The organism is Campylobacter sp. RM9334, assembly GCF_020138145.1.
GTDB lineage: Bacteria > Campylobacterota > Campylobacteria > Campylobacterales > Campylobacteraceae > Campylobacter_E.
Genome location: NZ_JACGAX010000017.1, coordinates 1 through 40,981 on the forward strand (window position 1 = coordinate 1; position 40,981 = coordinate 40,981).

At 28.0% G+C, this 40,981-nt stretch carries 40 protein-coding genes; 24 read left to right on the forward strand and 16 right to left on the reverse strand.

The genetic code is table 11. The annotated features are described in order from the left end of the window. Both AVBRAN9334_RS07395 and AVBRAN9334_RS07400 read right to left on the reverse strand, forming a co-directional pair. On the reverse strand, window positions 1-1,005 hold a 1,005-nt coding region (locus AVBRAN9334_RS07395), incomplete at its 3' end, for a cache domain-containing protein (RefSeq protein WP_336607426.1). A gap of 167 nt (window positions 1,006-1,172) precedes the next feature. After that, window positions 1,173-1,760, reverse strand: coding sequence for an NAD(P)H-dependent oxidoreductase (locus AVBRAN9334_RS07400; RefSeq protein ID WP_214150300.1), 588 nt, complete (start codon window positions 1,758-1,760; stop codon window positions 1,173-1,175). 97 nt (window positions 1,761-1,857) lie between these two features. Between AVBRAN9334_RS07400 and AVBRAN9334_RS07405 the strand changes: the two genes are divergently transcribed. Continuing rightward, the gene (locus tag AVBRAN9334_RS07405) at window positions 1,858-2,178 is read left to right on the forward strand and encodes a winged helix-turn-helix transcriptional regulator (RefSeq protein WP_336607427.1); all 321 of its coding nucleotides are present in this window, start codon (window positions 1,858-1,860) and stop codon (window positions 2,176-2,178) included. A gap of 1 nt (window position 2,179) precedes the next feature. On the opposite strand, the gene AVBRAN9334_RS07410 is transcribed toward AVBRAN9334_RS07405, so the two are convergent. Next, entirely contained in the window at window positions 2,180-2,776 is a 597-nt protein-coding gene (locus AVBRAN9334_RS07410) for a shikimate kinase (protein ID WP_214118152.1), read from the reverse strand. Continuing rightward, window positions 2,773-4,107, reverse strand: a complete 1,335-nt coding sequence (locus AVBRAN9334_RS07415; RefSeq protein ID WP_336607428.1) for a class II 3-deoxy-7-phosphoheptulonate synthase — start codon at window positions 4,105-4,107, stop codon at window positions 2,773-2,775. Before AVBRAN9334_RS07415 ends, AVBRAN9334_RS07410 begins: the two co-directional genes overlap by 4 nt. 72 nt (window positions 4,108-4,179) lie before the next feature. Between AVBRAN9334_RS07415 and rarD the strand changes: the two genes are divergently transcribed. The 7 genes from rarD to recG are packed head-to-tail and all read left to right on the forward strand — an operon-like array spanning window position 4,180 to window position 10,861. Continuing rightward, complete coding sequence (rarD, locus tag AVBRAN9334_RS07420; RefSeq protein ID WP_336607429.1) at window positions 4,180-5,043, forward strand: EamA family transporter RarD; 864 nt, start codon at window positions 4,180-4,182, stop codon at window positions 5,041-5,043. Beyond that, a complete protein-coding gene (locus AVBRAN9334_RS07425; RefSeq protein ID WP_336607430.1) occupies window positions 5,040-5,483 on the forward strand; it encodes a hypothetical protein in 444 nt (147 codons plus the stop codon). The genes rarD and AVBRAN9334_RS07425 overlap by 4 nt, the downstream gene beginning before the upstream one ends. A 1-nt stretch (window position 5,484) precedes the next feature. Beyond that, window positions 5,485-5,967, forward strand: coding sequence for a hypothetical protein (locus AVBRAN9334_RS07430; protein ID WP_214118144.1), 483 nt, complete (start codon window positions 5,485-5,487; stop codon window positions 5,965-5,967). 1 nt (window position 5,968) lies between these two features. Continuing rightward, the gene (locus AVBRAN9334_RS07435; protein ID WP_267523729.1) at window positions 5,969-6,784 is read left to right on the forward strand and encodes a fumarylacetoacetate hydrolase family protein; all 816 of its coding nucleotides are present in this window, start codon (window positions 5,969-5,971) and stop codon (window positions 6,782-6,784) included. Window positions 6,785-6,791: 7 nt separating this feature from the next. Continuing rightward, complete coding sequence (locus tag AVBRAN9334_RS07440) at window positions 6,792-7,946, forward strand: dehypoxanthine futalosine cyclase (RefSeq protein WP_336607431.1); 1,155 nt, start codon at window positions 6,792-6,794, stop codon at window positions 7,944-7,946. Next, window positions 7,939-9,069, forward strand: a complete 1,131-nt coding sequence (locus tag AVBRAN9334_RS07445; protein ID WP_336607432.1) for a M16 family metallopeptidase — start codon at window positions 7,939-7,941, stop codon at window positions 9,067-9,069. The genes AVBRAN9334_RS07440 and AVBRAN9334_RS07445 overlap by 8 nt, the downstream gene beginning before the upstream one ends. Further along, a complete protein-coding gene (recG, locus tag AVBRAN9334_RS07450) occupies window positions 9,062-10,861 on the forward strand; it encodes an ATP-dependent DNA helicase RecG (protein WP_336607433.1) in 1,800 nt (599 codons plus the stop codon). Before AVBRAN9334_RS07445 ends, recG begins: the two co-directional genes overlap by 8 nt. Here recG and thrB read toward each other — a convergent pair. The 7 genes from thrB to AVBRAN9334_RS07485 are packed head-to-tail and all read right to left on the reverse strand — an operon-like array spanning window position 10,858 to window position 15,998. Then, the gene (gene thrB / locus AVBRAN9334_RS07455) at window positions 10,858-11,748 is read right to left on the reverse strand and encodes a homoserine kinase (protein ID WP_442862232.1); all 891 of its coding nucleotides are present in this window, start codon (window positions 11,746-11,748) and stop codon (window positions 10,858-10,860) included. The two genes, recG and thrB, sit on opposite strands and share 4 nt — an antisense overlap. 8 nt (window positions 11,749-11,756) lie before the next feature. Then, entirely contained in the window at window positions 11,757-12,173 is a 417-nt protein-coding gene (locus AVBRAN9334_RS07460) for a tRNA threonylcarbamoyladenosine biosynthesis protein TsaB (protein WP_214119905.1), read from the reverse strand. 8 nt (window positions 12,174-12,181) lie between these two features. Next, window positions 12,182-13,075: a UDP-3-O-acyl-N-acetylglucosamine deacetylase gene (gene lpxC / locus AVBRAN9334_RS07465; protein WP_214119904.1), complete on the reverse strand. Its 894-nt coding sequence runs from the start codon at window positions 13,073-13,075 to the stop codon at window positions 12,182-12,184. A gap of 9 nt (window positions 13,076-13,084) precedes the next feature. Continuing rightward, complete coding sequence (locus tag AVBRAN9334_RS07470) at window positions 13,085-14,461, reverse strand: M23 family metallopeptidase (RefSeq protein WP_214118130.1); 1,377 nt, start codon at window positions 14,459-14,461, stop codon at window positions 13,085-13,087. Between the two features lie 9 nt (window positions 14,462-14,470). Then, window positions 14,471-15,268, reverse strand: a complete 798-nt coding sequence (locus tag AVBRAN9334_RS07475) for a hypothetical protein (protein WP_336607434.1) — start codon at window positions 15,266-15,268, stop codon at window positions 14,471-14,473. Beyond that, on the reverse strand, window positions 15,268-15,570 hold the full coding sequence (gene fliN / locus AVBRAN9334_RS07480; RefSeq protein ID WP_214118125.1) for a flagellar motor switch protein FliN: 303 nt from the start codon (window positions 15,568-15,570) through the stop codon (window positions 15,268-15,270). The genes AVBRAN9334_RS07475 and fliN overlap by 1 nt, the downstream gene beginning before the upstream one ends. Next, entirely contained in the window at window positions 15,570-15,998 is a 429-nt protein-coding gene (locus AVBRAN9334_RS07485) for a chemotaxis protein CheX (RefSeq protein WP_214118123.1), read from the reverse strand. The genes fliN and AVBRAN9334_RS07485 overlap by 1 nt, the downstream gene beginning before the upstream one ends. 85 nt (window positions 15,999-16,083) lie before the next feature. Between AVBRAN9334_RS07485 and AVBRAN9334_RS07490 the strand changes: the two genes are divergently transcribed. Genes AVBRAN9334_RS07490 through AVBRAN9334_RS07500 form a run of 3 tightly spaced genes read left to right on the forward strand, consistent with a single transcriptional unit; the run spans window position 16,084 to window position 20,805 of the window. Beyond that, on the forward strand, window positions 16,084-16,866 hold the full coding sequence (locus AVBRAN9334_RS07490; protein WP_214118121.1) for a sulfite exporter TauE/SafE family protein: 783 nt from the start codon (window positions 16,084-16,086) through the stop codon (window positions 16,864-16,866). After that, window positions 16,859-19,657, forward strand: coding sequence for an excinuclease ABC subunit UvrA (uvrA, locus tag AVBRAN9334_RS07495; RefSeq protein WP_336607435.1), 2,799 nt, complete (start codon window positions 16,859-16,861; stop codon window positions 19,655-19,657). The genes AVBRAN9334_RS07490 and uvrA overlap by 8 nt, the downstream gene beginning before the upstream one ends. Then, on the forward strand, window positions 19,654-20,805 hold the full coding sequence (locus AVBRAN9334_RS07500; RefSeq protein WP_214150031.1) for a M20 metallopeptidase family protein: 1,152 nt from the start codon (window positions 19,654-19,656) through the stop codon (window positions 20,803-20,805). The genes uvrA and AVBRAN9334_RS07500 overlap by 4 nt, the downstream gene beginning before the upstream one ends. A 308-nt stretch (window positions 20,806-21,113) precedes the next feature. Here the strand turns inward: AVBRAN9334_RS07500 and AVBRAN9334_RS07505 are convergent, their stop codons facing one another. From AVBRAN9334_RS07505 to rimO, 3 genes are all read right to left on the reverse strand, one after another. Further along, window positions 21,114-23,171 carry a TonB-dependent receptor gene (locus tag AVBRAN9334_RS07505; RefSeq protein ID WP_336607436.1) on the reverse strand — a complete coding sequence of 686 codons (2,058 nt, stop codon included), beginning with the start codon at window positions 23,169-23,171 and terminating at the stop codon, window positions 21,114-21,116. A gap of 278 nt (window positions 23,172-23,449) precedes the next feature. Beyond that, window positions 23,450-24,448, reverse strand: coding sequence for a tRNA lysidine(34) synthetase TilS (gene tilS / locus AVBRAN9334_RS07510; RefSeq protein WP_336607437.1), 999 nt, complete (start codon window positions 24,446-24,448; stop codon window positions 23,450-23,452). Further along, window positions 24,438-25,751 (reverse strand): 30S ribosomal protein S12 methylthiotransferase RimO, encoded by a 1,314-nt coding sequence (rimO, locus tag AVBRAN9334_RS07515; RefSeq protein WP_336607438.1) that lies wholly within the window; start codon window positions 25,749-25,751, stop codon window positions 24,438-24,440. The genes tilS and rimO overlap by 11 nt, the downstream gene beginning before the upstream one ends. An 80-nt stretch (window positions 25,752-25,831) precedes the next feature. On the opposite strand from rimO, the gene prfB reads away from it, so the two are divergent. The 8 genes from prfB to citF all read left to right on the forward strand — a co-directional run bounded on the left by prfB (window position 25,832) and on the right by citF (window position 32,958). Continuing rightward, a complete protein-coding gene (gene prfB, locus AVBRAN9334_RS07520; RefSeq protein ID WP_214118087.1) occupies window positions 25,832-26,932 on the forward strand; it encodes a peptide chain release factor 2 in 1,101 nt (366 codons plus the stop codon). A gap of 23 nt (window positions 26,933-26,955) precedes the next feature. Further along, the gene (locus AVBRAN9334_RS07525; RefSeq protein WP_214118085.1) at window positions 26,956-27,393 is read left to right on the forward strand and encodes a TM2 domain-containing protein; all 438 of its coding nucleotides are present in this window, start codon (window positions 26,956-26,958) and stop codon (window positions 27,391-27,393) included. A 67-nt stretch (window positions 27,394-27,460) separates the two neighbouring features. Next, entirely contained in the window at window positions 27,461-28,261 is an 801-nt protein-coding gene (locus AVBRAN9334_RS07530) for a DnaJ domain-containing protein (RefSeq protein WP_336607439.1), read from the forward strand. A gap of 9 nt (window positions 28,262-28,270) precedes the next feature. Next, entirely contained in the window at window positions 28,271-29,182 is a 912-nt protein-coding gene (locus AVBRAN9334_RS07535) for an SDR family NAD(P)-dependent oxidoreductase (protein WP_336607440.1), read from the forward strand. Further along, a complete protein-coding gene (gene citC, locus AVBRAN9334_RS07540; RefSeq protein WP_336607441.1) occupies window positions 29,182-30,180 on the forward strand; it encodes a [citrate (pro-3S)-lyase] ligase in 999 nt (332 codons plus the stop codon). Before AVBRAN9334_RS07535 ends, citC begins: the two co-directional genes overlap by 1 nt. Before the next feature lie 56 nt (window positions 30,181-30,236). After that, complete coding sequence (gene citD / locus AVBRAN9334_RS07545; protein ID WP_239802947.1) at window positions 30,237-30,527, forward strand: citrate lyase acyl carrier protein; 291 nt, start codon at window positions 30,237-30,239, stop codon at window positions 30,525-30,527. Next, window positions 30,521-31,411 carry an aldolase/citrate lyase family protein gene (locus tag AVBRAN9334_RS07550; RefSeq protein WP_214119889.1) on the forward strand — a complete coding sequence of 297 codons (891 nt, stop codon included), beginning with the start codon at window positions 30,521-30,523 and terminating at the stop codon, window positions 31,409-31,411. Before citD ends, AVBRAN9334_RS07550 begins: the two co-directional genes overlap by 7 nt. 2 nt (window positions 31,412-31,413) lie before the next feature. After that, on the forward strand, window positions 31,414-32,958 hold the full coding sequence (citF, locus tag AVBRAN9334_RS07555) for a citrate lyase subunit alpha (protein WP_214118076.1): 1,545 nt from the start codon (window positions 31,414-31,416) through the stop codon (window positions 32,956-32,958). 226 nt (window positions 32,959-33,184) lie between these two features. On the opposite strand, the gene AVBRAN9334_RS07560 is transcribed toward citF, so the two are convergent. Further along, complete coding sequence (locus AVBRAN9334_RS07560) at window positions 33,185-33,544, reverse strand: cupin domain-containing protein (protein ID WP_336607442.1); 360 nt, start codon at window positions 33,542-33,544, stop codon at window positions 33,185-33,187. 57 nt (window positions 33,545-33,601) lie between these two features. Next, a complete protein-coding gene (locus tag AVBRAN9334_RS07565; protein ID WP_214118064.1) occupies window positions 33,602-34,024 on the reverse strand; it encodes a MarR family transcriptional regulator in 423 nt (140 codons plus the stop codon). Between the two features lie 105 nt (window positions 34,025-34,129). Between AVBRAN9334_RS07565 and AVBRAN9334_RS07570 the strand changes: the two genes are divergently transcribed. The 5 genes from AVBRAN9334_RS07570 to aldA all read left to right on the forward strand — a co-directional run bounded on the left by AVBRAN9334_RS07570 (window position 34,130) and on the right by aldA (window position 40,704). Next, window positions 34,130-35,053: a hypothetical protein gene (locus tag AVBRAN9334_RS07570; RefSeq protein ID WP_336607443.1), complete on the forward strand. Its 924-nt coding sequence runs from the start codon at window positions 34,130-34,132 to the stop codon at window positions 35,051-35,053. A 68-nt stretch (window positions 35,054-35,121) separates the two neighbouring features. Next, complete coding sequence (gene bla, locus AVBRAN9334_RS07575) at window positions 35,122-35,979, forward strand: metallo-beta-lactamase (RefSeq protein WP_336607444.1); 858 nt, start codon at window positions 35,122-35,124, stop codon at window positions 35,977-35,979. Window positions 35,980-36,009: 30 nt separating this feature from the next. Further along, entirely contained in the window at window positions 36,010-36,432 is a 423-nt protein-coding gene (locus tag AVBRAN9334_RS07580; RefSeq protein WP_336607445.1) for a MarR family winged helix-turn-helix transcriptional regulator, read from the forward strand. 714 nt (window positions 36,433-37,146) lie between these two features. After that, window positions 37,147-39,096 (forward strand): BCCT family transporter, encoded by a 1,950-nt coding sequence (locus AVBRAN9334_RS07585; RefSeq protein WP_214118060.1) that lies wholly within the window; start codon window positions 37,147-37,149, stop codon window positions 39,094-39,096. 165 nt (window positions 39,097-39,261) lie between these two features. Next, window positions 39,262-40,704, forward strand: coding sequence for an aldehyde dehydrogenase (gene aldA, locus AVBRAN9334_RS07590; protein WP_336607446.1), 1,443 nt, complete (start codon window positions 39,262-39,264; stop codon window positions 40,702-40,704). Window positions 40,705-40,981: the final 277 nt, after the last annotated feature.

The window sequence follows — 40,981 nt, forward strand, 5'->3', positions numbered from 1 at the left end:
ACCTTTATCAAGGTTATCTTTAGTATTAGTTCCTTTATTAGCTACTTCTGTAACTATTACACTACCTTCTTCTGCACGCTTACCTGTTTGAAGACTTGTGTGGCTTAATTCATTTGCTATTGAAGCGTTTTCATTTGAGATATCTTTTGCTTGTGCTATTAGAATTCTTACTTTTTCTAAGAATATATTAATAGCTTTACAAGCTTGAGCTATTTCATCATTACCTTTATCATCTAGCTTTTTAGTTAAATCTCCATCTCCACTGCTAAGTTCGTTTGATTTAGCTGTTAGGTTGTTTAGTGGGCGAGTGATTTGGAATTTTACGAAGATAATTGATAAGCTTACAATCGCAATTATTATAAGTGCAGTAGTGATTATAAAAGTAATCATATTATTATAGCTTTGTTCATCTGTATCTTTTGATACTTTTTCTATTGAAGTTTTGCTAATTGTCTCCCAAGATAACCAAGTCATAAAATAAAGCCCACTTGCTTTATCCTTACCTGTATATGCTAGTTTTTCAGTAACTTTATTAGAATTTGAATCTTCATAAAAATATCTTATATAACCATCATTATTATCAGCACTCTTAATCATTTCTTGTATGAAATACATTCCTTTTGCGTCTTTTTCGTTAAATTTATTGTTGTTTATCCAAGAAGCAGATGGGTGATAGTATATGTTTCCATCTTTATCAAACACGGTGTAATAACTATTTGCTCTACCAAATCTTACTTTAGATAAATAATCTTGTAGTTTATTTTTAAACTCACTTAAGTTATTATCATTTTTATACTCTTCATAAATAGCACCAGAATACTTCATAACACTTTCTACCAGAGCTTTAACTTGCTGTTTTTTAGCTGTTAAAATTTCATCTTCTACCGTATGTTTTGTGTAGTTTACAGAGTAGTTATCATAGTATTTATGAAGTGATACTAAAACTATAGAATTAATTAAAATTCCAATGAATGAAAACAATGCAATTTTGGTTGATAGTTTCATAGTTTTTCCTTGTTTGTTGATTTAGATTAAGATTTTGATTATAGGTTATATGAACTTAAAACAATATAAATTATTTGCTTGTAATTTAAATTAAAAAATTATTAAAAATATTTAAAATAAATTTAAATTTTTTTAATTTTGGATTTAGAAAAACTAAATCCAAAATATTATTTTTTTACTATTTCATTTAAGATATGTTCTTTATAGTCTTTAAAATATTTTTCTGCTTGCGGGTCTTTTACTACATCATAACAAGCAAAAGTTTTAAGTGCACTCATACCTAAAAACTCGTGAGTTTTATGAAGATTTAAGCTAACTCCATCAATACCGACACCACCAAAAAATTGCTCTTTATCAGTAAATGCTTCTTCAGGTGCATTCCAAGTCCAAGATAGCATATATTTTTTATTTTGACTAAGCCCACCAGAGCCGTATTTTTTACTAGCATCACTTCTACTTCTTCCATCACTAGCACATAATTTACCAAAAGCAGCTCCAAAAACTTTTGAAAAATATTCCCATACTATCCAAGGTGCATTCATCCAAAATCCTGGAATTTGATAAATTATAATATCAGCTCTTACATATTTTTCTACTTCATCTAATACATCATATCCATCATCAATTATGGTTTGTTCTACATTAAAACCATTTTCTACTAAAGTATCATACGCAACTTGTTGCAAACTTGCATTAAGTCTTGCACCTGCATTAGCAAAAGCTTTAGCACCATTAACTAATAAAACATTTTTCATAATTTCTCCTTGTTTAAAAATAAAATTAGATTATAATTTTTACTTTATTTTAAGTCAATACGAACAAAATTGTTAGATACTAACCAAAAGGAGAGTAATGAAAAGAAAAAATGATTATAATAAATGTGGAATTTATTATACGCTAAACCTAATTTCAGGAAAATATAAAATGAGTATTTTGTATCTTTTATCAATCAATGAGATTGTAAGATATAATGAGCTTAAAAGAATGCTTGTTGGAATTTCTTTTAAGAGTTTAACAAAGGCATTAAAAGAATTAGAGCAAGATGATTTAATAATACGCACCGAATATCCGCAAATCCCACCTAAGGTTGAATATAGCCTAAGCAATAAAGGAAAATCATTAATACCAATTCTTAATATGATGTGTAAATGGGGAAGCGATAATAAGAGCTAAGTTAATTAGCTCTTATTGGGTTTAATTTAAACTTATCAGTTTTTATAGGTTTAATTTTGCGATTTATTTTTCTATTTAGACTAGGTTTTATAAAGGCTTTTCTAACATCATTTGTGATATTAGTGCCTAAGAAAAATTCTAAAATCTTAGCAAGTTCTCTTGCTTTTAGATTTAAAATATTTACTTTTATATCACAAGCGTTATTATAAAGTGGCATTCTTTTATCATAAAGCAATTTCGCCTTTTCATCAAATAATGGGCGTTTAGTATCGTTTTTAAGCCTTGTTGCGATTTTGTAAAAACTAAGGTCTAAAAACACTACAAAACCTAATTTTCTTAAATCTTGTAAATTAGCAAAACCACCGCCGCAAGAGATGATTAAATCACTTTTTGTGGCTAATTCATCTCTTAATTCTTTTTCTAAATTCCTAAAATATTCTTCTCCATAACGCTCAAAAATCTCTTTAATCTCAAGCCCAGTTCTTTGTTTGATTATGCTATCAGTATCTACTACTTCTTTTTTAATAATCTTACTAAGCCTTCTTGCAGTTGTGCTTTTACCACAGCCCATAAAACCGATTAAAACAATGTTTTTCATTTTTGCTTCATTAATTCAGCTATTAAAAATGCAAGTTCTAATGCTTGGTCTGCATTTAATCTAGGATCGCATTGGGTCTCATAGCGTCTTGCTAAATCGCTTTCGCTAACTCCTACACTTCCGCCTAAACATTCGGTTACATTTTGTCCTGTCATTTCAAAATGAACCCCACCAGGAATTATATTATTAGCTCTTGCAATATGCCAGAAATTTTTAACTTCATCTAAAATATCATCAAATTTTCTAGTCTTATAACCATTTACGCTTTGAGTATTGCCGTGCATTGGGTCTATGCTATAGATTATATTTCTTTGTTCTTTGCTTAATTCTTTAAAGATATTTTCAAGATTTTTAATCTTACTAGCACCCATTCTAATGATTATATTTAATCTTCCTGCTTCATCTTGCGGATTTAGCTTATCAGCTAAGGCTAATATATCACTAGCACTAGCATTAGGTCCTATTTTAACACCTATTGGATTTTTAACTCCACTTAAAAAATGCACATGAGCATCATCAAGCCCACGAGTTCTCTCGCCAATCCATAGCATATGAGCCGAACAATCATAATAAGCTCCACTTAAGCTATCTATTCTAGTAAGTGCTTCTTCGTAAGGTAAAAGCAAGGCTTCGTGGCTTGTGTAGATTTTTGTTTCGTGCAATCTAGCATCATTTAAGCTAGTTATTCCACAAGCCTTAAAAAAATCAAGTGCTTCTGTTAATCTTTGGGTTAAAAGTGCATATTTATCATCAATATCAGCGCGTCTTACGAAACCTAAATTCCATTTATGCACTTGGGCTAAATCCGCTAATCCACCTACACTAAATGCACGAAGTAAATTAAGTGTAGCAGAGCTTTGCATATAAGCTTTTAGCATTTTTTTAGCTTTTGGAACTCTTGCACTTTCGCAAAACTCACAATCATTTATAATATCTCCACGATAACTTGGTAAGCTTATACCATCTTTATTCTCAAAATCAGAGCTTCTAGGCTTTGCAAATTGTCCTGCCATACGAGCTATTTTTACTACTTTTTTTGACCCACCAAATTGCAAAACTAATGCCATTTGCAAAAATAATTTAAACATATCACGGATATTATTTGCACTAAAATCATTAAAGCTTTCAGCACAATCACCACCTTGTAATAAAAACGCATCTCCTTTACAAACTGCTGCTAATTCGTTTTTTAATTCATTTGCTTCCATAGCAAATATTAAAGGTGGATACGATTTTAATTCATTTATTACATTTTCTAATTCTTCCTTGTTTTCATAGTTTGGTTGCTGAAGAGCTTTATAATTTTTATATGAATCTAGCGACCAATTCATCGTTTCTCCTTTTTTTAATTTAGTAAATTATGATTATATGAGATAAGTTTTACATTTTAAGGAAAAATTTTTATGAATTATGGATTTTTTGTAGCTTTTGTTGTTTTTGTATTTTGGGGTTTAGTGCCTATTTTTTACAAACAACTTGATACATTAGATGCCTTTGTAGTAATGTCGCATAGGATAGTTTGGTCGGTCATATTTTTAGCAATATTTTTAATAATTATAGGGCAATTTAAAAAAGCTTTACAAGAATTAAAATCTTTAAAAATGGCTTTTAATCTTTTTATTTGTGGTGCTTTAATTAGTGGAGATTGGGGGCTTTATATTTATATGATTCAAAAGAATTTGATTTTAGAAACTTCTTTAGGATATTTTTTAAGCCCTTTATTTGGGATAATTTTTGCAAAAGTATTTTTAAAAGAAAATATGAGTAAATTAGGAATTGTTAGTGTTAGTTTAGTGATTTTTGCGTGTTTATTTGAAGTAATTACTTTAGGAGCTTTACCTATATTATCAATTACTTTAGCGCTCTTGGTTAATTTTTATACCATTATTCGTAAAAAAGTTTATGTAAGTAGCGTTTATGGGTTTTTCTTAGAAACATTATTAATCACTCCTTTTGCTTTAATATTTTTATTTTCTATCCCAACAAATTTAGCTCATTTTGATATTGATTATTTAGGAGTATTACTTGCACTTAGTGGGCTTGTAACCTTGCTACCTATGTTAGGATACAATTATGCTACACAAAAATTAAGCTTAACATTACTTTCATATATGCAATATATTTGCCCGATAATTTCTTTTTTAGTTGCTATTTTTTTATACAATGAGCCAATAAATCAACATAAATTAATATCATTTATTATAATTTTTATAGCAGTAGCTTTAAGCATTTATGATAATGTGTTTAAAAAAGGAAATAAACTATGAATGAAGTTGGAATTTATGTAATAGGTATAATTTTTATAGTATTGTTTTTCGTAACTATTTTAAAAAAGGTCTTTAAAGAGCTTGATAAACACGGAGATTTTGTAAGAAAAGAAGAAAAAAATACAGCTAATTTTACTCAAGAAGAAGTTTTAAGCCTAATTCATAATGAAAACGAAAAATGTGCATTATTGTGCGATAATTTAGAAGAAATATTTAATAAATATGCAGATTTAATGCCTGAAAGTGATAAAGAAAAAGCCTTAGCTTTAGTATCTGTTTTAAATACCATAAAGACTTTACCTAGCGATGAATTAAAAGATAAATTATTAAAACTTTTACCAGAATTTGAAGAGTGCGTTCAAAAATCTTTAGGAGATGAAAAAGCTAAAGAATTTTTTGATTTAGCAGCGTTAAAATATAATGAAATTTTTAAGGATTGAAATGAAAGAATTACTAATTAATAAGCTTTTTAAATTCTCAAACGAGCCTGTAAAATTTTTAGATTTAATAGAAGCAAATAGCCTTTATAATGAAGGAATGTTAATTGACCCAGCGAAATTACATTTTAAGTTTAATTATTTTAATACTTATTTTATATATTTTATATTGTGTTTAATCGTGCTTACACCATTAACTATTGCTACTCATTTTTTATTTGAAAAAATTGACTTTCATTTTAGTTTAATTAGTGCTGTATTTGTAACTTCTGCTATTTTTATATGTTTTGATATTTTTAAGATTTATACAAGAAAAATAGCAAGTCTTAGACAAATAAAAGCAGCGTGGCAAATACATTTATCGCATTTTGAATATGAAAAATACAACGCAATTGTTGTTGAAATTTATAATAAAGCAAATGAACTTAGCATACCTAAGACTAAATTAGAGCAATATATTTTAGAAAATCTAGTAAAAAGGGGTTAGTATGAAATTGATTAGATTTATGAAAGATAATGTAGTTTATCATGGGAATTTAGGCGATAATAATAAGGTGGGTTATTTTAAAAATTATTCTTCTTATTTTGATAGATTAGAATTGATTGAAGATGCTTTTATGCTTAGTGAAGTTAAGTTATTATCTCCAATCAAATCTCCTTATCAAGATGTAATATGCTTAGGAATAAATTATTTAGAACACGCAAAAGAAAGCTATAAATTTAAAGGAATTGAGTTTGATGGCAAAAGAGAAGAAGCTGTTTATTTTGCAAAAAGAGTAAATGAGTTTTCTAATCCATTTGATATTTTAGATATTAGTGGCGAAAAATTAGATTATGAATGTGAACTTGCATTTGTACTTAGAAAAGATGCTTATAAATTAGATGATACAAGTGATTTTGATGATTATATTTTAGGATATACTATTTTAAATGATGTTAGCGATAGGGCAATTCAAAACAAACATAAGCAATGGTATATGGGAAAAAGTTTAGCTAATTCTTGTCCATTTGGTAGTTTTATTAATACAGGTCTTAGTATAAAAGACGCAAGTAATTTAAAAGTAGAATGCTTTGTAAATGATGAATTAAGACAAAGTTCTAATACAAATATGCTTATTTTTGATATTCCTTATATCTTAAAAGAATTATCAAATTACACCTGTTTAAAGGCTGGAACTATCATTAGCACAGGCACTCCAAGTGGTGTTGGAATGGGCTTTAATCCGCCTAAATTTTTAAAAAGTGGCGATAAGATTGAATGTAGAATAGAGCGTCTTGGCTCATTAATAAATTATATAAAGTAAGGACAATATGAACGCAGCATTATTAAGTAAAAAAATAAATACAAATTATAAAACTTCAGTATTTAATATCCATAAAGATTGGGAAAATCCTTATGCACCAAAAGGAATAGTTCCAAGAATTACTAAAGAACAAGCGCTTAATTTATTAAGAAATTCTGATTTAGCTACTTTAGGTCAGATTGCTTATGCAGTAAAAAATAAGCTTCATCCAAGCAAACTTACTACTTTTGTAGTAGATAGAAATATTAATTACACAAATATTTGTTTAGTTGATTGTAAATTCTGTGCTTTTTATCGCCACGCAAAGGATAGCGATAGTTATATTTTAACATACGAGCAAATCGGACAAAAGATTGAAGAATTATTAGCAATTGGTGGCACTCAAATATTATTTCAAGGTGGAGTGCATCCAAAACTTGATATTACTTGGTATGAAGATTTATTAAGATATATAAGCACAAATTATCCTAGTATTACAATTCACGGCTTTAGTGCAGTTGAGATTGAATATATTGCAAAAATTAGCAAAATTAGCACTAAAGAAGTTTTAAAAAGAATGAGCGATTGTGGGCTATTTTCTATCCCTGGAGCAGGTGCAGAGATTTTAAGCGATAGAGTAAGAGATATGGTAGCACCTAGTAAATGCGATACTGCTACTTGGCTAAGAATTCATAAAGAAGCTCATGAATTAGGCTTACTTAGTAGTGCAACTATGATGTTTGGGCATGTTGAAAGCGATGAAGAAATAATTGAGCATTTAGACTATTTAAGAAATCTTCAAGATATAACAGGTGGCTTTAGAGCATTTATTTTATGGAGTTTTCAAGGTAAAAACACTAGATTAAAGGCTGAAAATCCACATTTAATGAATGCAAGTTCTAATAGATATTTAAGATTATTAGCAATTTCTAGAATATATTTAGATAATTTTGCAAACATTCAAAGCTCTTGGGTTACTCAAGGAAGTGCAGTAGGGCAACTCGCATTAAAATTTGGCGCAAATGACTTAGGCTCGACTATGATGGAAGAAAATGTTGTTGCAGCTGCAGGTGCAAAATATAGAATGAATGAACAGCAAATGATAGAATTAATCCGTGATTTAGGTGAAAATCCAGCTAAAAGAGATACAGCATATAATATTTTGGAATACTACAATGAATAATTTTGTGCATTTAAAAACTAATGATGATTTAGTATATATTAGTATTAGCTATCCTAATTATGGAAGGATTTTTCATAATGCTAATGCTATGGCAGCTGAGTTTTTTTACAATGAGAGTTTAGATGATGAGTTTTATATAAAATTAGAGCAAAGTGCAATTAATATTAGTGCTAGTGCTAATTATTTTGATTTTACATTTGATATAGTTTGTCTTAAAAAAGAGCTTGATAATTGCTTAAATGCTTTTAATAATATGCTTTTAAATACCAAAATTACTAATTTTGAATTAATCAAAAACAAAATAAAAAATTATTTTTTAATCCATATTCAAGATTACGATAATTTAGCAAAGATGAAATTATATGAGAATTATTTTAAAAATGATTTTAAAAATGATAAATTTGGCGATTTTGAAGCTTTAGATGAAAAAGAATTTAAAAACTATATTTTAAACCTTAAAAATCAAGCAAATAAGATAGTAATTAGTGCAAATTTAGATGATATTAGTAAAGTTAAAAAACTTTTAAACAATAAGCAAAGTTCTTATGAAAAATTAAAAATAAATGAGAGTTTTTATAAAGAAGAAAGCAAAGAAATATCACAAGCTTTTGTTAGGTTTATAAGCAGCGTAGAGATTAAAAGCATTTATGAAAGAGCTATTATAAGTCTTGCTATTTATGTTTTAGGCGGTGGATTTGGCTCAAGAATTACCGAAGAAATCAGAGTAAAAAGGGGCTTAGCTTATTCGGCTTTTGCGTTTTTAGTAGCGTTTAAGAAAAATTATCTTATTTCAGGCTATTTACAAACAAAAAATGAAAGCAAAAAAGAAGCTATAAAAATAGTTCAAGAAGAGTTCAAAAGATTAGTAGAATTTGGAATAAGCGAAGATGAGTTTAAAAAGGCTAAAGATTTTTTAGTAGGTAGTGAGATTTTAAAATACTCAACCACTCAAAATCGTCATAGCATTGCAAGTAGCGAGTGTTTTAGTGATTTAAAACAAGGCGAATTAAGAGAAATTACAAAGATAATTAAAGATTTAGAGCTTAAAACTTGTAATGATTTTTTAAAAAATCAAAAAAGTATTACCGAGCTTAGTTTTTATGTAATAGGTAATAATGAATAAGGATTTAGAAAAATTATCTTGTAAAGATATAGTTGAATTAGCTCTTTTAATGCCTAAAAAATTTGATGATTTAAGATTAAATAATGAGCCTATATTAAATGAGCTAAATTGCACAAAAGTTATAATAAAATCTAAAAAACAACTACCAGGCAAAAGGCTTAGTATAATTGCATATTCATATAATTGGGAGTGTGAATGCACTATTACTATATTTAATCTAAGACCTTTTCATAATGCACTTTTTGCTATAAATAAAGAGCTGATTATTTATGGGAAATTAGGCGATTTTGCAGGGCTTTTGCAATTTATTAATCCAAAAATCATTAAAGATAGTGGAGAAATCACTGCTAATTATTTGATAAAAGGTGTAAGTGATAAAGAGATTTGTAAGATAAAAAATAAATATTTAACTTATGAAGCTTTAAAAGAATTTAATTTATTAGATGAGCATATAAAATTGCTATTAATTATGAAAGAAAATAGCCAAGAAGCAATGAAATTGCTTAATTCAAAAGAATTAAACGAATGCTTAAAATTCGTTGAGATTTACCATCACATAAAAAGACTTAACGAAACTTATAAAAACGATACTTTATATAAAAAAATTAAAACTTTTGATATAAACAAATGGCTAAAATCTCTACCTTTTAAGCCGACAAACGACCAGATAAATGCGATAAATGATATTAAAAATGACCTTGAAAGTATTCATCATAAAATTAGAATAGTAATGGGAGATGTTGGTTGTGGAAAAAGCTTAGTGATTTTTGCAGCAGCGCTTATGTGCTATCCTAAAAAAGTGGTTTTAATGGCACCAACAAGCGTTTTAGCCCAACAACTTTATAATGAAGCTAAAAGACTTTTGCCAGGGTTTTTAAAGATATTGCATTTTGTATCTAGCAAGACTAAATTAATGCAAGATGAATTAAAAGAAGCAAATTTTGTAATAGGCACTCACGCACTTTTATGGGCTAGTTTAGATGATGCTACTTTAGTTATGGTTGATGAGCAACAACGATTTGGGGCTAAGCAAAGAATGAAGCTTAAAGATTTAGCTACAAATGATAAAGAAAATCCGCATTATATAGAGTTTTCAGCTACGCCAATACCAAGAACAACCGCATTAATTCATAGTGATATTTACAGCTATTCTTTCATAAAAGAACTACCATTTAAAAAAGAAATAGAAACAAAACTAATCACAATAGCAAATAGCAATGAATTATTTAATCACATAAAAAGCGAAAATAAACAAAATCATCAAGCAATAATAGTTTATCCTTTAATAGAAGAGAGCAAAAGCTCATCTTATAAACCACTTGAGAGTGTTATTAGCTTTTATGAGAAGAATTTTGATAAAGTTTATTATACGCACGGCAAGGATAAAGAAAAGGATAATATATTATTGCAATTTGCTGAAAATGGAAATGTATTATTAAGCACTACTATCGTAGAAGTTGGAATTTCACTGCCAAGATTAAGCATAATTGTAATCGTTGCACCAGAGCGATACGGCTTATCTACACTTCATCAACTTCGTGGAAGAGTAGGAAGAAATGGGGTTAAGAGCTATTGTTATTTGCTTAGTAAGTTTGAATTTAGTGATAGATTGATTAAATTTGCTAATACCTTAGATGGATTTAAAATAGCCGAAATTGACTTAGAAAACCGAAAAAGCGGGGATTTAATAGATGGAGATGTTCAGCACGGAATTAGCTTTAAGTATTTTGATGAGGTTTTAGATAAGGATATTTTATATAAAGCTAAGGAATATTTAAATAAGCAAAATTAGCTTATTATTATTCCTTGATTATTGAAATTAAGCTCTAATACTTTCATATTAGGAAAATTATTTTCTAGTATGGTTTTTAGTTTGTTTGCATCATCTTTATAACATAGATTAAAAAAAGTTGAACCAGAACCGCTTAAATTACTCATTAATGCACCATTTTTACGAGCTAATTCACGCACTTTAAATAATTCAGGAACAGCTTTCATTCTACGATTTTCGTGAAGCTTGTCAAAACTTGCAATCTTTAACATTTCATAATTTTTACTCATAAAAGCTGCAGTTGTAAGTGAGCTTCTGCTTATATTAAAGCTAGTATCAGCAAGGCTTAAATGCTTAGGTAAAGCCGAACGACTAACATTTGTTGAGATTTGTTTATTTGGGATACAAACTACTGCTTTAACATCACTAGAAATATCAGTTTTTATATATTTTACATTATCCTTATCAACTACCGAACAAACAAATCCACCAAGTGCCGCAGGGCTAATATTATCAGGATGATTTTCGTATATTAAGGCGTTGTTTAATATGGTATCTTTATTAACTTCAAGTCCTGCTAGATAATAAGCACTAGCAATTGCTCCTACAATTATAGAGCTAGAACTACCCAATCCACGACTTAAAGGAATATTGTTTATGAAATTAAAGCTAAATAAGTCTTTTTTACCAGTTAGCTTTATGTAAGTTTCATTAAAAATGGTAATAAATAAATTATGTTTTTTAAGATAAGGATTATCTTCACCTTCACCCTTAATAGATATTTTAAAAAAATTATTTCTTTTAATTATTGTTTCATTATAAAAGTCTAAAGCAAGTCCTAGACAATCAAATCCAGCACCTAAATTCGCACTAGTAGCGGGTGATTTTAAACATATTTCGTTTCTCATTTATATTCCTAAATAGCAGGTAAAAAATAATTTGGCAAATTACTTTCTAAGAATTTGAAATTATACTCATTTGGTATAAAAAACTCATCTTTAAAATTATCATTTTTAATTAATTTGATTTTATCATCAGCAAGGGTAAAATATAAGTTGTTATTAGCTTTTATTAAATTATTCTTTGTAAATGTAAAACCACTAATTGCTTTTAATGGTATGTTTTTAACAAGGGCAATTGTGCTTAAAAATACATAAACAATTTTTAAAGACATATATGAGCCTGGTCCATTAGCATAGGCTAATTCGCTAAAATTATATTTATTTAATAGTTCTTGCATAATTTTTGGCAAATCTTCACTGGTTTTATTTATGATTTTGATTTCTTCTTTTAACAAATTATTATCATCATATATTCCAATGAGATTTGCCATAGGCACTACTAAAAGTTTAATGTGAATGCCTTTAATAAATCTTTGTTTGTATCATCACTAAGAGTTACTAATTCATAAGAATTTGGATTGTTTAGCAATTCAAGAGTTAGTTTATGATTTAAATCATGGCTACTTGCGTAAGCTTTATAGTTAGCAAAAGTTGCTTTACCTAACATATATAAATCACCAATCGCATCAAGGATTTTATGTCTTACAAATTCATTGCTAAATCTTAATCCTTCAGGATTTAATATGCCATTATCATCTAAAACAACAGCGTTTTCTAAACTACCACCTAATGCTAATCCTTTTGATTTTAAATACTCAACATCTTTTAAAAACCCAAAAGTCCTAGCACTTGCAATTTCATTTATGAAATTTTGTTTATTAGCCTTGTAAATATAGTTTTGAGTATTAATTGATGGGTGCTTAAAGTTTATAGTAAAATCATAAGTAGGAGCATTTGTAGGACTAAGACTTGCAAATTTATCTCCTTCTTGAACTTTTATTTCTTTTTTAACAACAAATATTTGTTTTTTAGCGTCAAGTTGTTTAATACCTGCTTCATCAAGCATAGCACAAAAACCAGCCGCTGAACCATCTAAAACAGGTGCTTCATTTGCATCAATACTTATTAATAAATTATCAATTCCATAAGAGCTAACAGCACTCATTAAATGCTCAATTGTAGATATATAACCATCTTTATCTCCAATTACCGTAGCCATTTGAGTATTGATTACGCTTTTATAATTTGCTTCGTAAAATTTATTAATATCTGTTCTATGAAATACCACTCCACTATTAGCACCTAGTGGGCTAAATTTTATCTTAATAGCACTACCTTTATGTAGTCCAATTCCAACATTTGTTACTTCTTTAGCTATTGTAGTTTGTAACATTTTTTTCCCTTATTTTTTGTTTATAACTTCTTTTGCTTTTTTGATAATTCCAAATATATTATCATTAAGCCACTTAGTATCCATCCACTCTTCTGGTCTTACCTCAACACCTTGAACCAAAACACCAAAATGTAAATGATCCCCTAATGCTAAACCACTTGTTCCTGTATTAGCTATAGTGCTTTTAGCATTAACTATATCGCCAATTTCTACATTTTTTTTAGTGCAGTGTCCATATAAAGTATAAAGACCTAAACCATGATCAATTATTAAATTTAATCCATAAATTCCATTATCTTGTGCGAAAACTATTTTACCATCATTTCCTAACACAATAGGTGCCATTTTTGTACTTGCTAAATCAAGTCCCATATGATAGCTTTCACTAATTTGATTTCCATTATATTTGTAATATCTATGGTCGCCAAAATCTGCAACTTTCATACCATTTTTTAGTGGTAAAAACGCATTTAGCTTAAAATCAGTTACTAATTCATTGCTTACTACTTGTGTAACTTTATGAATTAATTTTTCATTTTCTTGTCTTAATTTCGCATTCACAAAGTCAAATATTAAAGCTCTATCGCTTAAAGAATTATCAGAATTTGCTTCATACAAATCTCTAATTTTACCATCAATGAAAGCGTCTCCTACTTCAATATGTGAAACTCTATATTTTTTATTTGAGTAATAATATGGAATTCTTTCTTTAATTATATTATTTGCTTTATCTTTTGCAACAATTCTAGCTTCAAATTCATCTCCATCTCTTAAGTCCCAAGCAATTAAAGCTATGTAATAATCATCTTTCATAAAAGGAGCAACTTTGAAAATTCTATTATTAACTTCTATATATAAATCAGTTAGATTATCATCTTGTGCGTAAAATACAACGCTAGCAGCACCGCCTTGAGTTATATTGTATGAATTAGCTATTACGCTTACTTGAGGTTTTTTATTATCTACTATAACATTAATTATTTTTTCGCTTACATTTCCACCAAACCAATTCCACAAACTTTTATCATTAGCTTTAATATATATTGTGTATTTATCTAATTTTTCATTAAATTTTGGTTTTGGAAGGTCTAATTCAACATTAAATTCTTTACCATTTAAAGTCTTATTTATTAATATATTTTTTGTTTCTTCGTTATCTTTACTAAATTCAACTTTTAAATTTTTTAGTCCTAAATTATCTTCAACTTTTAAATTTATTTTATCTCTAGCATTCCAATAAATTGTATCTTCTTGGTTGTTGTCTAAAGAAATATTAGGAGCAATTCTTTCAAAAGTATTTGAAAAAGCAATAAAACTTGCCAATACAACAACTATAATTATTGAAAAAAATATTGTTATTTTTGTTTTTTTATTTCTATTTCTCATTTTAACTCCTTATATTTTACTTATTTTTTCTTTATATGAATTAAGAGCATTTTGCTTTATCATATTTTGTAATTTTTGTTTGTTTTCTTCAAAATAACTTTCAAAATTCTCTTCAGTTTGATTAGGTGCATCAAGCCAAATATTTGTATTTCCTATTATTAATTTGTATCTTGAATTTTCATAATCAATAACTATGAATTTGTTATCTTTATCAAGTTGTTTTTCACAAATTACTACGGCTTGATTTTCATTAATATTTAAAAAACTAGCAACTTTTTGCTTAGAATTTAAATTAGATATTTTTCCTTTTTTTGCAAGTTGTCTTTTTACAAATATTAATATCAAAACTAATATTGCTAAAACACCTATCATTGAATACAATTTACTATCTATATTATTATCTTCTGCATATTTTATTTCATTATTTTGCACTTGGTTTGTGGTTTTTGGCATAACTCTAACTCTAAGCCCAAAACCATCATCTTTTGTAAGTGCAGGAATGACATTTATTTTTTCTTTTGTTTTAAATTCTAAAACCGTGCTTTCGCCTAATGGATACATTAATAATTGTTCTGCGTAAGGCATATTTAATATTTGAGAATTTCTTTCAGAAATTTTAACATTATTTAATACTACGCCTACATAATCGCTTCCACTTAATATTCTAATATCTCCATCTTTTGCGTTATATGGAGAATCAAAGCTTAGCATAACATCAATCCTATCATCTCTTTTATAAATATTATAATTTATGATATTGTTCGCAAAAAGATTTAAACTAATTAGTAGTAAGATTATTTTTTTCATCACAACTCTTTTTTAAAATATTGAATAACGGTTTTTGAGCTTAGTATTTCATTGATACGAATTGCTAAATTTCTTTCATAAACCATTACTTCGCCTTTACCAAAAATTCTATTATTTACATAAAGTTCTACACTCTCACCTGCTGGTTTTTCTAAATCAATAACAGAGCCAATTCCAAGTTCTAAAAATTCTCTAACGCTAAGTTGTGTAGTTCCTAACTCACTTATAAAATCTACGCTAACATCTAGCAATTCTTCATAAGTTGCATTTAGAATTCTAGTAGGTTGCTCTTGTGTTTGCATTATTTTTTCTTCTCTACTATACCAACGCAAAAGGTATTATTTTCTAATTTATAAAAAAACTCGTGAGTAAAGCCTAATTTAAAATCACTTACCCTTCCTAAATATTCAGGCACACTAATTGAATAATCATCATAAGCATCAGCTAATAATCTTTTTGCATAGCCTATGATTTGATTTGCTACTTCTTTGCATAAATCACAATAATCATCTTCACTCATCTTATCATCATCGCCTAATAATCTTGAAGCAAGAGCTTGTAAGCTTTCTTTTTTAAATATTAAATAACAAAATAATTCTTTTACATTATCTCCTAAACAAATACTAGCACCATAATATTCAGCTTCATCTAAAGAATTTGTGGTTTCTAATTTACTTCTTAAAATATGTTTAAAAAAATGTTTAACTGAATAATCAATTGTATCAAGCATTAATCTTTCCTTAAATAAGTTTTAATTATTATAAGAAAGAAAAGTGTAAGCTAAGTTAATTAAGATTACGCCTTAGGAGTTTTTTATGATAGAAGAATATACATTACTTACTTATATTATTTTTATTTTAGATGGGCTTTTAGTTGGTTTTACTGCAGGACTTTTTGCAATAGGTGGCGGAACTGCTGTTGTGCCTATTATGACAACTTTTGTTGGGTATTCGCCTAAGATTGCTGTTGGAATTAGCGTTATGCAAATGGTTTTTTCATCTTTTTATAATTCGTATTTAAATTATAAAAAAGGCACATTGCAAGTAAAAAATGCTTTATATCCTGCTTTAGGTGGTTTAGTTGGTGGTTTTAGCGTTGGTTTTATTATGAAATTTGCAAGTAATTTAATGATTGCTTATATTATTTGTTTTTTAATTATTTGGGCTATTGTTAAACTTTATTTTACTCCTGCAAATCCAATTGAGCCTGAAAAGAATTCAAAATTATTACAATTTTTCGTAGGTTTAATAATAGGTGCAATTGCTACAAGTGGTGGGATAGGTGGCGGAGCATTGCTTACTCCTGCTTTGGTTGCAATTTGTAATTTTAATATTAAAAAAGCTGCTTCATTTAGCGGTCTTTTTGTAGCTTTTGCTGGAAGTGCTGCTTTTGTTTCTATGGCAATTACAAATCATGTTGATTACACTGCTGGTGCAATAATTGCTATTTCAAGTTTGCCTGGAGTTTGGGTTGGTAATTGGCTGTTTCATAAAATTAGCAATAATACGCAAAAAAAACTTTTCATAGGATTTTTATTATTTGTATTGACCTTATCAATAATAGAAGTTCTAAAACAACACGGAGTATTTAATGAATAATGAAATTCAAGTTATAAACGCAAGTGAAAATAACTTAAAAAATATAAGTCTAACACTACCTAAAAATAAATTAATAGTTTTTACAGGGCTTAGTGGTAGTGGAAAATCTACTTTAGCTTTTGATACGCTTTATGCAGAAGGACAACGCCGTTATATAGAAAGCCTTAGTGCTTATGCTAGGCAATTTTTAGATAAATTTAGAAAACCAAATGTAGAAAAAATAGAAGGCTTAACCCCTGCTATTGCAATTGATCAAAAATCAACTAGCAAAAACCCACGCTCAACCGTTGGAACAATTACTGAAATATATGATTATTTAAGACTTTTGTATTCAAAAATCGGAGTTCAGCATTGTCATAAATGTGGAGAAAAAATCAATAAAATGGATACAGAAGATATAATAAACGAAATAGCAAAATTTAGCGAAAAGGCAATGATTTTAGCTCCTTTAGTAAAAGAAAAAAAAGGCACATTCGCACCACTCCTTGAAAGCCTAAAAGCTCAAGGTTTTATAAATATTTTAATAAACGGCACACTAACACGACTAGATGAGCCAATAGAATTAGCTAAAACTAAAAAGCATACTATTAAATTAGTAGTTGATAGACTAAGAATTAGTGATGATAATAAAAGTCGTTTAGCTCAAGCTGTTGAAAAAGCTTTAAGTTTAAGTTATGGTGAGTGTGAGTTAGAATTATTAGAAAGTAATAAAAATATTCATTATTCGCTTCATAATGCTTGTTTTAAATGCAAAATTTCATTTAATAAACTTGAGCCTTTAAGCTTTTCGTTTAATAGTCCTAAAGGAGCTTGTTCTTTATGTGATGGTTTAGGCATTAGAATGAGTATTGACCAAGAAAAAATTATAAATTATGAAAGAAGTATAGAAGATGGTGCAGTTCGCACTATGATGGGCTTTAATAAAAGTTATTATTCAAAGTTACTTTTAGCATTTTGTGAAGCAGAAAAAATCCCTACAAATAAGCCTTATGAAGAATTAAGTGAATATCAAAAAAAGCTTATTTTATACGGAAGTGCTACGGAATTTAGCTTTTTATGGAATAAGCATAATATCAAAAAAACTTTTGATGGAGCTATTAAAATAAGTTATGAAATCTTAAAAGATGATAAAGATTTTAACGAATACATAACAGAAAAAACCTGTCCATCTTGTAAAGGCTTTAGACTAAACGAGCAAAGCTTAGCTGTGTTAGTAAATGGCAAAAGCATAGCAGAAGTTATTAGCACACCTATTGAAGAGATTTGCGAATTTTTTAAAATAGAGAATTTTAATAATTTAAATAAGCAAGATTATGAAATATCTTATCCTATTATTAAAGAAATTAATGAAAGATTATTTTTCTTAAATGATGTTGGCTTGGGGTATTTAACACTAGGTAGAGATGCAAGGACAATTAGTGGTGGAGAAGCTCAAAGAATTAGGATTGCTTCTCAAATTGGAAGTGGATTAAGCGGGGTTTTATATGTATTAGATGAGCCTAGCATAGGTCTTCACGAAAGAGATACGCAAAAACTAATAAATACTCTAAAAAGCTTGCAAGCTAAAGGAAATACCCTAATAGTAGTAGAGCATGATAGAAAGACAATTGAGAGTGCTGATGTAATCGTTGAGATTGGACCTAGGGCTGGAACTGGTGGTGGGGAGATTATCTTTAATGGCACTTATAAAGAATTGCTTAAAAGCAAATGTGAAACTGCATTGTATATAAATCGCAAAAAAGACATAGACCTTTATAAGGCTAGAAAGAGTGATGAATATTTAGAATTAAGCGGAATTAATCAAAACAATATAAAGGATTTAAGTGTGAAATTCCCACTTAGGAATTTAGTTTGTGTAACAGGAGTAAGCGGTAGTGGTAAAAGCTCATTAATGCTGCACTCACTTTTACCAATTGCAAGAGCAAATCTAAATAGAGCAAAAGCAGTAATTAATGATATTACATATAAAGGTCTTGATAAATTAGACAAAGTAATTTTTTTAGATCAAAGTCCAATAGGAAAAACTCCAAGAAGCAATCCAGCAACATATACAGGGCTTATGGATGAGATTAGGAATTTATTTGCAAATGTTCCTGAAGCACAGATTAGAGGATATAAAATCGGTCGCTTTAGCTTCAATGTTGCAGGTGGAAGGTGTGAAAAATGTAGCGGAGAAGGTGAGCTTAAAATCTCTATGCACTTTTTACCTGATGTAAATATTACTTGTGATGCTTGTGGGGGTAGAAGATACAATCATCAAACACTAGAGATTAAATATAAAGACAAAAATATAGCTGATGTTTTAGAAATGAGTGTAGCAGAAGCTTATGAGTTTTTTGCAAAACACCCTAAGATTAAGCAAAAATTAAAGACCTTAATGGATGTAGGGCTTGATTATATAACCTTAGGTCAAAACGCTACAACCTTAAGTGGTGGGGAAGCTCAAAGGATAAAAATTTCTAAAGAATTAAGTAGAAGTGATACAGGAAATACACTTTATTTACTTGATGAACCAACTACGGGGCTTCATTTTGCAGATACGCAAAAATTAGTAAAAGTGTTGCAGCATTTAGTAGATGCTGGAAATAGTGTTTTTGTAATTGAGCATAATTTAGACTTAATCAAAAACGCTGATTATATAATAGATATGGGTCCTGAAGGCGGTTTTAGGGGTGGTAAGATAATTGCGACAGGTAATCCATTAGAACTTGCTAAAAAATATGCTGATAAAAGCTATACAGCGAAGTTTTTGGCACAAGAATTTAAAGAAATGAAAAAGGAGTTAAAATGATAGAAGAGATTAAAAAACTCTCAAGCGAGTTTATAGAGATTAGAAAATGTATTCACGAAAATCCTGAACTAGGATTAAAAGAATTTAAAACAGCAAAGTTAGTTGCGAACAAATTAAGAGAATTTGGCATAGAAGTTTATGAAAATATAGGCGTAACAGGAGTTGTTGGGGTTTTAAAGAAAGGTAATTCAAATAAAAGCATAGCTTTAAGAGCTGATATGGATGCACTTGTAATAAACGAAGCTAGTGGAGTAAGCTATGCTTCTAAGAACGAAGGTTTAATGCACGCTTGTGGGCATGATGGACATACGGCTAGTTTATTATTAGCGGCTAAATATTTAAGTAAGAGTGAATTTGATGGCACTATTAATTTTGTCTTTCAACCTGCTGAAGAAGGTAGAGGCGGTGCTAAAGCTATGATTGATGATAATTTATTTACTAGATTTAAGAGTGATTTTATATTTGGCTATCACAATATCCCAAGTAAAACTAATAAATTATTTTGTCTTAAGCGTGGGGCTATGATGGCAGGAGCTGACGCACTTAGGGTAAATATTAGTGGAGTTGGTGGGCATGGTAGTGCACCTGAGAAGGCTAGTGATGTAATGGGTGCGATGGCTCATTTTATAACCCAAGCTGGATTTATAACTGCTAGAAATATAGCAGCTAAAAATCAAGCTGTTATAACATTTGGAGCAGCTCTAAGTGGAAATGAAACTAGCTTTAATATCTTACAAGATAAGGCATTATTACTTGCTAATATTAGAACCTTTAATAATGATGATAGAAATACGATAATAGAGCAATTAAATAATATTGCTAAATCTTGCGAGTTACTTTTTAAGGTAAAAGTTGAGCTTGAGTTTATTCAAATAGGAGCAGCTACAATTAATGATGATGAAGCACAAAAATTAGCTTTTGGTGTAGCGTGTGAATTATTTGGAGAGCAAAATTGTGATGAATTTCACGAGCCATTAATGGGTAGTGAAGATTTTTCTTTTATGTTAGAGCATTGCAAAGGTGCTTATGCCTTTATTTTAAATAAGAATGATTATTATCTACATGACCCTAGATATATTTATGATGATGATACTTTAGTTAATGCTGCTGCATTTTATTCAGGAGTATGTTTAAAATACTTAAAATAATTTCATTTAGGAATTTTAATTTATAAAATTCCTAACAATTTTGTATTGATATAAAAATCTTTATGTTTTTAATAATGAAAAATTTATTTAAAAGTTATGTAACCTTAGTAAATACTAATTATATTTTAATAATACTAGATATGGAATTTTAAAGTACTTTTGTTTTACAAGATAGATTTTGTGTATTGTAGAAAATAAAGCAAAGATAGAATAAATTGAAAGTAAAATATGCTTTTAATACAATATACAAATTATAAGTTATTAGGTTTATAAAAATATTTAAGGAATTAATCTAATTCCTTAAATCATTAAAACTTATAATTAAAGCTGATTTTGTAGTCCCTTCCTGCTTCCCAGTCAGCACTTTTAGCCCCGCCATAGCTTCTTTTGTAATGTGAATAATAAAGCTTATTAAAAATATTATTAATGCTAAAGCCTATATCAAAATTTTTAAATACTTCATATTGCATATATAAATCGTGCTTTGCGTATGATGGTTTTATGTAATTACTATCTTTAATACTTTTTGAAGTGAAATAAATCAAATCATAGCCTATTAATAAATTATTATATAAATATTCAATATTCAATGTATATTTATCTCCTGGGTCACTATATGCTAAGGCATATCCTTGTCTTACTAGAGTATCGTTATTTTCATTAGTTCTTACTCTTGAATATGATAATCTTGATTTAAAATCTTTATATGCTAGTTCAGCTAATAAATCTACTCCATATACATTGTATTTTCCGCCGTTTAGCCTAGTATAAAAACTACCGCTTTCTCCTATTCTTTTGGTTTCTTCTCTTATTAAACTATCATAATATCTATCATAATACTTAGCATTAGCTCTTACATAAAGCTCATTAAAATCTTTTTTATAATCTATGCCTAACTCATAACCATAGCCTTTTTGTGCTTTTAAATCTTCATTAGTTCTTAATTTATTTGCTCTATTTTCACGCAAAATTATCATCTCAAGTGGTTCAGCACCTTTAAAAAGCTTTGTATATCCTGCATAGATTTGTAATTCAGGCAATACATTATATTCAAGCTTTATAGCAGGTGTAAAACTCTTAAAATTGTGCTTAATTCTGCTTTGATTTTGATTAGCAATTGTATTGAGTTTGTAATTATCAAACCTAAGTCCCGTTGTTAAAGCTAAATCATAAAAACTTATTTTATCTTCTAAAAATATAGAATAATTTTGAGCTATATCATCAGCAGCTTTAAAAACTTCATTAATGCTACTATTTAAACTAAGGTTATATTTATAATAATTATCTTTAACAAAACTTCTTGTATTAAAATACTCAAAACCATAAAACAATTCGTGAGTAAAAGTATCAAACTCTATTTTGCTTTTATTATTTAGATATACGCCAAAAGTCTTAACACCACCCTTTAAATACTCTAAAACCTTTTCTTTTGATGCGTTTGTTTGTATCCAATCATCTAAAGTTAGGGTTCTGTTGGTGTAATAGGTTTTAAAATTTAGATTTATAAGCTCATTTAAATCGTAATTATAATCAATTACAGCGGTATTTCTTTGCATTTTTTGTTTAATTAAATCAAAACCCCTTGTCCCTGCTAAAACTAAATTGCCTTTATCATAATAATCATAAGCAACACTTCCAGCCCACTCAGGCACTAAAGGATAATCGCCTTTATAATAAACGCTCTCATAACTAATGTTTAAATTATGCTCATCTTTTAAAAATCCGCCCTTAGTAAAATAGCTAAGATTATTACCTTTTCCGCCACTTTCGTGCTTTAAAGCGTCTTTGCTAAAGCTATGATTTTTATGATTTACATAGGCTAATAAATGAAAACCATTATCTAATTTACCATAAGTCATAATGCTTTTTTGCCATTCTTTATTGTTACTTGCAAAAGATGTTTTTATCTTAGCTCCTAAGTTTTGCTTATCTTCTAAAAGATCAATTGCACTAATGGTATTAAACTTTACCGCCCCAGCTAAAGCACCTGAATTATTAGCCACACTTAATATACTCGTATCAATATTAATTGCTTTTAAAATATCAAGGTCGATTACTAAATCAGCTGCGTGATGCCAGTTATTACCGCTTTCTCTTGCTCCGTCTATGCTAATATTAACAGCTCTATCGCTCATACCACGCATAAAAATTTTTTGATTTAAATTATTAGTTCCACCCATAAATACTGATGGTATTTCTCGTAAAATATCTCTTGTACTTGTTGTGTTTTTGTTCTGAATTTTAATATTATCTAAAGTATTGTCATTTGAATGAATATTGATTAAATCAAGTGTAACTCCATCGTTTGCATAAATACCCCCCCCCATAAGTAAAATAAATGCCAAGCTAGTTTTTAATCTCTGCATAATCTCTCCTAATTAAAAATAAATATCAATATTAAAACATAGTAATATTAATAAAGATTATTAAAATCTATATAAAATAAATTATTAGAATTTTAAATTTTTACCAAACAACAAATTCGCTTGAAGTAAATTAAATATTTTTTATTTATATTTTAAAAATGATTAAAATTGTAGTTATTGGTTTTAGTAAAAATTACTATAAAATAAGCAAATTAAGTATTAAATCATTATCTTAAATATTTAATCTTTACATAAAAAGAAATTCCTAAAATCAAATATCAATAATTATTATGAGTTGATTTTAGGTTTTTTGTAAGATTTATTAATTCATTTAGTTTTATATTATTTAACGCTAGGAAAAATCTAAGATTTTTTGGCACTTTTGCTAGTCTATAAGCGTCTTTTTGCTCCTTACTAAGCTTTGTAATAGCCTTTAAAAAAACCATAAAAAATCCTTTATAAAAGCAAACGCAAACACAATCAGTCCTAAAATAAAGCTCGGCTTCGTTGTTTTTATTTAGCTGGTTTTTTAGCTCTAATTTTTGCTTTGATGAGCTTACAAAACCTAGTTTTTTAATAGCTTTATCTAAAGAATTTTCATCTTTACAAAAATAAATTCCTTTATAAACCAAGCTATCTTTACATATTTTACTCTTATCAAATTCTAAATATTTTAAAGTATTTCTTATGCCATTTGCATAGTGTTTTACAAAATCATTTGCATAATTTAATCTAATTTCGTTTCTTTTATATTTGGTATTAAAATTACTTTCATCTTGAAAATATTCATAACTATTCTCATTTAAATACAGCATAATTTCATCTTTGCTAGTATTAATTAATGGGCGAATTATTTTATAATTTTTCCTTGTATCAATCCCGTTAAAACCCAATAGATTGCATAATCCCGCACCTTTTGTAATTTGCATTAAAAACCACTCAAACCTGTCATTTAAATTATGAGCTACTATTAAATTATCATAATCTTGCATTAATTCATCAAAAAAGTCATATCTATATTTTCTAGCATTACTTTCAAAATTATTATTATCAAGATTTACTTTTTTAGTAAAGATTTTTTTATTATAAGTTTTTGCTAATTTTATAGCGCTTTGCTCTTCGTTATTTGAATTAATTCTAGTCTGGTAATTTACAAGGCATAAATCAAACTCACAAAGTTCTAAAAGTGCATAAAAAAGTGCCGTGCTATCAGTCCCGTGTGAAAATGCTAAAAGGTTTTTTTTACCTTTTAGCTCTTCTAAATATTCAATTCTCATAGCGTCTAATTGCAGTTGCTATTAGTGTTTTTTCATGCACTTGAGTGATTTTACAAACTATTAAATCACCCACTTTTAGCTCTCCTATCTCACTTTCATTTATTAAGATTTCTCCATCTATATCTCTATCAAATAAAAGTGGTTTAGCACCTATAAAAAACTCGCCTTCGCTAGATTCTCCTAAACAACTTGCGATTATTTCTTGATTTAGCATTTTTTCAAAACTTGCATTGATTTTAGCATCTACGATTTTTTCAATCTTTTTTAGCCTTCTTTTAATAGTATTTGCATTGATTTGTTGCATTGAGTAAGCGGCGGTATCTTCTTCTTTTGAATATGCAAATACGCTAATTCTATCAAAATCAAATTCTTTAATAAACTCGCATAAATCTTCAAAATCTTCTTCACTTTCTCCTGGGTGTCCTACGATAAAACCAGTTCTTAAAAAGCTATTAGGAGCTGCTCTCATTTGCTCTAAAAAGCTAATAGCCTTAGCCTTATCATAGCCACGCTTCATAATTTTTAATAATTTATCGCTTGAGTGTTGAAGTGGCATATCAAAATAATTCACAAATACTTTTGAATTAATTATTTTAGTAATTAAACTAGGCTTAATTGAGCTTGGATATAGGTATAAAATTCTAGCAGCCTTTATTCCTTCAATTTTTTCAATTTCTGAAATTAAATTCTCTAAACCATCGCTAATTTTTAAGTCTTTTAAATAAGAGCTTGTATCTTGAGCAATGAATGAAAAATCATAAAATCCCCTAGCAACTAAGCCTTTAACTTCAGCTACTACATCATCTATTGGGCGAGATTTTAACTTGCCTTTAAATGTAGGAATAGCACAAAAGCTACAGGTTTGATTGCAGCCTTCAGCGATTTTTATATAAGCGTGAGTATTTGAGCCTGTTATTACTCTTTGAGTATTTGCGTCTTGTAAATATACAAAATCTCTAAATCTACTCTCACGACTTGCTATTAATTCATCAATTTTTGCATACTCGCTAACTCCTGCAAATAAATCAACTTCGGGTAATTCTTTAACCAATTCATCTTTGTATCTTTGCATTAAGCAGCCAGTTACTACTAAAATTGAGCCTTTTTTTCTAATTTCGTGTAGTTCTAAAATAGCATTAATACTTTCAATTTTTGCACTTTTTATAAAGCCACAAGTATTTACTATCAATACATCAGCTTCACTTGCTTCATTAGTAATTTCATATTCTTTTAAGCGACCTAGCATAATTTCACTATCAACTAAGTTTTTATTACAGCCTAAACTTTGTAAAAATAATTTCATTTAAATTCCTTTTAAAAAAGCTATTATCTTAATAAATTTTAGCTAAGATTTGCCTTTAAAATACAACTACGGAGCAAAATTTGGATAATTATGAATTTAGTGAATTATTAAAAGAATTACAAATAAAACTTGACAATATAGAAAAAATAATCAAACCAAACGAGGCAAAAGAAAGAATAAAAGAAATAGAAAAAGAGCAAGAAGACCCAGCATTATGGGCTGATGCAAAAAGAGCGGCCGAGCTTGGTAAAGAAAAAACTAAATTGAATCAATTAGTATCAAAATATGAAATTGCAAATAGTGAATTAGTAGGCACTAGCGAGTTGTTTGAACTTGCGGTAAAAGAAAATGATTATGAGACTTTAGAAGCTTTATTTATAGATAGTCCTAATTTAGAAGAAACTATTAAAAGTCTTGAAATATCAATGCTTTTAAGTGGGGAAAATGATACTAAAAACGCAATTATTAATATTCACCCAGGAGCAGGTGGAACGGAGAGTAATGATTGGGCGAGTATTGTTTATAGAATGTATTTGAGATTTTGTGAAAGAGAAGGCTTTAAAGTTGAAACACTAGATTATCAAGAAGGTGATGAAGCAGGGATAAAAGATGTTAGCTTTGTTGCTCGTGGGCTTAATGCTTACGGGTATTTTAAGGCTGAACACGGAGTTCATAGACTTGTAAGAATTAGTCCATTTGATAGTAATGCTAGACGCCATACGAGTTTTTGTAGTGTAATCGTTGCACCTGAAATTGATGATGATATAGAAATTGAAATTGAAGAAAAAGATATAAGAATTGATTATTATAGAGCAAGTGGTGCAGGTGGTCAGCATGTAAATAAGACAGAAAGTGCGGTAAGAATTACTCATATTCCAACAGGAATTGTAGTGCAATGCCAAAACGATAGAAGTCAGCATAAAAACAAAGCCACAGCTTATAAAATGCTTCGTTCAAGATTATATGAACTTGAAATGGAGAAATTAAACGATGGAAAAGATACAGGAGGAGTTGGCGAAAATAGTTTCGGACATCAAATTCGCTCGTATGTTTTAGCTCCTTATCAGCAAGTAAAAGACGCTAGAAGTAATGAGGCATTTAGCCAAGTTGATGCGATACTTGATGGGGATATTAAAAAAATGATAGAAGGTGTATTAATTGCACTTAAGGATAATGATTAATAGTAAATTTTTAAAGGCAAAAAATGACTGAAGAACAAATATCTTATCTTCAAGATAGACTAAGAACGCAGGATTTAGAAACTATAAAAGATAAGAATTTGTCTAAGAATATTTGTTTAAAAGATCCAAATTTAGGTTTTATGCTAGCGGCTACGATAGGAATTTGTGGTATTGATAGGATTTATAAGGGTGATTTTATTTTAGCATTTATAAAGTTTTTATTATTTTTTTCTTTTACAATTATTTTATTAATGGCGATGACTGAGATTAAAGTTGTAGAAAAAATTTATAGTTTATTTTTCCATCGTAGTGACGGACTTATTGCTTTTCTTTGTTTTTTATTTTTGGGATTTTTATTAACCATTATATATGTTATAGAATTATTTGCTATAGCAAATGGTATTCGCAAGGAAAATTACAAAAAAGTTTTAGCTTACATTGAAGGCTATGATAAAAAATAAAAATTTGATTATTACAAAGGAAAAACGATAATTTCCAAAAGATTTTAAGTGTTATAAAGGAAGAAAATTGAATATATTTTTATTATTAATAATAATTTTAGCAATTATAGGATTTATTACAGGTAAGGGTATTATTAGAACCATAATATCGTTTTTTGCGATAATATTAGGGACTATTTTAACGGCTATTTTAGGGCTTATTGGAGCAATTTTATTACCTTTATTTTTTAAAGGAAATATTTTAAATAATCAATTTACTAAAATGAAAGGTGGATATGCTGAATACCTAGTCGCACTTATTGCAAAAATAGCTAAACTTGATGGAGTAATTTCGCCTAAAGAAGCTGAATTTATAAAATTAATACTAGATAATAATTCTTATAATTTAGTTGAGCGTGAGAGATTAAAAAAGGTTTTTAAAGAAGCTAAAGAAAATCCAGAAAATTATAGAATAGTTGCACAAGAGCTTAAAAATAATTTTATTTTAAGCAAAAATGAAAAGCTTAATATTATGCAAAGTTTGCTTTATTGTGCGAGTATTGATGGCTTTAGTGAAAAAAAGATTTTTGCGTTAAAAGAAATTGCAGAGATTTTTGGCGTTACACAAGAATTTGCACAATTTATAAATTTTGGTAACAATAACAAACAAAATAATAATAAAATTAAAAAAGACCCTTATGAGGTTTTAGAATTAAGTCCTAATGCTAGTTTAGTTGAAGTAAAAGCAGCATATAGAAGACTTGCTAAAAAATATCATCCTGATGTGTTAAACACAAAAAATCTTAGCGAAAATGAGCTAAGAGCAGGGATAGAGAAATTTCATGAGATTAATGAGGCTTATGAGATTTTAAAACAAAAATTAAGTTAAGGAAAAAATTTGGTAGTTTTAATAACAGGTGTTGCAGGATATATTGGCTCAGCCACTGCATCTGGATTTTTAGAAGCTGGGCATAAGGTAATTGGAATTGATAATTTAAGCGGTAAAAATAAAAAAGCTATAAAAAATATAAAAAAATATTATGAAGTTGATTTTTATGAAGTTGATATTTCAAATAATAAAGCTTTAGAAGATGTAATGTCAAGATTTAAAATTGATATGGTATTTCATTTTGCAGCAACTAGCAATGAGAATTTTAGTAAAAAAGATAATCTAACTTTTTATGAAAACAATATCATAAATCTTTTTAAATTATTAAAAGCTATGAAAAAATTTAAAGTTAAGACTTTAATATATCCATCAAGTATATTTGCTAATGTAGGATTGGAAAATACCTGTGATGCTTACGTTAAGACAAAAATCTTAGCTGAAAATATGATACAAGATTATGCTAGAAGCAATCCTGATTTTTCTTATGCAATTTTAAGATATTGCAATATTGCAGGGTATTATTCTAAGATATTTTTAGGAGAATTTGAACATTATTCAATTATTAAAAATATCACAAGAATTGCTTGCGGTAAGTCTGAATTAGGTCGTGATTTTAACTATGATGAGAATTATCATTTCGCACATATTGATGATATTGTTAATATTAATTTAAAAGTAGCTAGCGAGCTTTATACAACCAAAGAAAATATATGCACTACAATAGCTAGCAAAGAAAGTATAAGTGTAGAAAATCTAATCAAATTAGTAGAAAAGTTAAGCAAAAAAGAAATAGATATAACAATAGCTTTAAAAAATGACCATTGCGATAAAATTAAGTCTTGTAATTTATTAAAATATGAATTAGAGTATTCAATAGAAGATATTTGCAAAAATCAATTAGAACACGAAGCTAGGTTTTAATGTTTAGATATTTATTATTAGCTTATGAAAGAGAAAAATTAGAATTATTTTTAAAAAGATTTGATTTAAAATGCGATGAAGATATAGAATATGCTTTAGTTTATGAAGAAAATGAAGAGATTAAAGCAAGTGCTTGTATAAGCGGTAATATTGTAAAATGTATAGCAATTGATAAATCTTTACAAGGTAATAATTTTAGTGCTACTTTACTAACTCAAATTGCAGATAAATTAAGAGAATTAAATATAAATGAATATTTTATATTTACAAAGCCTTGTAATGTAAAAGTATTTGAGAGTTTAGGGCTTTATTTATTATGTCTTACAAAAGATGTTGCGTTATTTGAAAACACAAAATTAAATTATGAAAATTATAAATTTGAACTAGCTAAACATTATAAAAAAGCAAAAAAAATTGGCTCAATTGTAATGAATTTAAATCCTATGAGTAAAGGGCATTTATATTTAATTCAAAAAGCCTTAAAGCACTGCGAAATATTGCATATATTTATTTTAAGCGAAGATTTAAGTATGTTTAATACAAAAGCAAGGCTTGAGATTGTAAGAAATGAATTAAAAGATTATAAAAATATAATAATTCACGAAAGCAAAAATTATATTATTTCAAAAGCTACTTTTCCTACATATTTTTTAAAGGATAATGCTAATGTTAATGAGATTTATTCAAGGCTTGATATTACATTATTTGCTACAAAAATAGCACCTATTTTAGGGATAAATATGAGATTTTTTGGGACAGAACCAAAAGATAAAATAACAAAAGATTACAACCAAAAAGCAAAAGAAATTTTAAAAGAATTTAAAATCAAATTCTATGAAATCAGTAGAGCTAGAATAAATAAAAAAGTAATAAGTGCAAGTAGGATTAGAAAAATTATTTTAAATGATAAGGATTATTTAAATAATAAGGAGTTAAAATCCCTTTGTGCTAATTCAACTTATGAGTATTTAAAAAACAATTTAATAACTAAAAATTAAGTTATCTTTGTAATAATAAAAGAAAACTTAAAAAATTTAATTAATTAGGAGATTTGATGATTACAACTATTGCAAGTGCTGGTTCATTAGAATCAGGCGATGTTTTAATTAGTGTAAGTCCTGCTAATGTAGGAAGGAAAATTGAATTAAATTCTAGTGTTTATAAACAATTTGGAGAACAAATATTAGCTAGCGTTAATGAAGTATTAGATGAATATGATATTAAAAATGTAACAATAAAAATAGAAGATAAAGGAGCGCTTGATTTAGTAATTCGTGCGAGATTAAAAACTGCTATTTTTAGAGCTAGTTTAAAAGATTATGATTGGGAGAGTGAATTATGCTAAATAAAGATAGACTTAGAAGAAGTATGATGTTCTTGCCCGGAAATGCACCTGCAAAATTAATAGACGCACATATTTATGGAAGTGATTCTATTATGATTGACTTAGAAGATGCAGTAAGTATTTCAGCAAAAGATGCGGCTAGAATGCTAACTTATGAAACTCTTAAAAAGATTAATTATGGTTCAACTGAAGTTGTTGTAAGAATAAATGCTTTAAATTCTCCTTACGGAAGAGATGATGTAATAGCTATGGTTAGTGCTGGAGTTGATGTTATAAGACTTCCAAAGACTGATAATGCAAACGAAGTTAAAGAAGTAGATGAGTTAATAAGCGAAGTTGAGCATAAACTAAATCGTCCTAGAAAAACTTTAATTCTAGCAGCAATTGAGAGTGCTACTGGGGTTATTAATGCTTGTGAGATTGCAAAGGCAAGTGATAGATTAATGGGGATTGCTCTTGGAGCTGAAGATTATGTAACGAATTTAAAAACAACTAGAAGCAAACACGCAATGGAGCTTTATTATGCAAGAGAGCAGATAATTCACGCAGCAAGAAGCAATAATTTATATTGTTTTGACACTGTTTTTTCAAATATAAAAGATAAAGTTGCATTTGCTGAAGAAGTGCAATTTATAAAAGACTTAGGTTTTGATGGCAAATCAGTAGTTCATCCAAGTCAAATCAAAATAGTTCATGATATTTATACTCCAAAAGAAAAAGAAATAATAGACGCTTTAAAAGTAGTAAATGCAGCTAAAGAAGCGGAAAAAAATAGCATAGGTGTAATTGCAGTTGATGGCAAAATGGTAGATGGTCCAATTATTATTAGAGCTTTAAGAGTGCTTGAATTAGCTAAAGCTAGTGGTCTTTATAAAGGAGAATGATTATGTATAAAGTAAATGCAGTTAATAGAAAAATACCTAATAAAATTGCTAATTATAAAGATGTAGTTGTATATAGTGGAGAATTAAAACAACCAAAAGAGCGTAAAATCGGTGCAGCTATTAGAGTTGGCAAAAAAGAAGATAAATTAGTCTCAAGTATAAAAGACGCTATTATAAAATCAGGCTTAAAAGATGGTATGACAATAAGTTTTCATCACCATTTTAGAAGTGGAGATTATATTTTAAATCTAGTTTTAGAAGAAATAAGCAAGCTAGGTATTAAAAATCTTTGTGTAGCAGCAAGCTCTCTTTCAACTTGCCATAAACCTTTAATTGAGCATATTAAAAATGGTGTTGTAACAAGTCTTCAAACAAGTGGTCTAAGAGAGCCATTGGGTTCTTTTATTAGTAATGGTGGATTAAAAACTCCTGTAATTATTAGAAGTCATGGTGGTCGTGCTAGAGCTATTGAGGATGGTTCGCTTAAAATTGATGTAGCATTTATTGGTGCTCCAAGTTGTGATAAATTTGGTAATCTTAATGGTTATACAGGCAAATCTGCGTGTGGTAGTTTAGGTTATGCTAAGGTTGATGCTATGTATGCTAATAAAGTTATTGCAATTACTGATAATTTAGTAGATGGAATAAATCTTCCTGCTAGTATTGACCAAACTATGGTGGATTTTGTTTGTGAGATTGAGAGTATTGGCGATCCAAAAGGTATAGTATCAGGTGCAATTCGTTTTAATGATAATCCAAGAGATATTTTAATAGCTGAAAATGCTTTAAAATGTATCTTAGCATCAGGTTTATTTAAAAATGGCTTTAGTTTCCAAACAGGAGCTGCGGGCGCTTCTTTAGCAGTAACTAAGCTTTTAAAAGAAGAGATGATTAAGCATAATATCACTGCTAGTTTAGGTGTTGGTGGTATCACTGCTGCTTTAGTTGATTTACATGAAAATGGTTTGATGGATGCGCTTTTTGATACTCAAAGTTTTGATTTAGATGCTGTTAGCTCACTTGCAAAAAACCCAAAACATTATGAAATATCAGCATCTTTTTATGCAAATCCAAATCTAGTTACTCCAGCGGTAAATCAATTAGATTTTGTAATGTTAGGAGCACTTGAGATTGATACGAATTTCAATGTAAATGTAATTACTACTTCAACAGGTGTTATTAATCAAGCAATAGGCGGACACCAAGATACTGCTGAAGGTGCAAAAATTGCAATGATTTTAGCACCATTAATTCGTGCTAGAATTCCAATCGTAGTTGATAATGTAAGCACAATTTGCACCCCAGGAGCAAATGTTGATGTGGTTTGCACTGATTATGGAATTGCAGTAAATCCTAAAAGAACTGATTTAATAGAGAATTTCACAAAAGCAGGTATTAAATTATATACGATTGAAGAACTAAAAGAAATGGCAGAAAAAATCACAGGCAAACCAGCTAGTATTAAATTTGGCGATGAGGTAGTAGGCGTTGTAGAATATCGTGATGGCAGCGTTTTAGATGTGATTTATAAATCTTTACAAAATTAGGAATTTATTTCCTAATTTTATTACCAAATTACACATATTAAGCTCAATTTTTAAGTATTTCTTGTTTATTTAATTAAAACAACTTAAAGTATAAGATATTTAAGGAGAGTTTTATGTGGATTGGAAGAAATGATGGCGAAGAAAGTATTCATAACAGAGTTTTTAAATGTTTGAATACTTATTTGATTAATATATTTGCTTAACTTAGGATTGCTCCTAAGTTAAATTACTCTACTACGCCATCGCTAAAAGTGTATTGGGTTAGAGAATTTTCTTTTGCTTGAATACAGATATAATTTAGTTGAGTTTTTGCAAAAATCTGTCTTTTTACACTAGGTGCAACTCTAATTATATCTCCTGTTTTAATTAAAATTAGTTCATTATCTAACTTTATTTCCCCGTTACCATCTAAGATAATATAAACTTCTTCGTTTTCTTTATGATGATGAACAAAAGGCACATTAGTATTTGCTTCCATTGTGTTAATACTTATTTCACAAGATGTAAATCCTAAAGCTTCTTTTAAATCAATTCTTTGAATATTTTTAAATTCTCCTAGACTTTTTACGCTAAATCCATTACTCATTTTAACTCCTTTTTAGTTTGATAACGAACTATTTTTGCATAAAAAGTTAAATATATTTTAATTTTTTATATTATTTAGCATTTTTTCTAATAATTCTTCTAAAAACAACTCTTCTGCTTTTGAAAAGTTTTTAAGTAATTTTTCAAAAACTATATTTGATACTTCTTCAAATATTGGTTTTAAATCTAAAGTTTTTTGAGTTGCTTTTATTAAATACATTCTACTATCGTTACTACTTTGGCTTTTTGTGATATATCCATTTTGTTCTAATTTGTCTATTAAAGAGCTAATTGTAGCTTTGCTTCTATGTATTTTTTGTGCTATTTGAACCATACAATATTCTTTTTCATCAAATAATATATTTAAAATATCAGCGTGAGAAAAGGATAAATCAAATTCTACTCTTTTGCTAAGTTCTTTTAAAATCAATTCATTTGATAGTTCTTTTATTCTTCCCATTAAAAATAAGCTTGAGTTCATATTTTGTCCTTATAATTTTTTTTATTATATAAAAATATTAAAAAATTTATTGAATTTTTTAAAAAGTAAAAGATATTTTTGCTAAATTTAAAAAAAGGAGTAAAAATGTCTGATAAATTTTTAAAGAAATTTAGAATTTGTTTTGCTAGGAATACTAAAAGATTAATGTTAAATTACAAAAGAGAATTTAAAAGGCTTTATTTTAATTATTTTAAATTATTAAAACTTGCCAATATATTTGTAAAAACTATGAGATTTTCTTTAGTTTTAATAACTTTTGTTTCTGTAATAGCTTATACAAAATATTATTTATTTGAAGTTGGGTATTTGCCTAGATTTGATTTTAATTTATTACTTACATTTGGATATGTGTGTTTTGTTTATTCTATTTTTATAGGGATTATTCCTTATGTTATGATTGAATTTGTTGTGCTTTTAGCTTGTAAAAGAAAAAAGTCAAATAAATTTGGCTTTAAAATTCTTAATTTTTTGTATGAAAGAGTATTTTTATTATTTGTAATTATAGTAATTATCATAATTGAATTAGTATTTTTAAGTTTAGTTCAAATATATCAAAACGAAAATGTAACTTTTCCAACGATAAATCATTGTTTAAATGTTATGATGGCTATATTTATTACTTTATGTTTTTTTGCATATTTTTTTAAAAGATTTAGTTTGATTATAAAAATTATTTGGATAATTTGCTCTATTTGGTATTTTTTTAGTCTTGATATTAAAGTTGTTAAATTAGCCAACATTGGTGGGTTTAGAACTGATATTGTGGTTAGTAAAAATAGTTTATATATGAGTTATTTTATAAATTATAAAAAGCTAGATATTAATGATTGTGATATTAAAAAAGGAGAGAAAAATATCTGTAAATTAAGCGATGGAAATTATGTATTAAAAGATGTATTGATTTTATCTAGCTTAAGTGATGTTGTTTATATAGAGCTTAATTTAAATAATAAAGCCCAAACGCTAGACTTTAAACAAAGCGAAATAGAAATAATTAATAGACTTTAAGTTTGTTATTAATTTTTATGGTGTAAATTTAATACGCATACATATTAATTTTTAAAGAAAGGTCTAGTATGAAAAGATTTGCAACGATTTTATTTTGTGCATTTAGTATTTTAGGTGCTAATTTATTAGCTAATGATGACACGCCTCCTAAGGAGCTTTTACGATTATTACACGACCATACTCCGCTAAAGCCTACTAAGGTTTTTGATGATGTTTATTGTCTTGGGACAAAAAGCGTTGTAGCATACGCAATAACAACTAGCGAAGGCATAATTTTAATTGATGCTATGTGGGATAATGATGATGCAAAAGTGATTGAAAATGAGTTAAAAGCTTATAATTTAGACCCAAAAGATGTAAAAATTGTCTTAATTACTCACGGGCATGGTGATCATTATGGTGGGGCTAAGTATTTTCAAGATAAATATAACGCAAAAGTTATGATGAGTGCTATAGATAAGGATTTTATGTATTCATACAACGAAGGCCCAAATGACCCGAAATACCCTAAGCCAACGATTAATCATTTACTAAAAGATAAAGAAATAATAAAGCTCGGTAATAAAGAAATTAAAACTTTCTTAACCCCAGGGCATACCATAGGAACTACTTCAATTATCTTTGAAAGCTCGTTTAATGGTAAGAAATTTAATGTATTTTTATGGGGTGGAAATGGAATTTCAAAAGATAAAAATCTACAAATTGCTTATAATAAATCTTTAGATGAGTTTAAAAAAGAGCTTGATAAAAACAATGTAGTAGCAAAGCTAGAATCACATTTATTTAGAAATAATGGATATGAAAAATTAGAAAATATTTATAATAATAATTTCAAAACCCATCCATATATCATAGGAAAAGAAGGCATAGATGCTTGGTATAAAGAATACAAAGGACATATAAAAGCAAAATTAGATAACAATTAATAGTTAAAATAGCAGTTGCAAGGAGATAATATGAATATAGGTATTAAAATCTGTGCGACTGCTAGGATTATTTATCAGCATTTACATAAATTATTTTTAGACTTAGACATTACACCTGAACAATGGATAGTATTAAATGCTTTATGTAAAAGCCCAAAAATCTCACAAAAAGAGCTTTCAGAACTTACCCAAAAAGACCAAAACACAATAAAAGCAATAGTTGATAAGCTTGTTGTAAAAGATTTAGTAATTAGAAAAACTAATCAAAATGATAAAAGAGCCTTTATTTTAAGTCCTACAAAAAAAGCCAAAGAATTAGCACTAATTTGCACCAAAATAGACAATATTATGTTAGATAAAATTCTAAGTGTTTTTAAAGATAAAAATGAGCTTGATTATTTTATAAATAAGCTAGATAATATACAAAAGAGTATTGAAAATGAAAGAAATTAAAGAGATTTTACTAAATATATTTTTATTGAATTTTCATATAGATTTATCTAAAAAACTTTATTTTAAATTCTTAGCTTTACTAGGTATATTTTTTGCTTTTTTATATATATTATTTGAATATATTTTTCAAATTTCAAATATATCTTTTGTATTTATTTTTCTTTATATTCTAGGCATTAGCTTGGTTTATAGGGTTAAGAAAGTATATAAAAATATTTTATTGATTTTATTTTTATCTTATCCTTTTATAAATTATTATTTATTAAAAAGTGAAGTTTTATTTTTAGGGTTTAATTTTGTATTTTTATTGTTGTTTTTATTTATAATGATTTTTGCAAATCTTAATACTAATATAAACACTAATACAAGTCAAAAATCTTTACTTATTAAGTTATTTATATTAGCTATTTTAATTCTAAATATGCTGATATATCAATCTTTTTTAAAATCTTATAATATTTTAATTTTAGATTTTTTAAGTGTATTTGCATATTATAATTTTTATTTTTTATTATTATCTTTTATGATTATTACATATATATTTATAAAAAATTTATTAAAAATTATATAATTTTTTTTGAAGAAATTGATATAAAAAATTTTTTAGGTTAATGGCTAATTTTTCTTTTATATAGACAAATTATGTAATTATCATCTAAATCTTGCAAATCTCATTAACTAAGCCTTGTTAGACTGAAAACGCAAGGAGAAAATATGAAGATAAAAACGAGTTTTTTACCCGCTGTGTTTGTTCCAAGCATAGTATTTATTGTAATTTTAGTTTTACTAAGTATATTTTTACCAGAATTTACAAGTAGTATTTTGAATAATATTAAAACTTCAGTTTTTACTAATTTTTCTTGGTTTTTTATACTTAGTGTTAGTTTTTTTGTAGGATTTATGGTCTTATTAGCTTTATCTAAATTTGGAGATATAAAATTAGGTAAAGATGATGATGAGCCTAGTTTTAGCTTTTTTTCTTGGCTTTCTATGTTGTTTGCTACTGGAATGGGCGTTGGGCTTATGTATTTTGGTGTGGCTGAGCCTATAATTCATAAAAAATCATTAAATATAGATGATAAAGAAGCTTTAATTCATACTCTATTTCACTGGGGAATTCATCCTTGGGCTATTTATGGGGTTTGTGCTTTAGCTATGGCTTATTTTGGTTTTCGCTATAAAATGCCTTTAACTTTAAGAAGTGCTTTTTATCCTTTTTTAAAAGATAAAATTTATGGATTTTGGGGCAATGTTATTGATATTTTGGCATTAATTGTAACCGTTTTTGGAATTAGCACAACACTTGGATATTCTGCAAGTTCTTTAAATGCAGGACTTGTTAATATTGCTTGGCTTAGTGATATTTCATTTAGCGAACAAGCAATTATTATATTAATAGTTGTTAGTTTATCTACTATTTCAGCTATTAGTGGAGTTAATAAAGGGCTTAAAATATTAAGCGAGATTAATTTGCTTTTAGCGTTTTTACTAATGATTTTTGTATTAGTTAGTGGTGATTTGGTTGAGCTATTATCTGATTTTAGTTCTAATTTAGGGCTATATTTTTCAAATATAGTTGAGCTTAGTTTTAAAACCTATACATATAATAAAGATTATATTAGCTGGTTTAATTCTTGGACTATTTTTTATTGGGCTTGGTGGCTTAGTTGGGCGCCTTTTGTTGGCTTTTTTATAGCAAAAATTTCTCGTGGTAGAACTATTAGAGAATTTATATTTGGAGTTTTGATTGTTCCTACTTCTTTTAATGTTTTATGGTTTAGTGTATTTGGAAATTCTGCTTTAAAATATAATGAAATTTTAAGTAATTTTTCTCAAAGTTCTGAAAAATTATTATTTGAGTTTTTAAATCTTTTACCATTTTCACAAATTAGCACTATTTTAGCTCTAGTAGTTTTAGTTTTATTTTTTATCACTTCTGCTGATAGTGGGATATTTGTTTTAAATTCTTTAGCAAGTGGCGGCAAAGAAAAACCTTATAAATGGCAAAGTATTTTATGGGGCATTAGTTTAATTGCTATTGCAATATCTTTATCATATTCTGGTGGTCTTGATACTATTTTAAGCGTTACTATGATAGTTGCACTTCCGTTTGCTTTAATGCTTGTAATTATGTGTGCATCACTACTTAAAGGCTTAATAGTTGATAGTAGATATTTTAATACAAGAGTTAGCAAGGCTAGTGTTTATTGGAGTGGAGATTTTTGGGAACAAAGGCTTGATTTAATTTTAAAACAATCTCAAATAAAAGATATGCAAGAGTTTTTAAACGAGCTTGTAAAACCTGCTATGCAAAAGATTTGTGATAAATTAAGCGAGCGTGGATTAAAAGCACTAATAAAAGAAGAAAAAAATAAAATTAGTTTAGTGATTAAAAAAGACTTATCAAAAGATTTTATTTACGGGGTAAAAATAGAAAAACACGAAGTAAATAAAACCTTATTAGATGATGAGAATTTGCCTAATTTATCAAAGGAATTTGAATATAGACCTATAACATTTTTTGGCGATGATAGACTAGGTTATGATATAAAATATTTAAATGAAAAAGAAATAATAGTAGATATTTTAAAGCATTATGAAAGGTATTTAAATCTTTTAGATGATAGCTCAAATGAAATATTTACAATGGGTTATAGAAAATAACTTTTACAGAATTTGAAATACTTATTTCAAATTCTTTTTTTAAAAATACTAAAGTGTTACTTTTTTTCACATTCTCGTAAAAAAATTATAATTTTTTTTGAATATACAAAAATAATTAATATTCCTTGATAAGATATTTCAAAATCATTTAAAAAAGGAGAAGTTATGAAGAGTTATCAAATGTATATTGATGGTGAGTTTGTTACTGAAAAAAGAGAAATGGCACCTGTTTATAATCCTGCTACAAAAGAGCAAGTTAGTGAATATCCACTAGGCACAAGAGATGATGCTAAAAGAGCGCTTGAAGCTGCAAAAAGAGCGGGTAGAGAATGGGAAGCACTTCCAGCGGTTGAACGCGCAAATTACCTTAAAAAAATCGCACAATTAATTCGTAGAGATAGAGTAAAACTAGCTGATATTTTACAAGAAGAGCAAGGCAAGGTTAGAGGTTTAGCTGAAGTTGAGATTGATTTTGCGGCTGATTATTTAGATTATATGGCAGGATTTGCAAGAACTTATGAAGGCGAAATCATTCAAAGCGATAGAGCAAATGAAAATATATTTTTATTTAGAACTGCAATTGGTGTTACGACAGGAATTTTACCTTGGAACTTCCCGTTTTTCTTAATAGTTAGAAAACTTGCACCTGCATTTGTAACAGGAAATACAATAGTAATTAAGCCAAGTAGCGAAACTCCAAACAACGCATTTGAGTTTGCAAAATTAGCTCACGAAGCTGGAGTTCCTAAAGGAGTTTTCTCACTTGTTAGCGGAAAAGGAAGTGAGGTTGGAGATGAGCTAAGCTCAAACCCACTAATTGGAATGGTAAGTGTAACAGGTAGCGTAGAAGCTGGAGTTAGAGTTATGCAAGCAGCTGCAAAAAATGTTATAAAAGTAAATCTTGAGCTTGGTGGAAAAGCACCTGCAATCGTATGCAAAGATGCAAATATGGATTTAGTAATTCCTGCAATTAAAGCAAGTAGAATTTGTAATAACGGACAAGTTTGCAATTGTGCAGAACGCGTATATGTGCATAAATCAAGATATGATGAGTTTATTAATAAAATGGCTGATGAATTTAGCAAAATTACATTCGGAAATACTGCAAAAGGTAATTTTGATATGGGGCCACTTGTAAATGAAGCGGGTGTTAAAAATGCTGATGCAATGCTAAAACGCGCACTTGAGCAAGGTGCAAAATTAGAAGTTGGTGGTAAGATTACTGATACTAGTGGATATTTCTACCCAGCTACACTACTTAGCAATGCAGACCATAAGAGTGATATTATGCAAAAAGAAATCTTTGCGCCGATTTTACCAGTTACAAGTTTTGATACACTAGATGAAGCAATTGATATGGCAAATGATTGTGAATATGGACTTACAAGTAGTATTTATACAGAAAATCTAAACACAGCTATGAGAGCTTGCCGTGAGATTAAGTTTGGCGAAACTTATATAAATCGTGAGAATTTTGAAGCTATGCAAGGCTTTCACGCAGGATTTAGAAAGAGTGGCATAGGTGGTGCTGATGGTAAGCACGGACTTTATGAATACCTTGCAACTCATGTTGTTTATCTTGATTACAATACCACATTCAACGGCTAAAAATAGGAGCTTTTTAGCTCCTAAAATTATAAAATATTTTAATTTTAATTCAAATATATTTTTTAAGTTTATTTTAAATTAAGAAATAAATGTTACATTTGTTATTTATTTGTTTAAACTAAATTTAAAGGAAAAACAATGACTTGCACCTATCAAGACTTAATTCATAAACCAATAAAACAACATTCAAACAATCATTCTTGTAATCACTCACACCATAACCACTCCCATAATCATTCACACCATAATTCTAATCACTCCCACGAACACCACGACC

Bases quoted from the DNA above. Each gene is read 5' to 3' on its own strand.
- uvrA (WP_336607435.1), top strand. From the start codon at position 16,859: ATGAATAATGAAATTCAAGTTATAAACGCAAGTGAAAATAACTTAAAA.
- AVBRAN9334_RS07560 (WP_336607442.1), bottom strand. From the start codon at position 33,544: ATGAGTAATGGATTTAGCGTAAAAAGTCTAGGAGAATTTAAAAATATT.
- AVBRAN9334_RS07445 (WP_336607432.1), top strand. From the start codon at position 7,939: ATGAATAATTTTGTGCATTTAAAAACTAATGATGATTTAGTATATATT.
- AVBRAN9334_RS07405 (WP_336607427.1), top strand. From the start codon at position 1,858: ATGAAAAGAAAAAATGATTATAATAAATGTGGAATTTATTATACGCTA.
- AVBRAN9334_RS07490 (WP_214118121.1), top strand. From the start codon at position 16,084: ATGATAGAAGAATATACATTACTTACTTATATTATTTTTATTTTAGAT.
- bla (WP_336607444.1), top strand. From the start codon at position 35,122: ATGAAAAGATTTGCAACGATTTTATTTTGTGCATTTAGTATTTTAGGT.
- AVBRAN9334_RS07430 (WP_214118144.1), top strand. From the start codon at position 5,485: ATGAAAGAATTACTAATTAATAAGCTTTTTAAATTCTCAAACGAGCCT.
- rarD (WP_336607429.1), top strand. From the start codon at position 4,180: ATGAATTATGGATTTTTTGTAGCTTTTGTTGTTTTTGTATTTTGGGGT.
- AVBRAN9334_RS07580 (WP_336607445.1), top strand. From the start codon at position 36,010: ATGAATATAGGTATTAAAATCTGTGCGACTGCTAGGATTATTTATCAG.
- AVBRAN9334_RS07410 (WP_214118152.1), bottom strand. From the start codon at position 2,776: ATGAAAAACATTGTTTTAATCGGTTTTATGGGCTGTGGTAAAAGCACA.
- recG (WP_336607433.1), top strand. From the start codon at position 9,062: ATGAATAAGGATTTAGAAAAATTATCTTGTAAAGATATAGTTGAATTA.
- AVBRAN9334_RS07440 (WP_336607431.1), top strand. From the start codon at position 6,792: ATGAACGCAGCATTATTAAGTAAAAAAATAAATACAAATTATAAAACT.
- AVBRAN9334_RS07500 (WP_214150031.1), top strand. From the start codon at position 19,654: ATGATAGAAGAGATTAAAAAACTCTCAAGCGAGTTTATAGAGATTAGA.
- rimO (WP_336607438.1), bottom strand. From the start codon at position 25,751: ATGAAATTATTTTTACAAAGTTTAGGCTGTAATAAAAACTTAGTTGAT.
- AVBRAN9334_RS07460 (WP_214119905.1), bottom strand. From the start codon at position 12,173: ATGGCAAATCTCATTGGAATATATGATGATAATAATTTGTTAAAAGAA.
- AVBRAN9334_RS07525 (WP_214118085.1), top strand. From the start codon at position 26,956: ATGACTGAAGAACAAATATCTTATCTTCAAGATAGACTAAGAACGCAG.
- AVBRAN9334_RS07425 (WP_336607430.1), top strand. From the start codon at position 5,040: ATGAATGAAGTTGGAATTTATGTAATAGGTATAATTTTTATAGTATTG.
- AVBRAN9334_RS07570 (WP_336607443.1), top strand. From the start codon at position 34,130: ATGTCTGATAAATTTTTAAAGAAATTTAGAATTTGTTTTGCTAGGAAT.
- citF (WP_214118076.1), top strand. From the start codon at position 31,414: ATGTATAAAGTAAATGCAGTTAATAGAAAAATACCTAATAAAATTGCT.
- AVBRAN9334_RS07475 (WP_336607434.1), bottom strand. From the start codon at position 15,268: ATGAAAAAAATAATCTTACTACTAATTAGTTTAAATCTTTTTGCGAAC.
- thrB (WP_442862232.1), bottom strand. From the start codon at position 11,748: ATGAGAAACGAAATATGTTTAAAATCACCCGCTACTAGTGCGAATTTA.
- fliN (WP_214118125.1), bottom strand. From the start codon at position 15,570: ATGCAAACACAAGAGCAACCTACTAGAATTCTAAATGCAACTTATGAA.
- AVBRAN9334_RS07400 (WP_214150300.1), bottom strand. From the start codon at position 1,760: ATGAAAAATGTTTTATTAGTTAATGGTGCTAAAGCTTTTGCTAATGCA.
- AVBRAN9334_RS07415 (WP_336607428.1), bottom strand. From the start codon at position 4,107: ATGAATTGGTCGCTAGATTCATATAAAAATTATAAAGCTCTTCAGCAA.
- aldA (WP_336607446.1), top strand. From the start codon at position 39,262: ATGAAGAGTTATCAAATGTATATTGATGGTGAGTTTGTTACTGAAAAA.
- AVBRAN9334_RS07585 (WP_214118060.1), top strand. From the start codon at position 37,147: ATGAAGATAAAAACGAGTTTTTTACCCGCTGTGTTTGTTCCAAGCATA.
- AVBRAN9334_RS07435 (WP_267523729.1), top strand. From the start codon at position 5,969: ATGAAATTGATTAGATTTATGAAAGATAATGTAGTTTATCATGGGAAT.
- AVBRAN9334_RS07565 (WP_214118064.1), bottom strand. From the start codon at position 34,024: ATGAACTCAAGCTTATTTTTAATGGGAAGAATAAAAGAACTATCAAAT.
- AVBRAN9334_RS07505 (WP_336607436.1), bottom strand. From the start codon at position 23,171: ATGCAGAGATTAAAAACTAGCTTGGCATTTATTTTACTTATGGGGGGG.
- tilS (WP_336607437.1), bottom strand. From the start codon at position 24,448: ATGAGAATTGAATATTTAGAAGAGCTAAAAGGTAAAAAAAACCTTTTA.
- AVBRAN9334_RS07470 (WP_214118130.1), bottom strand. From the start codon at position 14,461: ATGAGAAATAGAAATAAAAAAACAAAAATAACAATATTTTTTTCAATA.
- AVBRAN9334_RS07485 (WP_214118123.1), bottom strand. From the start codon at position 15,998: ATGCTTGATACAATTGATTATTCAGTTAAACATTTTTTTAAACATATT.
- AVBRAN9334_RS07550 (WP_214119889.1), top strand. From the start codon at position 30,521: ATGCTAAATAAAGATAGACTTAGAAGAAGTATGATGTTCTTGCCCGGA.
- lpxC (WP_214119904.1), bottom strand. From the start codon at position 13,075: ATGTTACAAACTACAATAGCTAAAGAAGTAACAAATGTTGGAATTGGA.
- citC (WP_336607441.1), top strand. From the start codon at position 29,182: ATGTTTAGATATTTATTATTAGCTTATGAAAGAGAAAAATTAGAATTA.
- citD (WP_239802947.1), top strand. From the start codon at position 30,237: ATGATTACAACTATTGCAAGTGCTGGTTCATTAGAATCAGGCGATGTT.